The following is a 56,637-nucleotide window of genomic DNA, read 5'->3' as shown; positions in this document are numbered from 1 at the left end:
CAGATGTGGGAACTGGGAGAGGAACGGCTCGGCAGTGGCGGCGATGCCCCGGCCGAAGGGTGCGTCGAAGTCCCAGATGAGGAACAGCAGGAACGCGATCAGCGCGCTGAACAGCCCTGCCAGCAGCAGTTCCCGGAACGAGCGCCTGATCTGCAGGGTGAAGATCAGCCCCACTGTCACCAGGGCACCGGCGATCAGGCCGAACCAGACCACCCCGGGCATGGTGGCCCCGGCGCTGAGGCCGCGCGCGTTGCGCGCGTCGTCGACCACGGCGACCTGGTCCACGAGCGGCTGGTACGCCTGGCCCTCGTGGTCGGTCCGCGGTTCGTAGTCCGTCACATCGCGGCGGATGCGGTCCAGCAGCTCCCCGCTGCGCTCCGTCAGCTCGCCGTTCTCGGCCATCTCCTTCCATTCGGTGTCGACGACGTAGGTCACGTAGGCGTCCACGTCGGACTTGATCTTCTTGCGGACCTCGGCCGGGTAGACCTCGGAGCGGACGCTGATCTCGTGCAGGGCCTGCGATTCCTGGCGTACGTACTCCTGGGCGGCCCCGCGGCCCTCCCAGACGCCGGCGATCGCCAGACCCAGCACGATCGCGTAGATCACGCCGATCATCATCGTCATGTACTCGATGACGTCGGGGGTTTCGCTGGGATCGTCGTCCTCGCCGATCCGGCGCTGGTTGAAGAAGGCGATGGACAGCACCACGGCACACGCCGCGGCCATCGCGAGGGACAGGACGAGCCATTCCGACAAGATGACTCCCAATCGATTACGGGGTGGAATGCGGCGGCGCTAGCGGGGGCGCAGCGCGATGACCGCGAGCACCGCGGGGGTCGCGGTCATCAAGGTGAAGGTCACCGGTGAGATGTGGTGTTCGAGCGGCTTGCGGGCCGCCGCGTGGTACGAGGGGCGCGCGATCGGCTTCGCGGGCGCGACCGCCGGGATCACCCGGGGCGGCGCGGGCGCGGGCGCCGGCGGCGCGGGTGGCTCCGGGACGGGTTTCGGGACCGGCTTCGGGGCCGGTTTCGGGGCCGGGGGAGCGGGGGCCGGGCGCTCGGGGGGCGGGGCCGGTGCGGGGGGTTTCGGCACCGGCTTCGGAGCGGGCGGTGGCGGGGGCGGTGGCGGGGGCGGCGGTTTCGGGGTGGGGAGCGGCTTCGGGGGCGGCGGCGGAGGGGGCGGGGTGGGCTTGGGCGGGCACGGCGGGGGCGGCGGCGGCGGGCAGGGCGGATGCCCGTGGTGTCCGCCGGGGCCGTGACCATGGCCGTGTCCGCCGTGGCCGTGGCCGTGCCCATGGCCGCGCCCGGGGTTGCCGTGGCTGCCCGGTCCGCCCTGGTTGCCGCGATCGCCCCGGCCGCCCTGGTTGCCGTGATCGCCTTGGTCGCGTTGGCGGCCCTGGCCGCCGTGACGTCCGCCACCTCGGGTGCCCCCGGTCGCGCTGCCGAAGGCGGACACGGCGGGCCTGACGGCGCTCGCCCCGTCGTCGGCGTCGATCGTCGCGTATGCGCTGCTATCGGCCATGGCCGGTGTCGCGGACAGGGCCGCCCACAGGAGGACCGGGACTGCCAGCAGGCGCCTGGAAGAGGCTCTTTTCACCCGGGGATCATGGGGTCGCGCGCGCCCGCGCGCGGGAAGGTTGACCTGGGTTCGCCTGAACGGGTGAGGCTTTGGCTACGGAGGTTTGAGCCAGACTCGCTTCGTGTCCGATCGTTCACCGGCCTTTTCCCAAAAGGTATTTGTCGGTTTCGATCATTCCCCGGGCGTCGTCCGTCCGGCCTTTGACGTGTGACGAAGAACGGATCGCCAATTTCCGCTTTCGCTCGCTCCGTTGGGCAATGATCAGTACATTCGGCTCGGACAGGAGTCCGATCCGTCCGGACCGATGCAGGACCAACGCTTGGAGACCCCGATGGAGCGCCCCGCCTGGGCCCCGCCAGGCATCGACATATCGGTGCCGAGCGTGTCCCGTATCTACGATTACTACCTGGGCGGCTCCCACAATTTCGAGGTCGACAGGCAGGCGGCCCGTCGGGCCATGGAATTCATGCCGGGCCTGCCCAAGATCATGCAGGCCAACCGGGCATTCATGCGCCGTGCCGTCCGGTACGCCGTAGCCGAGGGCGTGACGCAGTTCCTCGACATCGGCTCCGGCATCCCCACCTTCGGCAACGTCCACGAGATCGCCCAGGCCGCCAGCCCCGAGGCGCGCGTGGTCTACGTCGACCACGACCCGGTGGCCGTCGCCCACAGCCAGGCCGTCCTGGCCGGCACCGAGCGGACCGGGGTCGTCGCCGCCGACCTGCGCAAGCCCCAGGACATCCTGGCCGCCCCCGAGGTCACGCAGGTGCTCGACCTGAGCCGCCCGGTCGCCCTGATGCTCGTCGCCGTCCTGCACTTCCTGGAGGACGCGGACGAGCCCTACGACGCCGTCGCCCGACTCTGCGAAGCGCTGGCACCCGGCAGCCTGCTGGTCCTCACGCACGCCTCGTACGAGGGGATCCCGCTCTCGGAGGAGGTCGCGAGCGGAACCGTGGGCGTCTACCGCGAGATCCGCAACCCCCTCGTCATGCGGGACGGGGAGCAGATCCGGCGCTTCTTCGACGGCTTCGGCCTGATCGAGCCCGGACTGGTGTCGATGCCCGACTGGCGGCCCGACACGACCGGCGGGCCGCAGGACGAGCCCGCGGACGAAGACCCCTACGCCTTCTCGGGCTTCGCAGGCGTGGGACGCAAGGCGTGAGACTGCCGACGCAGACGGCGGACGACCCTGCCGCGCCGCAGGGCGGCCTGGAGGACCGGATCGGGCGGTTCGCCACCATCTGGGGGCGGGCGATCTTCCCTGTCACCGCGACCTCGCTCACCCGCGGCGAGTTCGAACGCCACCTCGTACCCCTCACCCGTACCCTCGTCGAGGCCCTGCGCGCCCGGCCCTTCGACTCCTCCGTCGGCCAGCGGGTCGGGGAGGAACTCGTCGCGGTCCACTGCACCGACCCGGAGGCGCTGGCCGGCACGCTCGGCGTCGTCGAGTCCTACCTGGTGCTGTACTGCGGTCCGCAGGGCCCCGAAGCCGAGAGCATCGAGGGAACCGAGGAGTACCGGTCCCGTTGCGCCCGGCTCCAGCACGGCATCGCGGCCGGGTTCGCCCGCGCCCTGCGCGAGCGCACGCTCAAGGAGCAGGAGGCCATCGCCCGCTCCGCCCTGACCGCCCGCACCGACGCCCAGCAGGCGCTGCACGCGAGCGAGGAGCGCTTCCGGGCGGTCTTCGAGGGCGCGGCCGTCGGGATCGGCATTGCCGATCTGGAGGGCAACGTCCTGGAGATCAACGACGCGCTGCTGCAGATGTTCGGCGGCATGGACGGGCACGTCCGCGGCCGCAACGTCAGCGAATGGAGCCACCCCGACGACACCCCGCACGTCTGGCGGATGTACGGGGAGCTCGTGCGCGGCGAACGCGAGAGCTACCGCGTCGAGAAGCCGTACTACCGGCATGACGGCACCGTGCTGTGGACCAACCTCACGGTCTCGCTGCTGCGCGACGCCGAGGGCGTGCCGCAGTACCAGCTGGCCCTGATGGAGGACACCACCGAGCGCCGGCTGCTGAACCTGCGCCTGCGCTACGAGGCCACCCACGACGCCCTGACCGGCCTGCCGAACCGGACCCTCTTCTTCGAACGCCTGGAGAAGGCCCTGAGCGGCTCCGGCGGCTCCCGCTTCGGCTTGTGCTACCTCGATCTCGACGGCTTCAAAGCGGTCAACGACAGCCTCGGCCACTCGGCCGGCGACCGGCTGCTGGTGGAGGTCGCCGACCGGCTCCAGAGCTGCGCGACCGGACCGGGCGAGGTGGTCGCCCGGCTCGGTGGCGACGAGTTCGTGGCGCTGACCACCGGCCCCGACACCGAGGAGAAGGCCACCGAACTGGCCGTCCGGATCCTCTCCGCCCTCTCCGTCCCGATCCGGCTGGAGGGCCGTGAGCTGACGGTCCGGGGCAGCATCGGCATCGTCGAGGGCCCGGCCCGCGAGCGCACCCCCGCGGAGGTGCTGCGCAGCGCCGACATCACCATGTACCGGGCCAAGGCGGCCGGCGGCAACCGGTTCGAGTTCGCCGACGCCGCTGCCGACGCGCGCGCCATCACCCGGCACGGCCTGACCAACGCCCTTCCGGCGGCGCTGGAACGCGGCGAGTTCTTCATCGAGTACCAGCCGCTGGTGCACATGCACGACGGCAGCGTGCACGGGGCCGAAGCGCTGGTGCGCTGGTCGCACCCGCAGCACGGGGTACTGGGCCCGGACCGGTTCATTCCCCTCGCCGAACGCACCGGCCTGATCGTGCCGCTCGGCCGCTGGGTCCTGGAGGAGTCGGTCCGCCAGGCCCGCGCCTGGCAGCACCAGAAGGGCGGCGCCACCCTGCGGATCAACGTCAACCTGTCGCCGACCCAGCTGCACCACCCCGGCCTGGTCGCCGACACGATCCGGGTCCTGGAGTCCTCGGGCCTGTCTCCGGGCACGCTGTGCCTGGAGGTCACCGAGTCGGCCCTGATCGGCGCCGACGACGCACTCCTCGAGCCCCTGCGCCGGCTCGCCGCCCTCGGTGTGGACATCGCCCTCGACGACTTCGGCACCGGTTACTCGAACCTGGCCAACCTGCGCCGCCTGCCCGTCAGCGTCCTGAAGCTGGACCGCTCCTTCACCAAGGGCATGCAGCAGCACCCGGCCAACCCGGTCGACGTCAAGATAGTGGAGGGGATCGTCGCCCTGGCCCACAGCCTCGAACTCGCCGTCACCGTCGAGGGCGTGGAAACGGGTGCTCAGGCCGCCCAGCTCCGAGCCCTCGGCTGCGATACGGCCCAGGGCTGGTACTACGCCCGCCCGGGCGCCGCCGACCGCATCCACACCCTGTCCCTGTCGGACGCGGTCCCCATGTCCTGAACGCCGCCCACGGCCCGCCTCCGGATCGCAAGGTCCGGGGCGGCCGGGCTCACTCCAGGCCCGCCTCCGTGCCCCGGCCCGGCTCGCGGACGGCCGCGAGCACCCGCTCGTAGCGCCGTGCCGTGTCGGCCAGGAGTTCCGCAGCCACCGGCAGCCGCTCCGCCTGGTACCCGTCGAGCGCTTCCTCCCCGTCCGTCCCGGAGAGGACGGCGGCCAGCGTCCGGCCGAGGGCGGCGGCGTCCTGGATGCCGGTGTTCATGCCCAGTCCGCCGGCTATGGGGTGGACGTGCGCCGCGTCTCCTGCGAGGAAGGCCCGACCCTCGCGCATCCGGGTGGCCATGCGGACGTTGACCCGCCAGGAGGAGAGCCAGGTGGGGTCGGCCAGCCGGATCCCCGGCATCCGGGCGTGCCGGTCGAAGAGCCGCTGGAAACTCTCCAGCGAGGGTGGCAGTGCCTCGCCCCCTTCGCCCGTCTCGGGCGGGGCCTGCAGTTGGAAGGTGTCCGTCCCCGGCATCGGGCAGAGCAGGATCCCGCCGCCGTCCGAGGTGAACCACTGATGCCAGAACTCACGGCTGAGGCCCGGAGCTCGGACATCCCCGAGCACCATCGCCGGTTCCCTCTCCCCGTTCCCCTCGAAGGGGATGGCGAGAAGCTCGCGGGTGGTGCTGTGCCCGCCGTCGCACCCAGCCAGATAGCCGGCCCGGATCACGGCGCCGTCCTCCAGCTCGGCGCGGACGCCGTCCGCGTCCTGGGTGATTCCGGCGAGCCGGGACCCGTACTCGACACGCACGCCCAGCTCGCCCAGCCGGTCCCGCAGCGTCTCCTCCACCTGCCACTGCCCCACGAGCAGGCCGCCGCTGACGAGGGTGTCCTTGACGGGCTCCCCGTCGAAGTACTTGCGCAGCACCACGTCCTCGCGCCCCTTGGCCCTCACCTCCCCGGCCACGCCGAGCTCCTCGAAGAAGTCGAGGCTGCCCACCTGGAGGCCCTTGCCCCGGGACTCGTGGTGCGGCCCCGGGCGGCCTTCGATGATCCGCACCGCGATGCCGCCACGGGCCAGGTCGCAGGCGAGCGTGAGGCCGGTCGGGCCGGCGCCCACGATCAGCACGTCCGCTCCGTTCATCGCATCCGCCACGCCAGTCATGAGATGTCCCCTCGTCGTCGGTACCTCAAGGAAAGCGGCCCGCCACAGAAAAAGCAACCCGGTCACAAAACTAACTCGGTCACTCATTTGTGTTAGGGTGGACGCATGGAGAACACGAAGGGTCTGCGTGAGAGTAAGAAGCTCCGCACGCGCCACCAGCTGGCGGCCACGGCGCTGGAGCTCTTCCTGGAGCGGGGCTTCGACGCCGTATCGGTGGCGGACGTCGCGGCGGCCGCCGAGGTCTCCAAGCCCACGCTGTTCCGCTACTTCCCCAGCAAGGAGGACCTGGTCCTCGACCGGTTCGCCGACCATCAGGACGAGGCGGCGCGCGTCGTGCGCGACCGGGCCGCCGGGCAGACCCCGGTGGCGGCGGTCCGTGCCCACTTCCTGGCGGCGCTCGCGGAACGGGACCCGATCACCGGGCTCTGTGACCACCCGAACGTGCTCGCCTTCCAGCGCCTGCTCTACGGCACCGCCAGCCTGGAGTCCCGGTTGGCCCACTACGCCGCCCGCGAGGTGGAGCTGCTCGCCGCCGTCCTGGAGGCCGAAGCGGTCGACCCGCTCAGCGCCCGGCTCGCGGCCGGATATCTGGTGGCGGCCCGGCAGGAGCTCGGCCGGGAGAACTTCCGCCGCATCGAGGCCGGGCGGAGCGCCGACGAGGCCCACCCGGCGGCCGTTGCCGACGCGGAGCGCGCCTTCGCCCTCCTGTCCGACGGCCTCGACCGGGCGCTGTCCGGGTCCCGGCCCGGCCCGGTTGCCGGGGGCTGATGGGCCGGGGGCTGACGGGCCGCAGCCCGGTTGGATCAGCTCAACAGGATGCGCTTCAGCTCCCGGGCCGCGCGCGGGGGTGCCACGTCCGTGCGGTGGGCCAGGGCGATCGTGCGGCGCAGGGGGGAGCCCGCCAGGGGCGTGGCGCGCAGGCCGGCGCCCGCGCGGTCGGCCACCATCGCCGGGACCACCGCGATGCCGAGCCCCGCACGGACGAAGCCCAGTACCGCGTCCATCTCGCCGCCCTCCACCGTGAACACCGGCTCGAAGCCCTCCGCCCGGCAGGCCGCCACCGTGAGGTCCCGCAGGTCGTAGCCGTGCCGGAACATCACCATCGGCTCGTCGCGCAGCGCGGACACCGTGAGGGAACCCCCGCCCGCCGGGGGCGGCAGGGCCGCCGAGGAGACCACCACCAGGTCCTCCGTCAGCAGCTCCACCGTGGTCAGCGCCGGCGCCGAAGGAGGCAGTGGCAGGGCGATCAGCGCGAGGTCCAGGGAGCCGCGCGCGAGCTCCCGTACGAGGTCCAGCGAACCGCTCTCCTCGATCAGCAGCTCGATCCCCGGATGGGCGGTGTGGAAGGCGCGGAGCACGCCCGGCAGCAGGCCGGTGCACAGGCTCGGGGTGGCCCCCAGCCGGATCCGGCCGCGCCGGAGCTGCGCCAGCTCCTGCACCTCCAGCCGCGCCGTGTCGGCGTCCGCGAGGATCCGCCGGGCCAGCGGCAGCAGGGTCTCGCCGGCGTCGGTGAGCGTGATGTTCCCGCGCGCCCGGCTGAAGAGTTCCGCGCCCAGCTCCCGTTCGAGCGCCTTGATCTGCTGCGAGAGGGAAGGCTGGGCCACGTGTTCGCGTTCTGCCGCGCGTGTGAAGTGACGGGTCTCGGCGACGGCGACGAAGTAGACCAGCTGCTGGAACTGCATGACCCCAGGCTAGCGCCTACATAGGCTTAGCCTATCGACTTGAGCTCTGTCATGTCTTGGACCTTTCGGGACCTTCGTCCTTACCGTCAATGTCATGGCTCTGGCAACGCGGACGGATCGACGGCCGTCCACCACGCGAACGCTCTGGGACTCCTCCGTCGGCAAGAAGTCCGTGATGGCCGTATCCGGCTTGATCATGCTCGGCTACCTCGTCGTGCACATGCTCGGAAATCTCAAGATCTTCTTCGGGGCGGACGAGTTCAACGGCTACGCCCACTGGCTCCGCACCCTCGGCTCGCCCTTCCTGCACCACGAGTGGGCCCTGTGGATCGTCCGCGTGGCCCTGCTCGCGGCGGTCGTCGCCCACGGGGTCTGCGCGTACCAGCTCAGCCGCCGCGACATCAAGGCCCGCCCGGTGAAGTACGCGCACAAGCGCCGCCGCGCGAGCTATGCCACCCGCACCATGCGCTGGGGCGGCGTCATCCTCGCCCTCTTCATCGTCTGGCACCTGCTCGACCTCACCACGCTCACCGTGAACGAGCGGGCCTGGGCCGGACATCCGTACGAGAACGTCCTCGCCACCTTCTCCACCTGGTACGGCAACACCATCTACCTCGTGGCGATGGCGGCCCTCGGACTGCACGTCCGCCACGGCTTCTGGAGCGCCGCCCAGACCCTCGGCGCGGGCAACGCACGACGGGACAGGACGCTGAAGTTCCTGGCCAACGGCCTCGCCCTCGTCCTCTTCGCGGGCTTCGTGTCCGTGCCCGTCGCCGTCATGACCGGAGTGGTGAGCTGACCATGAGCGAGAACACGAGCAGCAGCGAGACGGTGACCGAGACCATGCGCCACGTCGACTACGCCGACTACACCACCGGTGAACCGATCGCCGACGCCAAGGCGCCCGAAGGCCCCATCGCCGAGCGCTGGGACCGCCGCCGCTTCGAGGCCAAGCTGGTCAACCCGGCCAACCGGCGCGGGCACACCGTCATCGTCGTCGGCACCGGCCTGGCCGGCGGCGCCGCCGGCGCCACCCTCGCCGAACAGGGCTACCACGTGGTCCAGTTCTGCTTCTCCGACTCCCCGCGCCGCGCCCACTCCATCGCCGCCCAGGGCGGCATCAACGCGGCCAAGAACTACCGCAACGACGGCGACTCCGTACACCGGCTCTTCTACGACACCGTCAAGGGCGGCGACTTCCGCGCCCGCGAGTCCAATGTCCACCGCCTCGCCCAGATCTCCGTCGAGATCATCGACCAGTGCGTGGCCCAGGGCGTCCCCTTCGCCCGCGAGTACGGCGGCCTCCTCGACACCCGCTCCTTCGGCGGCGTCCAGGTCTCCCGGACCTTCTACGCCCGCGGCCAGACGGGACAGCAGCTCCTGCTCGGTGCCTACCAGGCGCTCTCGCGGCAGATCGCCGCCGGCAACGTCGAGATGCACGCCCGCACCGAGATGCTGGACCTGATCACCGTCGACGGCGTGGCCCGCGGCATCGTCGCCCGGGACCTGGTCACCGGCAAGATCGACACCTACTACGCGGACGCCGTCGTCCTCGCGAGCGGTGGCTACGGCAACGTCTTCTACCTCTCCACCAACGCCATGAACTCCAACGCGACCGCCGTCTGGCGGGCCCACCGGCGCGGCGCCTACTTCGCGAACCCCTGCTTCACCCAGATCCACCCCACCTGCATCCCGCGCACCGGCGACCACCAGTCCAAGCTCACCCTGATGAGCGAGTCCCTGCGCAACGACGGCCGCATCTGGGTCCCCAAGGCCAAGGGCGACACACGCCCCGCAGCCGACATCCCGGAAGCGGAGCGCGACTACTACCTGGAGCGGATCTACCCCTCCTTCGGCAACCTCGTGCCCCGCGACATCGCCTCCCGCGCGGCCAAGAACGTCTGCGACGAGGGCCGCGGCGTCGGCCCCGGCGGCCAGGGCGTCTACCTCGACTTCGCCGACGCCATCCGCCGGATGGGCAAGGAGAAGGTCGCCGAGAAGTACGGCAACCTCTTCGACATGTACGAGCGGATCACCGCGGAGAACCCGTACGAGGTCCCCATGCGGATCTATCCCGCCGTGCACTACACGATGGGCGGACTGTGGGTCGACTACGACCTCCAGACCACCGTCCCCGGCCTGTTCGCGATCGGCGAGGCGAACTTCTCCGACCACGGAGCCAACCGCCTGGGCGCCTCCGCCCTCATGCAGGGCCTCGGCGACGGCTACTTCGTGCTCCCCTCCACCATCAACGACTACCTGGCGCGCCATCCGCACCGGGACACCGTCGACGACACCCACCCCGAGGCCGCGGCCGCCGTCCGCGAGACCCGCGACTGCCTCGCCAAGCTGCTCGCCGTCGACGGGGACCGCACCCCCGACTCCTTCCACCGGGAGATCGGCGAACTGATGTGGGAGTACTGCGGGATGGCCCGGACCGATGAGGGCCTGCGCAAGGCCCTCGCCCGGATCCCCGAGATCCGCGAGGAGTTCTGGCGGCGGATCAAGGTGCCGGGCAGCGGCGAGGAGTTCAACCAGTCGCTGGAGAAGGCCAACCGCATCATCGACTACCTGGAGCTCGCCGAGCTGATGTGCCTCGACGCCCTCCACCGCGCCGAATCCTGCGGCGGCCACTTCCGCGAGGAGTCCCAGACCCCGGACGGCGAAGCCGCCCGCCGCGACGAGGAGTTCGGGTACGCGGCCGCCTGGCAGTACACCGGGACGGGCGCCGCGCCCGTCCTGCACAAGGAAGACCTCGTCTTCGAGTACGTCCACCCCACCCAGCGGAGCTACGCATGAAGCTCACCCTGCGCGTCTGGCGCCAGAAGAACGCCGACGCCCCCGGCGCGATGGCCTCGTACGAGGTCGACGGCATCTCGGAGGGCATGTCCTTCCTCGAAATGCTCGACACCCTCAACGAGGAGCTCATCCTGAGCGGAGAGGACCCGGTCGCCTTCGACCACGACTGCCGCGAGGGCATCTGCGGCGCGTGCAGCCTCGTCATCAACGGCGACGCCCACGGGCCGGAGCGCACCACGACCTGCCAGCTCCACATGCGCTCCTTCGACGACGGCGACACCATCGACGTCGAACCCTGGCGGGCCTCGGCCTTCCCCGTCGTCAAGGACCTCGTCGTCGACCGAGGGGCCCTCGACCGGGTGATCCAGGCCGGCGGCTACATCACCGCCCCCACCGGAGCCGCCCCCGAGGCGCACGCCACGGCCGTCCCCAAGCCCGACGCCGACTACGCCTTCGAGCACGCCGAGTGCATCGGCTGCGGGGCGTGCGTGGCTGCCTGCCCCAACGGCTCCGCGATGCTCTTCACCTCGGCCAAGGTGAACCACCTGAACGTGCTCCCGCAGGGCTCGCCGGAGCGTGAGACCCGGGTCCTGGACATGGTGGCCACCATGGACGCCGAGGGCTTCGGAGGGTGCACCCTGACCGGCGAGTGCGCCACGGCCTGCCCGAAGGGCATCCCGCTGCCCTCGATCGCCGCCATGAACAAGGAGTGGCTGCGGGCCGTCCGCCGAGGCCCCCGCTGACCCGCGGGTTCCCTGGAAATGAGGGAGCGCCCGCCGGGGCACCGTCAGGCTCCGGCGACGCGCGACAGCCGGCGGCTCGTGAGCGCGACGAGTCCGCCGATCGGATGATCGGTGCGGCCCCCGCCGTGCCGTGAGCGGTCGGCTTCCCCGGGATGGGTGACAGTGGGCGCATGCCTCAAGCCCCCGCCGGATCCGGCCCGCGCCGCCGCACCGTGCTGGCCGCCGCCCTCGCCCCGCTGGCGGCGGCCGGCTGCGCAGGGGAGGAGCGGCACCCGAAGCCGCGCCCCGGCCCCGAGGCCGCCGGGGACGCGCTCGTCATGGTCATCCGGCACGCCGAGAAGCCGTACGCCGGGGACACCGGCGAGGACGAGGAGGGCAACGAGGACCCCGGGTTCCTCGCGGTCCGGGGCCGGCGCCGCGCCCAGGAACTGCCCACGCTCTTCCCGCCGACCCGGGGCGCCGCCCTGCCCCGGCCCGGGGCCGTCTTCGCGGCCGGCGGCAAGGCGGGGGCGCCCGCGCGGTGCCGACAGACGGTCGAGCCGCTCGCCACCGCGCTGGGTACTCCCGTCCGCGCGGATTTCGCCGTCGGAGCCGAGCCCGCCCTGGTCCGGGCGGTGCTGGCGGCCCGGATGCCCGTCCTGGTCTGCTGGGAGCACCAGGGGATGCCCCGCCTGATCCGGGGCCTCGGAGCGCAGGACGTGCTGGGGTTGCCGGCCGCCTGGCCCGACCGCTACGACCTGGTGTGGATGTTCACCCGCAAGCAGGGTGTCTGGACCTTCCGCGAGCTTCCGCAGCACCTGCTCCACGGGGACGCGTAGCGCCGGCGCGCGGTCGCGCCGGGACCCCGCGAGCACCTCGGAAGCAGGCCGCGAGCAGGCCCTGGGCACACCTCGATGACCGCGCGGTACGGGCGTACTCTGGGAAGTGGACTCGGGGCAGTCGTGCGCCGGGAGGTCGACGATCATGACGGGAATCGTCCGAAGGGGCTTCGATTCCGCCGACGAGACACGCCGGTTCGAGGACGGCAAGGGCAGGCTCGATCTGCTCGACACCGACGGCGGACCGGTCGGCCGGGCCGTGTTCGAGCCCGGTTGGCAGTGGTCGCAGCACATCAAGCCCATTGCGGGAACCGACAGTTGCCAGGCCGCCCATGTGGGCTACATCGTCAGCGGCCGGATGAAGGTCGTCATGGACGACGGTGACAGCATCGAGGCGCAGCCCGGGGACTTCATCCAGATCGACCCCGGCCACGACGCCTGGGTGCTCGGCGAGGAGCCGTGCGTCGTCCTCGACTGGCAGGGCTACGGAGACTTCGCCAAGCCCCCGGACGCGTGACGACCCGCGCTGCCGGTCACCCGCCCGCCGCGAGGACCCGCGCCAGATAGGCCGCCGTACGGCTGCCCGTGGCGCGGGCCACCTCGGCAGGGGTGCCCGCGGCCACCACCCGGCCGCCGTCCGCGCCGCCGCCGGGCCCCAGGTCGATGACCCAGTCTGCGCCCGCCACCACCGCCATGTCGTGCTCCACGACCACCACCGAATGTCCTGCGTCCACCAGGCCGTGCAACTGCCGCAGCAGCACCGTGACATCGGCCGGATGGAGTCCCGTCGTCGGCTCGTCCAGCAGGTACAGCGTGTGGTCGCGGCGCACGCGCTGGAGCTCCGTCGCCAGCTTGATGCGCTGCGCTTCGCCGCCCGACAGCTCGGTGGCGGGCTGCCCGAGCCGCAGATACCCCAGGCCGATGTCCGACAGCGCACCGAGGCTACGGGCCGCCGCGGGCACCCCGGCGAAGAAGGAGGCCGCCGACTCCACGGTCAGGGCGAGTACCTCCGCGATGTTCAGCCCGGAGTAACGGACCTCCAGGGTCTCGGAGTTGTACCGGGCCCCCGCGCACTCCGGGCAAGGTGCGTACGTACTGGGCAGGAACAGCAGCTCCACCGAGACGAAGCCCTCACCCTGGCAGGACTCGCACCGGCCACCCGGCACGTTGAAGGAGAAGCGGCCCGCCTTCCAGCCCCGCGCCTTCGATTCCGGCGCCGCCGTGAAGAGCCGGCGGACCACGTCGAACAGCCCCGTGTAGGTGGCCAGGTTGGAGCGCGGGGTCCGGCCGATCGGCTTCTGGTCCACCTCCACCAGCCGCCGCACCGGGAACTCCGGCTCCGCCAGCCGCCCGTGGACCTCCCGCGCGAGCGCCTGGCCCACCAGGGTGGACTTCCCGGACCCCGACACACCGGTCACCGCCGTGAACACCCCGAGCGGGAACTCCGCCGCCAGGTCCCGCAGGTTGTGCCGGTCGACACCGCTGAGCCGGACGGATCCGGTCGGCTTCCGCACGGCACCCGAGCGTGCTTCCCGAGCTGGCGGGGTCCCGAACAGGTACCGGGCCGTCGCGGAGTCCGCCACCGCGGCCAGGGCCTCCGGGGGCCCGCTGTGCAGCACCCGTCCGCCGTGCTCCCCGGCCAGCGGGCCGACATCCACCAGCCAGTCCGCGTGCCGCACCACGTCCAGGTGGTGCTCCACCACGAACACCGTGTTCCCGGCCTCCTTGAGCCGGTCCAGCACGCCGAGCAGCGCCTCCGTGTCGGCCGGGTGCAGTCCCGCCGACGGCTCGTCCAGCACGTACACCACCCCGAACAGTCCCGAACGCAACTGCGTGGCCAGGCGCAGCCGTTGCAGCTCGCCCGCCGACAGGGTCGGAGCTCCGCGGTCCAGGCTCAGGTAGCCCAGCCCCAGCTCGGTGACCGGGCCGATCCGGGAGCGCAGGTCCTCCGTGAGCACGCGGGCGGCCTCGCCACCGCCGCGCTCGGCGGCCAGCACCCCGTCCAGTTCCGTCAGCGCCAGCGCCGCCAGCTCCGCGATGGTGCGGCCCGCGAAGGTCACGGCCAGCGCCTCCGGGCGAAGCCGCCTGCCCCCGCACACCGGGCACGGCGAATCGGTCAGGAACTTCTCGGCGCGGGCCCGCAGGGTGAGGCTCTTGCTGTCGGCGAAGGTCCGCATCACGTACCGGTGGGCGCTCATGTACGTGCCCTGGTAGGGGCGTTGGATCCGGTCGGCCTCCCGTACCGGATGCACCGTCACCACCGGCTGCTCTTCGGTGAACAGGATCCACTCGCGATCCGCCGCCGGAAGCTCTCGCCAGGGCGCGTCCACGTCGTGGCCGAGGGCCTCCAGGATGTCGCGCAGGTTCTTGCCCTGCCACGCACCCGGCCAGGCCGCGATCGCACCTTGACGGATCGACAGGCCCCGGTCCGGGACGAGCAGTTCCTCGCTGGTGCGGTGCACGCGGCCGAGACCGTGACAGGAAGGGCAGGCTCCGGCCGGGGTGTTGGGGGAGAAGGCGTCGGAGTCCAGGCGCTCGGCGCCCGGCGGGTAGGATCCCGCCCGCGAGTACAGCATCCGCAGCGAGTTGGACAGCATGGTGACCGTCCCGACCGAGGACCTGGAGCCGGGGGAGGAGCGCCGCTGCTCCAGCGAGACGGCCGGTGGGAGCCCGGTGACGGAGTCGACTTTCGGCGCACCGATCTGGTGGATCAGGCGGCGGGCGTACGGGGCCACGGACTCGAAGTACCGGCGCTGGGCCTCGGCGAAGAGCGTGCCGAAGGCCAGCGAGCTCTTCCCGGAGCCGGACACCCCGGTGAACACGGTCAGCGCGTCCCGTGGGATGTCCACGTCGACCCCGCGCAGATTGTGCTCCCGGGCGCCGCGGACGCGGACGTAGGGATCATGGGCGTGCGGGGTGGCGGGCTGGTGCATTCGTCCTAGTTTAGTGTCCGGGGCCGCCGGACTGCCCAGCGCCCTCCGTGAGGCCGGTGAGCCGGGCGAGCCGGCCGAAGGATTCCCTTAGGGCCGTCCGGTCGTACGTGGACGTCGTGACCAGGAGTTCGTCCGCCCCGGTCAGCTCCGCGACCTCGGACAGCTCCGCCGCGACCTGCTCCTCGGTGCCGTGGATGTGACCGGCGAGGGCGCCTTCGTACAGCTCCCGCTCCTTGGGGCTCATGGTGAGCGCCTCGACCTCCTCGGCCGGGCGGAGCGGCGGGAAGCTGCCCCTGGTGCGGGAATGCGCGACCGCCCAGGCCTCCGGCACCAGGATCCGTCGGGCGGCCTCGGCCGTGGCCGCCACCGCGACAGTTCCGGACGCCACGACGTACGGCCGCGCGCCCCAGGCGGAGGGCCGGAACTCCGAGCGGTACGCCGTGACGATCTCCGCGACCCGCGCCCGGGCCCGCAGGTCCCCGACGACCAGGGGCAGCCCGGCGCGGGCGGCGATCCCCGCCCCCTCGCCGGTGGCCAGCACGTAGGCCGGGATCCGCATCCCCTCCGCCGGGCGGGCGTGCACCTCGGGGTGCGCCCGCTGCGAGCCGTCGATCCAGCCCAGCAGCTCCGCCAGCTGCTCCTCGAACCGGTCGGCGTCGGCGGTGTCCCGCCCGAGGGCGCGGCGGATCCCGCCGGTGAAGCCGACCGAGCGGCCGAGCCCCATGTCGATCCGGCCGGGGAACAGCGACTCCAGGACCCCGAACTGCTCCGCGACGACCAGGGGCTGGTGGTTGGGCAGCATCACTCCGCCGGTGCCGACGCGGATCCGGGCGGTCGCCCCGGCCACGGCGGCGGCGAGCACGGTGGGCGCGGATCCGGCGACCCCGGGCACGCTGTGGTGCTCGGAGACCCAGAACCTGCGGTACCCGAGCTGCTCCGCGGTGCGCGCGAGCTCCACGGTGTCGCGCAGGGCCTGGGCGGCGGGGTGCCCCTCGCGGGTGCGGGACCGGTCGAGTATCGAGAGTGTGCGGATCACACTGGGGTCAACGCACGGAGGACGTCAGGATTCCCCGGGCGCCGTCGGGCGCCGTCGGGCGGCGTCCGGCTGCGTCACATCGGTCGTGCCGGCCGTTCCTGCATCGCCGCCACCAGCCGGTGGATCACCTCGGCATCCAATGCGGGGTTCGCCGCGGCCACGTGGGCCAGTTCCTCGTCGTCGAGGAGTTCTGCCAGTCGGTGCTGCGGAAGGTTCGGGTGGCGCGCCATCGCTGCGCGCACGACCGGGTCCGGGTCCCGGGTGAGGCGCTCCACGGTGTCCGGCGCGGTCTGTGGGTCGAGGGCGGCCAGGGCTCGGACCTCGGGGTCCTCGTGGTCGGCGAAGGCGGCCAGGCCGGTCGTGGGAAAGTTCGGCCGGGTGGTGAGGTGCGCGCGCTCGCCGGTGTACTCGAGGTAGCTGCGGAGCAGGAGGGCGGCCGGGGCGTCCGGATGGCTCTGGGCCAGCAGGACGCGTACGCCGAGATCCTCGTCGGCGGCCAGGCGTTCCACGAGATCGGGCGGCAGCGTGGGGACCACGGCGGCCCTCTGGCGAAGCAGCGGGTGGCCCGAGGTCGCGTCCCGGCGGACCTCCTGGGGGTCCCGGGGTGCTCTGGGCCCGGGCCACGGATGGAATCGGTCGTCCGCGGGGACCTCGTAGTCGATCCCGGCCCGTTCCTCCTCGCTCAGCGCGGGGTGCACGGACAGGGCGAGCCGTACCGTCGGGTCGGGGTCCACGGCGAGCGCGCGCATCTCGGCGGGTCCGAGGTCGGTGCGGTGCGCGATCCGCTCGCGCACCTCCGGGTCCGGATCGCCGGCCAGGAGGACCACCACGTCGGCGGGCAGGCTGGGGTTGTCGGCGATCGCCGCCCGTTCGCCCTCGGCGACCGGAGAGGTCAGGACGCCGTCCACGACGGTTCTGCTGAGGGGCATGTGCATCAGCATGTCCCAGCGTGCGTGGCACGTCCGGTCGGGCAGTTCGCGCTCCACCCACGCCGGATCCTCGCGTTGCACGTGCCGCCGCGCCCCCTCCCGGACGTCCTCGTCGGGATCCGCCAGCAGCGCAGCCCGGATCTCGGCGGGCAGCACACCCCACCTGCCGACCCCCCAGCTGCGGACCTTCGCGTCCGGATGGGTGGGCATGGACCGCTGCAGCTCCATGGAGATCTGTCGGTAGTCGGGCAGGATGTCGTTCTCGTACGTGTTGATCATGTGGACGACGGTCTCGTCGGGCAGTGGCCTGTACACGCCGCCGACAGGCAGTCTGGGCGCCTGGGCGAGGTGGGCGCGGACGAACCACTCCGGATCGTCGACCAGTCGTGCCCGCTGGGCCGGATCGACGTGGGGATTGCGGGCGAAGAAGCTGCGGGTACGGGTGTCGGGGTGCCTGAGCACGGCCTCGACGACGGCGTCGGGGAGGATCCGGTCGCGGCAGAGCACCATCCGTACGGCCGGCGGACCGTCGGCGAGCAGACGCAGCAGCACGTCCTCGGGAGAGGACGGATTGAGGGCCACCCCGGCGAGCCGGCGCGCGGGCAGGTCGGCGGCCTCCCAGATTTCCCCAGGCGTAGGCATCTGTCGTAACCCCCGTGTGTCAGCCGGCCCCCCCCCGGGACCACCGGGCCACGACCCTACCGGCCTCGCCCGGCCGTGGACCGAGCGCGATCGCTGGTCGGTGCATCGCTGGTGCATCGCTGGTCGGTGCACCGAAAACCCCGCGCCGTCCGGAAGCCGCTCCTGCTTAGGCTGGCGGGGTGACCGAGACTCAGAACCGCAGGCCCCTGGCCGTCTTCGACATCGACAACACCCTGGCCGACACCGCCCACCGCCAGCACTTCCTGGAGCGCCGGCCGCGCGACTGGAGCGGGTTCTTCGGTGCGGCTCCGGCCGATCCGCCCCTCGCCCGCGGGATCGCGCTCGCGACGGAGAGCGCGGCCGACTGCGAGGTCGTGTACCTCACCGGCCGCCCGGAGCGGTGCCGCGCGGACACCGACGACTGGCTCGCCCGGAACGGGCTGCCCGAGGGGCGGCTGTGGATGCGCGGGAACCAGGACCGGCGGCCCGCCCGCACGACGAAGCTGGAGGTCCTACGCCGGATCTCGAGGGGCCGCGAGGTGCGGATGCTGGTGGACGACGACGAGCTGGTGTGCCAGGCGGCGCGCGCGGCGGGCTTCCGGGTGGTCGTGGCGGACTGGGCGGCGGACGCGCCGGAGCTCAAGGACGCGCAGGAGGGGGAGGGGCGCACCTGAACGCGTTCGCGTGCTCCTCCAGGCCCCCGAGCTCCTCGGGCGGGCCGGGCGGGCCGGTGCCCCCCGGGTGGGCCGGTGCCCCGGGGTGGGCCCGGTACTCCGGACGGGCCCGCCTGCCGACGTGCCCGCTCCTCCCGCGGGCCGCGGGAGGAGCCCCCGGGAGCGCGAGGGGCCGCCCGGGCATCCGAGGGGCCCCCGGGCGTTCCCGCGGGCCCCAGGGAGTCCCGTAGGCGCCGGGATGGCGTGCCTCAGGCCTCGCCGTCGAGACGGAAGCCGACCTTGATCCCCACCTGGTAGTGCGCGATCTCGCCGTTCTCGATGTGGCCCCTGATTTGCACGACTTCAAGCCAATCCAGATTGTGCAGCGTCTCGCCCGCACGGGCGATGCCGTTGCGGATGGCCTGATCGATGCCCTCGTGGGACGTGCCTACGATCTCGGTCACCCGGTACGTGTGATTGGACATGGGGGTCTCCCGACACTGGGTGGCTGTTGCCTTGTTCTACGGTGCCCCAGTAAGTCCGGGTTCGCGAACTATGCGTGAACAATCCATAGCGATACCCCCTTGACCCACCCATTGGTCTATGCCAATTTCAAGCCATCTGCGATCCATCCCCCAGAAGGTGACCTTCGTGAAGATGCGCTTCCTTGCCGTGTCCACCGCTCTCGCGGCCGTGACCGCCCTCACCGGCTGCAGTCTCGCCGGGTCGGGCGGAGGTACGGAGAAGGTGACGCTCTGGCTGATGAAGGGCAGCGCCTCCGACGATTTCATAGGTCGGTTCACCAGCACCTTCGAGAAGGAACATCCGGGCGTGGACCTGGAGGTGAAGATCCAGGAGTGGAAGGGGATCGGCGACAAGGTCAACGCCGTCCTGTCCGGAAAGAGCGAGGAAGGCGCCGACGTCATCGAGGTCGGCAACACCCAGGTCGCCCAGTACGTCGAGGGGGGCGGAGTCTCCGAACTCACCCTGGAAGCCCTGCGCGAGTGGGACGGCAAGAACTGGCTGAAAGGTCTCTCCGAACCGGGCAAGGTCAACGGCGCCCAGTTCGGCGTCCCCTGGTACGCCGCCAACCGCGTCGTGATCTACAACAAGGACCTCTTCGCGAGCGCCGGGGTCAAGGCACCGATCAAGACCCGCCAGGAATGGATCCAGGCCACGCAGAAGCTCGACAAGGGCGCCCAGCAGGGCATCTACCTCGCCGGGCAGAACTGGTACGTCCTCGCCGGGTTCGTCTGGGACGAGGGCGGCGAGCTCGCCGTCGAGAGCGGCGGCCAGTGGCACGGCACCCTCGACGAGGAGAAGGCCCTGGCGGGAATGGAGTTCTACCAGCAGCTCCAGGCCCTCGGTGAGGGCCCCAAGGATGCCGACGAGGAGACGCCCCCGCAGTCCGACGTCTTCGCCCGCGGCGGGATCGCCCAGATCATCGCCCCGCCCGGCCAGGCCGCCGCCATCGAGGCCGCGAACCCGGACCTCAAGGGCAAGCTCGGCTTCTTCCCGATCCCCGGCAAGACCGCCGACAAGGTGGGCTCGGTCCTCACCGGCGGCTCGGACCTGATCATCCCCGAGAAGACGAAGCAACGTAGACACGCCGTCGACGTGATCACGGCCCTGGTCAGCGAGAAGTGGCAGACCGAGCTCGCCCGCACGATGAGCTACGTACCCAACAAGACCACCCTCGCGCACGTGCTCCAGGGCAACGACGGCGCCACGGCGATGGCCCCCGGCGCCGCCCAGGGCCGTGCCACCCCGCAGTCCCCCCGCTGGGCCGAGGTGGAGGCCGAGAACCCGATCAAGCCGTACATGACGGCCGTCCTCACCGGCCAGGACCCGCGGAAGGCGGCGAAGGCGGCCTCCGATGCCATGAGCAAGGTCCTCAGCTCCGACCGCTGATCCGGGGCGGGAGGGCTCCGGAGGGGGAGGGAGGGCTCCGGAGGGGGCCGCCCGCCAAGTTCAGCGTCCGCACATCCAAGGGCCGCGAAGCGGCCATGTCGAATCCAGCCGGTCACGGAAGAAGTAAAGAAGCCAGGCCACACACCTGCCGGCCTGGCTTCCCGTGCCGGACCAGGAGCCGTCATGACCATCGCCCCCCTGTCCCCGTCCGTCGTTCCCCCCGCGGTCGCCCCCGTCTCCGCCTTCACCTCTTCCCCGGCGCCCACCCCGCACGCCGAGGAAACCCCCGCACCCCGCTACGCCGTCCGCCTCGCCCGCAACGAGGACGAGGTGCGCGCCGCCCAGCGGCTGCGCCACCAGGTCTTCGCCGGTGAGCTCGGAGCCCGTCTCGACGGACCGGAGCCGGGCCTGGACTCCGATGCCTTCGACGCCTACTGCGACCATCTCCTCGTCGTGGACGAGGAGACCGAGCAGGTCGTCGGCACCTACCGGCTGCTGCCCCCCGAACGCGCCGCCGTCGCCGGACGCCTCTACTCCGAGGGCGAGTTCGACCTCTCCGCCCTCGCTCCCATCCGCCCCGACCTGGTCGAGGTGGGTCGCTCCTGCGTCCACCCCGCCCACCGCAACGGCGCCGTCATCGCCCTCATCTGGGCGGGCCTCGCCCGTTACATGCACCGCTCCGGGCACAACTGGCTCGCCGGCTGCTGCTCCATACCGCTCTCCGACGGCGGGGTACTGGCCGCCGCCACCCGGGAGAACGTCCTCACCCGCAGCCTCGCCCCCGTCGAGTACCGGGTCGCCCCGCACCTCCCCTGGAACCCCGAAGGCATCGACTTCCCCGGCCGGATGGAACTGCCCCCGCTGCTGCGCGGCTACCTGCGCCTGGGCGCCTGGGTCTGCGGCGAGCCCGCCCTCGACGCCGAGTTCGGCTGCGCCGACCTGTACGTCCTGCTCTCCCTGCGCCGTACCAACCCCCGCTACCTCAAGCACTTCCTCGCGCTCGCCCCGGCCGCATGAGCGCCTGGCTCCCGACCTCGCCCTGCACTCCCACGGGCTGCGCCGGCCACGAGGGGCGCAGCGCGAGCGTGCCGCGCGCGGTACTGCGTCTCGCCGGCGCCATCGCCCTGGTGCTGCTCGGGATCCTGGGCGCCCCGCCGCTGAGGCTGCTGCCGGAGCGGCCCCGGCACGTGGTGGTACGGGCCTGGGCCGCCGCCCTGCTGGGCGCCTTCGGCCTGCGGATCACCGTGCACGGGACCCCCGGCCCCGACGGAGGCAGGCTGATCGTCGCCAACCACATCTCCTGGCTTGACATCCCGCTCGTCGCCGCCGTCATGCCCTCCAGGATGCTGGCCAAGAGCGACATCCGGAGCTGGCCCGTGCTCGGGCCGCTCTCCCGGCAGGCCGGCACCCTCTACATCGAACGCGACCGGCTGCGCACCCTGCCCTCCACCGTCGACGCCCTCGCCCGGGCCCTGCTCACCGGAGACCGCGTCACCGTCTACCCCGAGGGCTCCACCTGGTGCGGACGCGCCCAAGGCCCCTTCCGGCGGGCCGCGTTCCAGGCCGCGCTGGACGCGCGGGTGCCCGTACAGCCCGTACGGATCAGCTACCTGCTCGACGACGGGGGGCCGGCCGGGGCTCCCGCCTTCATCGGGGACGATCCGCTGACCGCCTCCCTGTGGCGGATCGCGCGGGCCCGCGGGGTACGGGCCGAGGTGTGGCTGCTGCCGCGGATCCCGCCGGGCCGGTACGGGCACCGGCGGGACCTCGCGGCGGCGGCTCAGGCCGCCGTGCTCGCCGAACCCGCCGAACCGGTACCCGTGTCACGACCGGCGCCGCCGCTGCTGCCCGGCGTCCCCTCCCAGCCATCGGCGCCGATACCGTCCGCCACCGACAGCGACAGGGCGAAGCGGCCCGCCGCATCCGTCCACCAATGGGTCAACTCCAGTCCCGCGGAGGCGAGTTCCTTGCGGACCCCTTCCTGACGGAACTTCGCCGAGATCTCCGTCAGGATCTCCTCACCCGCCTCGAAGGGCACCTCCAGATCCAGCGCCCTGACCTTCACCACCACCGGCCCGCGGGCCCGCAGCCGCATCTCGATCCACTCGTGCTCCCGGTTCCACACCGCCACGTGCTCGAAGTCGGCGGTGTGGAAATCCGCGCCCAACTCCCGGTTCACCACGGACAGCACGTTCCTGTTGAACTCGGCAGTCACCCCCTGGGCATCGTCGTACGCCGACACCAGGACGGCCGGGTCCTTCACCAGGTCCGTCCCCATCAGCAGGGCGTCCCCGGGTGACAGCATCGCCCGTACGTCGGCCAGGAACACGGCCCGCTCCGCCGGCAGCAGGTTCCCGATCGTGCCGCCCAGGAACACCACCAGCCGCGGCCCGGGGGACTCCGGCAGCCGCAGCGCCCGGGTGAAATCGGCCAGCAACGCGTGCACGCGCAGTCCCGGATGCTCCTCCAGCAGGATCTTCGCCGCCCCGGTCAGCGCGCTCTCGCTCACGTCCACCGGTACGTACGTGTCCAGCGCGGGCAGCGCCTCGATCAGGTGCCGGGTCTTCTCCGAGGAGCCGGAGCCCAGCTCGACCAAGGTGCGGGCCCCGCTCACCGAGGCGATCTCCCGGGCCCGTTCGAGCAGGATCTCCCGCTCGGCGCGCGTCGGGTAGTACTCGGGCAACCTGGTTATCTCCTCGAAGAGTTCACTGCCCCGGGCATCGTAGAACCACTTGGGCGGCAGCGACTTGGGGGACCGGGTCAGCCCGTCGCGCACATCCGTGCGCAGCGCTTCCTCGGCGGCGTGCTCGTCGAGCGTGCGGGTCAGCTGGAGCTGGAAGTCGTTCACGTGCCTTCGTCTCCTTGGTGCGGTGCGTGCGGTGCGTGGGGCGAGTGCGGTGCGTGGGGCGTGTGCGGTGTGTGCGGTGCGCCGACGGGGGTCTCCTTCAGGGAGACGAGATCGACCCGGGTGCGGGTGGCGGTCAGCAGGGTCCGGTCGGGTACCTCGCACCAGCGCGCGTCGTCGTCGTAGGGCTCGGAGGCCACGACCGTGCGCTGCGCCCGGGCGTCGGCCAGATACCACAGGGAATCCCCCCAGGCCGTCGCCGCGATGGCCCGGCCGTCGGTCAGCAGCAGGTTCAGCCGGGATCCGGGCGCTGCCTCGGCCAGCTCGCGCACCGTCCCGGCCAGTGCCGCACCGAGGTCCGGGTCCGTCCGCAGCCGGTGCAGGACCAGCGCCCAGATCAGCGCCGAATCCGTACGGGCGGCCATGGACAGCAGCTCCTGGGGCGGCAGGCCGGCCGCGACCGGGGCCGCGGAGTCCGGCCAGTCCCGCAGCGAGCCGTTGTGGCTGAACAGCCACAGCCCCTCCGAGAACGGGGCGGCCGCCGCCTCCCCGTCCGCCCCGGGGCGCGTGGCGTCCCGTACGGCGGCCAGCACGGCTCCGCTGCGGACCACCCGGGCGAGGTCGCCGAAGGTCAGGTCGCCCCAGATCGGACCGGCCCGGCGGTAGCGGGCGGGCACCGGGTCCCCCTCCGCGTACCAGCCGACGCCGAAGCCGTCGGCGTTGACCGTGCCGGAACGCTGGCGGCGCGGCTCCCACGACTGCCGGACCAGCGAGTGCCCGGGCTCGCTCAGCACCCGTCCGAGGCTCACGGGCGCCCCGAGGTAAGCGAGGTGACGGCACATCAGGCCTGCCCGGCGGAGCCTGCGGGGACGGCGCCGCGCGCGGTCCGGAACCCGGAGAAGATCTGCCGGCGCACCGGCAGGTCCCAGTTGCGGAAGGTGCCCCGGCAGGCCACGGGGTCCACGGCGAAGGAACCGCCGCGCAGCACCTTGTGCTCGGGGCCGAAGAACACCTCCGAGTACTCGCGGTAGGGGAACGCCCGGAAACCGGGGTAGGGGAGGAAGTCGGAAGCGGTCCACTCCCACACGTCGCCGATGAGCTGGCGCACCCCGAGCGGGGAGGCCCCGTCCGGATAGGCGCCCGCCCGGGCCGGCCGCAGGTGGCGCTGGCCGAGATTGGCGTGCGCGGGCGTGGGGTCCGCGTCGCCCCACGGGTAGCGGGTGGAGCGGCCGGCCGCCGGATCGTGGCGTGCGGCCTTCTCCCACTCCGCCTCGGTGGGCAGCCGGCGCCCCGCCCAGCGGGCGTACGCGTCGGCCTCGTACCAGCTCACGTGCAGCACCGGCTCGTCCCCGGGCACCGGCTCCGTGACCCCGAAGCGGCGGCGCAGCCAGGTACCGCCTTCACGGTGCCAGAACAGGGGGGCCTCGATTCCGTGCCGGCGGATCTCCGCCCAGCCGGCCGCCTCCCACCACCGCTCCTCGCGGTAACCGCCGTCCGCCATGAACTGTTGGTACGCGGCATTGGTCACCGGAACGGTGTCGATCCAGAACGCCTCGACCTCGCGGACGTGCGCGGGCCGCTCGTTGTCCAGCGACCAGGGCTCCGCGGAAGTTCCCATCGTGAACGGCCCCGCCGGTACGAGCACTTCGGCCGCCCGCGGCGGCCCCTGCGGGGGATCCGGGTCGGGCGCCGCCAGAACCGGCGCGCCCTGCCGGAGCTGATGGGTGATCAGCATCGTCTCGTCGTGCTGCTGTTCGTGCTGGGCGATCATCCCGAAGACGTAGCCGCCGTCCAGCAGGGCGGTACCCTCCAGGGGTGTGCGCTCCAGCAGGTCGAAGACCCGGCCGCGCACCTCGGCGGCGTACCGGCGGGCTTCCTCCGGGCTCAGCAGGGGCAACTTCGGGCGCTCCGCCCGGGGGTGCTCGAACGCATCGTAGAGCGGGTCTATCTCGGGGTGCATCGACTCGCGTCCTGCCACGTTGCGCAGCAGCCAGAGTTCCTCCATGTTCCCGATGTGTGCGAGGTCCCAGACCAGCGGGGACATCAAGGGGGAGTGCTGCGCGGTCAGTTCCGTCTCGGTGACGGCATCGGTGAGTCCGGCCGTCCGGACGCGCGCCGCGGTCAGGGCGGCGGCGGCCCGCTCGCGCAGGAGCTCGGGTTCGGCGGTCATGAGCGTGCCTCCTCGCCGGCCGGCCGGCGGTGCCGGGGCTGCTGAGTGTGGGCTTCGGCCCGCGTTTGCGTCCCGGTCCGGGCCTGCTGCGGTTCGGTGCGGTCGTCCGCCGGGCAGCGGCCTCGGGAGACGTAGCGCTCGGTGAACTCGCCGACGGTGTCGATGATGTGGCCGCCGGCTCCCAGCCGGGGCAGTGCCGAGGCCGCGGCCCGGAAGCAGGCGCGGGCGGCGGACCGCAGCTCCGGATCGGCCAGCGCGTTGCGGGCGGCGGAGCGCCACAGCGGATTGCGCGGCGCGGGCCGGGTGCCGTAGGAGTCGGCCAGCCCCTTCGCCACCCGGTACGCGGTCTCCGCGGCTTCCGGGTCGTCGAACAGCGCGTGCACCACGGCCACCGGGACCAGCCAGCCGTCCTCGCCGGGCTGGGCGTCGATCATCCGCAGCTCCAGATGGCCCCGGGGGCGTACCGGCGGGAAGAGGGTGGTCAGGTGGTAGTCCAGATCCGCGGCGGTCGGCGGGCGCAGGCCCGCTCCGGAGCGCATCCAGTCGCGGAAGGTCAGCCCGCGCGGTACCGCCCAGGGCGCACCCTCCTCGTCCACCCCGCCGTCCGCACCCGTCCGCACGCACATCACCTCGGTGTCCAGCGCCTGCCGGGTCCACGCACCGCGCGGCTCCGCCTCCAGGGGCGGAGCGAGGGAGCGCCGGGTGTCGAGGTCGCTCCAGACCCCTTGGCGGGCGCACCGCCAGCCGGCGTACGGGCCCTCGTGCGCGGGAGAGTTGGCGAAGGCGGCGACCAGCACCGCACCGAGGAGGTGGGCGAGGCGCCAGCGCCTGCCGTGCCCCAGCGGGCCGGGCTCCTCGTGACCGGCGTCCACGCACACCTGGACGGAGGCCGAGGCGCACATCATGGCGCGCCCGGCCGGGCCGGTGCGGTCGAAGTAGGTCTCCATGGCCTCGTACCGCGGGCTGGCCAGCATCCGCCGCAGCGGTCGGCGCGGGTCCTGGCCGAGTCCGTGCAGGACGAGGCCCTGGTCGCGCAAGGCGCCTCGGACGGCGGTCAGATCGGCCTGGAGGCCGTCGACGCATCCGGTCAGGGAGGAGGCGGGGGCCGAGCTGAGCTCCAGCTGGCCGCCGGGCTCGACGGTGACGCGGGATCCGAGGGGGAGGGCGCGGGCCGCGTCGTGCGCGGCGGTCAGGCGCTCGTGGGAAACGGGCCGGTCGGGTCGTTCGGCGTCGAACACCAGCCATTCGAGCTCCGCACCGAGCAGGCGGGGCGGGCCGGTCTTGAAACAGATGCCGTGGAGCAGCTCCTCGGCGCCTGCTTCGGTCAGTCGGGTGAGCGAGTCCTGGGGCATGACGGGGCCCTCGTCTCCTGTCGTCGTTTGTGACATCACCCGTGCCTACCCGTCCCTTGGGGCACAAATCCATTGCGGCGCCCTGCCGGAGCGCCGAAGATCGCCGCATGAGCGGCAGATTGCGCGAGATCGCGCGGGAGAATGCGGAGATCGTGGCGGCCGGGGGGTACCGGACGCGGTCGGGACGGCAGGTGTCGCTCGCCGCCGCCGTGGCGGAGGCCAAGGCAGGAACCAGAATATATGGCCCAAACCGGGTCATTCCAGGCGAGCTGATCGCGAAGGGCGCCCACCGGACCGTCGTCGAGGTCACCGGCGAGAGCAGCACGGTCGCCGCCCGTCGGCTCGCCGAGGAGCGCCCGGGGACGGTTCGCACGGTTCCGGTGGCCGTCCTGAACTTCGCTTCGGCCCGGAATCCCGGGGGCGGCTACGTCCGCGGGGCCAAGGCCCAGGAGGAGGCCCTCTGCCGCGCCTCGGCGCTGTACGAGACCCTCCTGGAGGCCCCGGAGTACTACGAGATCCACCGCGCCGAGGTCAGCACCTTCTACACCGACCGGGTGATTCACTCGCCCGGGGTCCCCGTCTTCCGCGACGACCGGGGCGACCTGCTGGACACGCCCTTCCGGGCCGGATTCCTCACCTCGCCGGCCCCGAACGCGGGCACGATCCGCCGCCAGGAACCGGACCGCGAGCCCGAGCTCCCCGCCGCGCTCGCCCGCCGCGCGGAGCTGGTGCTGGAGGTGGCCGCGCTGCACGGCTACCGGGGGCTGGTGCTGGGGGCCTGGGGGTGCGGGGTCTTCCGGAACGACCCCGCCCAGGTGGCGGAGGCCTTCCGGGGACTGCTGGCCGGGCGGTTCGCCGGGGTGTTCGAACGGGTGGTCTTCGGCGTCCTCGACCGGAATCCGGAGACGCGGGAGACCTTCGAGCGGGTGCTCGCGGGGGAGTGGCGGACCGGAGGCGACGACGCGCCCGGGACGGCTTAGGACTGGGACGGCTCAGGCCCGGGACGGCTCAGGACTGGGACGGCTCAGGCCCGGAACGGCTCAGGACTGGGACGGCTCAGGCCCGGAACGGCTCAGGCCCGGGAGGGCTGGGCCGGGTCCGGGAGCAGGCGGGTCCGCAAGAGGTCGAGCACCTGGTCCAGGGCAGCGCGGGTGGCCTGCCCGGGCCGGTCGACGAGGTGCTCGGTGAGGACGGAGTGCGGCGGCAGCACGGCTTCGGGGTTGGCGTCCTCGTCCTCCAGCTCGGCGGCGACGAAGGCGTCGCCGAGCTCGCGGCGCAGGAACGCGAAACGGGCGCCGGGGCTGAGCCGGTCGCTCCCGAAGCGCAGCCCCAGCACCTGCAGGCCCTCGCGCTCGCAGCGTCCACGGACGGCGGCGAGGTCCCCGGGCGAGATGTCGATGCCGTCCCGTCGGCGGGCGGTGATGCCCAGGGGGAGGGACGGCTGCGACAGGACCGGCACGAGGAGGTGCTCGTCGACGGCCATGGCGAGGGCGAAGCCGCCGGTCAGGCACATGCCGACGGCGCCGACGCCCGGGCCGCCGCAGCGCTGGTGCTCGTAGGCGGACAGCGCGCGCAGCCAGCTCACGACGGGCGAACTCCGGCCGGTGGCCAGGACGGTGAACTCCCGGCTCACGCACACGTTCCAGACGGTGGAAGCGGTGTAGAGGGCGCCCCGCAGCAGGCCGTGGGCCGTGGGGTGGGGGTCGCGTCCGGGCGTGCCGAACAGCACCGGGAGCACGGCGGTGCAGCCGAGCGCGGCCACCCGCTCGGCGAACTCCAGCACCTTGGGGGTGATCCCGGGAATCTCCGCGATCACGATCACCGCCGGCCCGCTGCCGCGGCGCAGGACGGGACGCGTGCTGCCTCCGTGGGTGAAGGTGCCGCGTTCGAAGCCCGACAGGTCATGGTCCGCCATGGACGACCGCCTCACTCATCGACCGTGGCGCACGCGATGGACGACGCACGGCACCACCCTCCGCTGACGTCCTCTGACGTCCTCTGACGTCCTCTGACGTCCTCTGACGTCCTCTGACGTCCTCTGACGTCCTCTGACGTCCTCTGACGTCCTCTGACGTTCCGCTGACGGGAGGGACCGTACAACACCCGGACGGAGTAGGCCTACTCCGGAGTAACCACCCGGGTGCCGGACCGCGACGGACGCCTACGAACCTTCGGGTGCTCCGGGTTTCCAGCCCCAGGCCGTGAGCATGCCGGGTGACAGTCCGGCGTACCCGGGGGAGTCCAGCAGCCGCAAGGCCTCGGCGAGCCGGTCCTCGTCGACGAGCCCCGTCGCCAGCATGTCCGCCCGGGCCCGGTCCCAGGTGTCCGCCCAGAACCGGCTGATCGCGCTGCCCGGCAGCAGCGGTGGCACGTGGATCTCGGCGGCCACCGATTCCAGCCCCGCCGCCTCCAGCAGCTCGGGGTGGTGAACCACCTGCGACACGTCGGTCCCGATGCTTTCGCTCAGCCCCCGCCACATGGCCCGCATCGCGCCGGTGTACGGGGTGAGGGGCGCGGAGTCCGTCGTCAGGTCCACGGCGTCGCTGATCACCAGGACCCCGCCGGGGGCGAGCAGCTCGACGAGCCGGGCGACCAGCCGCGGCCGCTCCGGCAGGTGCATGAGGACGAAGCGGGCGTGGACCAGCCGGAAGAGGCCCGGGGAGAAACCGTCCGCGGTGATGTCCGCCCGCAGCGGGGTCAGCCCGGGCACGGGGTGCTCGGTGAGGAAACGTACGTCCCGGTCCACCGCGAGGACCTCCGCGACCCCGGCTTCCTCCAGCAGCCGGCGCGCCACCGTCCCGGTTCCCGCTCCGACGTCCAGACAGGTCCAGCCGGGGCCCACGCCCAGCTGCCGCAGCCGGGACATGGTCGTCCCGTCGTAGGTGAGGGAGCCGAGGCCGATCCGGTCCCCTTCGCCGACGGAATCGGGACGGAAGACCCGCTCGCCGTAGCGCCCCGGGTCCTGGGGCCCTGTGCCGGTCATGGATCCATTGTCGCAAGGAGGCGGGAAGGCGACATGCCGGAGCCGGAGCCGGAGCCGGAGCCGGAGCCGGAGCCGGAGCGGGGACCTCTGGCCCCGGCCCCGGCCCCGCCTGGATCAGGTGCCGAGCGCGCCGCCCCGCCACTGCTGGTTGGTGTGCGCCGGGGTGCAGTCCCACAGCCCGACCCGGGCGCCGTTGCCGGTGGCCCAGCCCAGGGCGTCGAGGCACTTGCCCGAGTGGACGCTGCGCAGCAGACCGCCCGGGATCGCCTCCCATTTCTGGTTCAGGCCCTGGTGACAGGAGTTGAGCCCGATCAGCGAGCCGTTCTCGGTCTTGCCGAACTGGACGTCCATGCACCGTCCGAGCGAGCGGACCGTGCCGTCGCTCTCCAGTTTCCAGGCCTGCGCGTCCGTGCCGTTGCACTGGTAGATCTGGATCGGCGTGCCGTCCTTGGTGCCCGCGGCCTTGACGTCCAGGCACTTGCCGGAGTGCACGCCGACGATCTGGCCGGATCCGGCCGGCGGCGCCGGGTTGCAGTAGATCTCCACGAGGACCTGGTAGTACCCGCCGTCACCGATCGGCATCGCCCGCGGACCGTTGCTCTTGGAGCAGCGGAACGTCTCGTAGCCCTCGCCCACGGCCTGGCCGTAGGCACTGCTCCAGGCGCCATCGACCGCGATGTTGTACGGGCCGTAGCCCATGCCGGTGAAGTACTTGGGGGCGGTCGGGGCCAGGGCCGCCGAGGCGGGGGCGGCGGCCGGAGTGGCGCCCGCCGGGGAGGCGAACAGCGCCGTGACGGCGAACAGGGCGGCGGCCGCGGCCGACAGACATCGAGCCAGCTTCACGCGTGGCTCCCTTCGGAAGAGGGGTTCGGTGGTCGAACGGAGAGGAAGGTGCCGCCGGGCCCGCGGTCGGCTCGACAGTAGCCGCGCGGCGCCGCCGGACAGTCTCACCGTGGTCTCAACTCCGTTCGGAAAACGGCTGATTGCCTGCTGACCAGGGGGGACGCCGGGTCGGTATCGTCCCGGGAGCGTGGAGAGAACCGAGGAGCTCGCGGCGCTGCGGGCCGCCCTGGAAGCCGGAACGCCCGTCCATCTCGGCGGGGGGCTCGGCAGCGGCAAGTCCTGGCTGGCCCGGCGGCTGCCCGTCGCGGACGCCGTCGAGCTGTCCGGGCTACGGACCGCGGAGGCGGCCTCCCGGGTTCGCGCCGCGCTTGCGGCCGGGCCCGGGGGAGGGCTGCTGCTCGTCGACAGCGTGGACGGGCCCGGGCACGCCGAAGCCGTCGCCGCCGCCCTCGAAGAACCCCGTGCCGGGACGGGCGGACCCCGCAGACCGGTGCTGCTGGTCGGCCGGCGCCCCCTGCGGGCCGTCTCCGGCTGGACGGGCCGGCCCCTGACCACGCTGACCCTCGGACCCGTGCCGGCGCGGGCCGTCGAGACCCGGATCCGCGCGAGCGGCCTCGAAGACCCGGAGGCGGTGGCGCTGGCGGTCCGGCTGGCCGGCGGGAACCCGCTGCTGGCGCAGCTGGCCGCCCGGACGCTGCTCGCGGGCACGCCGGCCGACGCCCCCGGGGCCGTCGCCGACGCCATGACCGAGGAGGTGTTGCTCCGGCTCGACCGCGAGCGCCCGGCGGCCGCCACCGGGAGCGGGCGCTGGCGGCACGCGCTGCGCCTGCTGGCGACCGTACGGGCGGGGGACGAGCGGCTGCTGAGCGGCGGCCCGGAACTGTTCTCGGCGCTGGCCGCGCTGAGCCTCGTCCGCAGGGAGCGGCTCGGGCTGGCGATCCGTGAACCCTTCCGCACCCTGTTCGAACTCGCCTTCCAGTGGCGGCGCCCGGAGCACCACGAAGGGCTCCGCGCCCGCGCCGCCGACTACAGGCGGGCCCTGCTGACGGAACGCCGCGACCCGCAGGAGCGGGCACGGCTGGTGGAACAGGGCCTGTTCCTGTCCGGCGACCCGACCCTGCGCGGCTCGCTGTTCCCGCCCGCGGAGGAATCCGCGGTCATCGGACCCGCCGGCGCCGGGGAGACCGAGGACATCGGCCGGCTGATGCGCGAGTGGGCGGTGCGCGGAGGGTTCGACGTACGGCGCTGCGAGCGGATCACCGGCCAGTGGCTGGACGCGGCCGGCCCCGCCGCCTTCCGGCTGGCCCGGGACCGGGACGGCCGGCCCGTGGGACTGGCGGCGCTGCTGCCCGTCGCGCAGGGCACGCAGGCCGGCATCGAACCCCTGCTCCAGCAGCATGCCGACGGCCTCCTGGACGGCTCCCGCGGCCACCCCGGCGGGGGGCTGTTCCTCGGAGCCGCGTACGCGGCGGACCCGGTCGCCCACGCACAGGTCCTGCGGCACATCCTGGGCCAGGCGGTGCTCGCCGGGCACCTGGTGGTGTCCACGGCCAGCCCCGACTACCAGACGCTGCTGCGCACGCTGAGCTTCCGCCCGCACGGCGGCATCCGCGACGACGTCTACCGCTGCGGGAGGCGGCCCGAGGTCTACAGCCACGACTTCACTCCCGCCGGGCTCCCCGCCTGGATGCGGACCCTCGCCCCCGGCGGGCGCCCCGCGGGCCGGCCGGAAGAGGACGCCCCGGACGCCGTGGCCTGGGCGCTGGCCCGCATCCGCGACCCGCGCGCGCTGGCCCGCAGCCCGCTGCTGGCCCGCCCGGGCCTGTCCACCGCGCATGCGCTGCGCGACTGGCTGGACAACGCCGTACTGGAACTGGCACTGGCCGACGCCCCCGCCGACGCCGAGGCGGGGGCCATCCTGCGCGCCTACTACCTGAGCGGACGGCCCCGTACCCACCACCAGGCCGCCCGCGAGGTGCACCTCAGCCGTGCCACGTACTTCCGCCGCCTGAGGAGGGGGCTGGACCGGCTGGCGGAACGGCTGCCGCCGCCGTCACAGCACGATGGCGTGTCTTTGGCCGCCTCGACCTAGGTCGTCTCTTTCGGATCTTGCCGGGCGGCGCGGGCCAGGCAAGATCCGAAAGAGACGGCCTAGCGCCAGCCGTACCGCTCGCGCAGCCGGTCCACGACGAGCTGGAACCGGCCCCGGTCCAGTGCGCAGGCCTCGCGTCGCATGCCGTCCTCGTGGACGCGCAGCACCCGGTCCACGTCCACCCAGGACTCCCGCCCCGCGCTGTCCCACGGCCCGGTCCCGATGGGGACCCACTCCCGGTCGTGGTCGTGCCGCTTGCTGGACAGCTGCACGGCCAGGAGCGTGCCCTTCTCCTCACGGGCCACGACGAGCACCGGCCGGTCCTTGCCGCGCCCGTCGTTCTCCTCGAAGGGAACCCAGGTCCAGACGATCTCGCCGGGATCGGGATCCCCGTCGCGATCGGGGGCGTACGAGGTCTGCACCGGCCCGATGGCGTTCGGATCGGCCTCGGCCGTCGCGGTGTGCCCATCGCGGCCGGGCTGCTCGACGTGACCGTTGCTGTGGTGTGAAAGTGCCGTCATTTAGGGGAGATTACTGGGTTTTGAGGTCTCTGTCGTGGGAGCATCCATCGGGTACGGCGGCGCGGGTGCGACCACCTCGTGGTAGGCCTTCCAGATCAGGGGCGGGAAGGCGCTGCCCCGATCGGAGTCGGGGCCCCCCACGCCCTGCATGGGCAGCAGCTGCGTGACGTCGGGCTTCGTACGGAACATCGTGACGGAGGTGCTCAGTTCCGGCGTGGTGCCGATGTACCAGGCGGAGTTCATGCGGTCGTTCGGGCCGGTCTTGCCTCCCCAGGACGGAAGGTAGGTCCGCTGGTCCTTCGGGGGTCCGACGGCGTTCCACCCCACGTGGCGGAGCGCCGCGCCCACGATCGCGGCCGTGTCGGAGCTCATGGCCCGACGCGGCTTGGGCCGGCCGAAGCCGTCCACCGCGGTGCCGCTCCGCTCGACCTTGGTCACGGAGTAGGGCTCGGTGGCCTGGCCCTTGTTGATGAAGGTCGTATAGGCACTGGCCAGCCGGACGGCACTGGGCGTGGAGGTCCCGATGGAGAAGGTCGGCTCCAGCTTGGCCATGCTCTCCTCGCGCAGCCCCGACGCGACCGCGAGCTCCTTCACCTTCTTCAGCCCGATCTTCTTGCCGGCTTCCACGAACGGGATGTGCTCGGAGTCCACCAGGGCCGAGCGGAGGTGCGCGGACACCGTCGGCGTCCCCGCTGCCGTCGGCTTCGGGGGGAGCGGTGCGGGGCTCTCGCCCGGCGGTTCCGTGCCTTCGACCTCCTCCTCCAGAGCGGCGGCGTACACGAAGGGTTTGAACGCCGAGGCCGCAGGCACGCCCGAGGTGTCCGCGTTGTTGGTGAAGTGCTCGATCGCGTCGGCGCCGCCGTAGACCGCGACGATCGCTCCGTCCTTGGGGCGTATCGAGGCGGCGCCTACCTGTACGTACTGGTCCTCCGGGCGCTTCTTCGGGTCCAGCCGGTTCGCGCGCACCTGCTCGACGGCCTTCGCCAGCGCGGACACCTTGTCCTTCTCGAAGGTGGTGTAAATGCTGTAGCCGCCGGCGGCCAGATCCTTGTCCGTGATCCCGCCGCGGCTCTTGAGGGACTTGTTGGCGATGTCGACGAGGTAGCCGATCTGGCCGGCCTGGCTGGTCGGCTTGGCGGGCGGCTTCGGCTCCGGGAACTGCGTGTACTTCGCGCGTTCCCCGGCGCTCATCGCACCCGTGCCGACCTGACGGTCCAGGATCCAGCTCCAGCGGTCCTCGGCGCGTTGGTGGTTGGAGGCGCTGAGGGACGGGTCGAAACTCTCCGCGCCCTTGAGGACAGCGGCCAGCAGGGCACTCTGACTGGGGTTCAGGTCCTTGGCGGGGATGCCGTAGTACGCGTACGAGGCAGCCTGGACGCCGTACGCGTCGCGGCCGAACCAAGAGGTGTTGAGGTACCCCTCGAGAATCTCCGTCTTGGGCCGCTGGTTGCTGATCTTCACGGAGAGGAAGAGTTCCTTGATCTTGCGCTGGACGGTCTGGTCCTGGCTCAGATAGGTGTTCTTCACGTACTGCTGGGTGAGCGTCGAGCCGCCCTGGGTCTCCTTGCCCTTCACGATGTTGACGGCGGCGCGGCCGATGCCCGTCACCGAGACGCCCGAGTCGCTGTAGAAGTCCTCGTTCTCCGCGGCGATGACGGCGTGCTGCACGGAACCGGGGACCTCGGAGAGCTTCACGTCCTGCCGGTTCACATCGCCGACACTCACCATCCGGCTGCCGTCCGCCCAGTAGTACACGGTCGCCTGCCGACGCGCGGAGTCGTGCGCATCCGGGATCTCGACCCGCGTGTAGACGACGGTGGCGAGGCCGGCGAGGGCGCCGACGAAGAGCAGGAACAGTCCGGTGACGAGCTTCCAGGAGGGCATCCAGCGCCGCCAGCCCCGGCGGCCGCGACGAGGCAGGTCGATGCGCAGGCGCCGGGCCTTCCGCCCGGCTCCCTCGCGGCTCTTCGCACGGCCCCCGGGGCGCCGCGCGCGCTCCGGACCTTCCGTCTGGACCGGGCTTCCGGTCGCGTCCGTCCTGCCGGTGCGGTCCACGCGGCGTTTGCGGGGCAGCCTCATAGGGGGTGCGGACCTCCTCGATCGCGAGCCGTCACCTCGGGGGTGGTGACGGAACTCGGCAAGGAGGATGATCATTTCGCGTTCGTGGTTGGGTCGTTCGTGAAACTCTTACGCGAGGCGCGAGGCGCGAGGCGCGAGGCGCGAGGCGCGAGGCGCGGGTGCGCGGGGTGCAGGGAACGTAGGGAGTTCCGGTCTGACCTGCACGCGTGCCTGACATCGCGGGCGGATGCGAGTGTCCGTGTGGAGGCCTCCGCGGTGAGGGCGGTAACCGGACTTCGCCGCAGTGGACGAGGGCGGGCTTCCTGTGAATCACCGTACTTTCGTCAGCGGTTGTGCTCTACAGCCACCGATGCTTCGCATCTGGATGTCCCGCTACGATGACGGCATGCGGAGCGCGGCGGTGAGCGAAGACAGCTCGGAATACTGCGCGTTCGATTCCTGGTATCAGCATCAGCACGACCTCTTCCTCGCCCACGCGGGCTCCCTGTTGGATCTCTCCGCCGCCAGGTCGATCGTCGACGAGGTCTTCGCGAAGATTCACGCGAAATGGGTGGCGTTGCCGTGGTGGGGGTTTTGCGCTCTCACCTTGATCATCTGGCTTGCCGATCTGCGGGTTCTGCCCCGGCTGCTCTTCGAGCTGCATTCGTACGAGTACGCGCGGCATCCACCACCTCACGCCTCATCGCCCTGCGGCCTCCTGCGCATGGCCTCGCCCGCAATCCCTCGCGGGCCGCAAACGGAACTCCACCTCGATGCCCTGGCACGTTCTGGGGCGCTGACTGCCTGATCTCCGGAGCAGGCATGGCTGCGCCTGCTCATCGACATGGAGTTCTAGTGGAGATCATCAACATCACCTTTTCCGTGATCGCGGAGAATGGGATGAAAGCAGCCTTCGTAGGCATCGGTGCGGTGATCGTCGGACCGCCCGTGACGAAGCGACTCGTCGGCCTCACCCGGGAGTTCTGGGACCCGAAGATCACGCGTCTCCGTCGGACGATCGCCGACCGCGTAGCCCCTGCGGATCCGACGGATGGCGCGAACGGGTAGAACGAAGAGGCGATCCAAAGGCGCGAGCGCGCTTGATGTCTCGGAACCCGGTCCGGGAGTCCTCGAAGTCTTGGACTCCCGGACTCTCCGCCCACAGCCGGCCACTTGGCCTGGTTGGTGCGGGTGGCGACGATCCGGCGTGGCCGCAGTGCTGCGCAGTCCTGAAAGGACGGCGCCGGGGCCGGCGCGGACGTTGTCCGTGCCGGCCCGCGGCCCTGGTCATCGGCTGCTTCGGCGCTCGATCTCGCGCTGGACAACCTCGATTGCCGTCCGCAGCGCAGTGATCGATGCACCCTGCTCGCGGGAGAGCCGGAGAAGATCGTTCAGTGTGTCCTTCTCGATAAGGACCCTTGCGAAATCTTCCGGCAGTGCGGTCTTCTCGTAGACCTTGATGTGCGCGATGACCTCCCCAAAGGAGATCTTGGGCCAGCGCCGCTCAGCCTGCTTGATACGGCTGCGCGTTGCGCCCAGATCACTGACGTCTGCCGGTGTCACGGCGGTGGCCTCCAGTTTGTCCAGGAGTACCAGTGTGTCCGCAAGCAGATCGTGGAACGGTTTCAGCTCGTTGGCCTCCTTGTCGCGCCTGCGCTTGCGCAACGCGATGACGGAGAAGACGGTGGCGCAGATACAGGCTACGAGGGCCACGGAACTGGCCCAGTTCCACGTATCGTTGAATGCTCCTGCGGCCCAGTGCGGAGCCTGAACCGGGCCGGCATGGGCTTGAAGCGAATTCTGCAGCGGAACGGAAAACGAGAAGGGCATGATGGGTTGTCCTTACTGAGAACAAAGGGTGCTCGTCCGGACTCCGCTCAGGAGATGACGGGCTGTCGGATGGTGTTCTCTGCCGGATCTCCGCAGGGTCGGAGCGCCGAGCGGGGCCATCAGGCCACAGCTGGGGACGTGTGTTGCATTCCGACGCAGGTACGGATGGGTCTCGTGGCTGCTCGGAGCCACGGGTTGGGTCTTCCGGTCCGGTCTGGTCCGGATCCGGATTCTGCGGACGGGAGCTTCCAGTGAGCGGTGGCCGGCGTGGTGGAGACTTCGCGGTGCGGCTGGCGGCATTGGTGAAGGCCTCAGGGCTGACGCTGGAGCGGGCCGCGGAAAGGACGATGGAGCGCCGTCCGCGCGACGCGTCGTGGAAGGTGACGTATCGCCAGATCAGTACCTGGCAGAACGGTTCCCACCTGCCTGCCACGGAAGAGGGGTTCTTGAAGCTGGTCAGGGTGTTGACCGAGCACGCTCGCGGCCGAGCGGCGCGTGGGCACCAGGTCGGCGATCTACTCGACGAGCATGCTTGGGCTCGGCTGCTCCGGCAGGCCGTAGCCCCAGGGTCCGACGAGCCGACGTCGGGCACCGGCGATGACGATGGGGGGACGGCTGATGCCCGGTTCACCCGATGTCTGGTCGGAGTGGTCCCCTCGGCTGCGGACTGCTTCCAAGACCGCGGGAGTGCAACTCAACTGAGGGGAGCCATCGCCACTGTCGGGACGGCGGTGCTGTCTCAGGTGCTCGCCGGAACCGGCGGAGTCGGCAAGACCCAGCTCGCGGCCAACCACGCCAGGGCGATGTGGACCGCCGGCGATCTCGAGGTGTTGGTGTGGGTGAGTGCGGCGTCCCGAGCATCGATCGTCAGCTCCTATGCCGAGGCGGCGTTCCAGCTGGGACTGGCGGCAGAACAGGGTGATGTGGGCCGTGCGGCGGAGCGTTTCCTGGCCTGGGCGCACACGGGCACACGCTCTTGGGTGGTGGTGCTGGATGACATCCAGCAGCCTGATGACGTACGCGGGTTATGGCCGTCGACGGGCTCGGTAGGCAGCGTGGTGGCCACGACCCGACTACGTGGCGACGCACTGGCGGGCGGCGGCCGACAGGTGATCGAGGTCGACCTGTTCACTCCGAGCGAGGCCAGAACGTACTTGATCGCCAAGCTCGCTCCGCAGGGTCTTGCCGGGGAGGCCGAGCAGCTCGATGCGCTGGCCGAGAGCCTCGGGCGGCTGCCTCTCGCACTGGCACAGGCCGCGGCGTACATGATCGACCAGGACCTCGACTGTGGCGTCTACCGGGAGCGACTCTCCGCCAAGCTGCTTGAGCACGTGGTACCCGAACCGCGCGATCTTCCTGATGACCATCAGACGATCGTCACCGCGGCCTGGGACCTCTCGGTCGAGCAGGCGAACCGAGCCCGCCCTCAGGGGTTGGCACGGCCCCTGCTTCATCTGGTGTCCGTGATGGATCCCAGCGGCGTCCCAGCAGCCGTGCTGACCAGCGAATCAGCCCGCGAGTACGTCTCCTCCTGCCAACTCGATGACGTTCCGCGATCGGATGGGCCGGGAGTCGAGGCCGACGATGTCATGGGGGCCCTGCGAGTCCTGCACCGGTTCAACTTGATCGATCACAATCGCCGTGCGCCGTATCAAGAGGTCAGGGTCCACAACCTGATTCAGCGCGCCACTCGCGAATCCCTCCCGCCCGACCAGCGTGCCCGGGCCACGTACGCCGTTGCCGATGCCCTTCAGGAGGTATGGCCCGAGGTTGAACGTGATCAACTCGGAACTGTTCTGCGCGCCAACACCACTGCCTTGAACCGCGTCGGCGGCGACATCTTGTGGCAGTGGCACGGTGGAGCGCACCCGGTGCTGTTCCACTCCGCGGGCAGTCTCGGCGCGTCCGGACAGGCCGCCGCTGCGGTCACGGAATTCATCCACCTTCATTCTGTGGCGTGCCGGTCCCTCGGAGCCAACCATCCGGACGCCCTGGTCAGCAGAAGCCGCCTGGGACGCTGGCGGGGTGAAACGGGTGACGCAGGTGGTGCGGTGGCCGCATTCGAGGAACTCCTGCCGGACCAGATTCGGGTTCTGGGTCCCGACCACTGGGAAACGCTGGAAAGCAGGAGCAACTTGGCGTCATGGCGGGGTGAGACGGGTGACGTAAGCGGTGCGGTGGCTGCGTTCGAGGAACTCCTGCCGGACCAGATTCGAGTTCTGGGCCCGAACCACCCGGAGACGCTGAACAGTCGGAACAACATGGCCTACTGGCGGGGCCTGACGGGGGATGCTGCGGGTGCGGTGGCCGCGTTCGAGGAGCTGCTGCTCGACCAGACCAGGGTGTTGGGGTCAGACCATCCCAAGACGCTCGGCCTCCGGAGCAATGTGGCCCAGTGGCGTGGGGAGTCGGGTGATGCGGCTGGTGCGGTAGCCGCTTACCAGGCTCTCCTGGCTGACCAGGTACGCGTGCTGGGACCGGACGAACCCATGACGCTGATCATGCGGAGCAACATGGCGAAGTGGCGCGGTCGGGCCGGTGATGTAACAGGTGCACTGGCTGCGTTCGAGGAGCTGATGCCAGATCAGGTGCGAGTCCTTGGGCCCGATCACCCCCTGACGTTCATGTCTCGGAACCTCATGGCGAACCTGCGTGGTGAGTCAGGTGACGCCGAGCGTGCCGTGGCCGAGTACGAGGCCCTACTGGCTGACCGGTTGCGGGTGTTGGGAACGGATCACCCCGACACCCAGAATGCGCGCGCGAACCTTGCCTTCTGGCAGGGACGAGCCGGTGACGCTCCCGGCGCGGCCGCTGCGTTCAAGGAGGTCCTTGCCGACCGTGCGCGCCTGTTGGGGCCTGATCACCCCGATACCCTGACAGCCAGGGGAAACCTCGCGTACTGGCAAGGGAAGGCTGGGGATCCTGCGGGCGCGTTGGCTGCGTTCGGGGAGCTGGAGCTTGACCTGCTCCGTGTGATCGGTCCTGGCGACCCCCGAACGCTGACTTTCCAGAGCCATCTGGCGCATTACCAAGGCGAGGCCGGTGACGCTGTGGGCGCGGTAGCTCTTCTCGAGGAGCTCGAGCCGAACTTCCTTCGCGTTTTCGGCCCCGAGCATCCCAGGAGCTTGTCCTTCCTGGAGCAACTGGCGATGTGGCGGAAGAAGGCTGATGGGGTGTGAAGCGTCCGCCGTGTGACGTACCGAGCCTATTCCAACCTCTTGGGGAGGTCGGTGAGGGGCGGCGTGTTCGCAGGTGTTCCAGCGTGCGGGCCGTATCCGGTCCGTAGGGCCGAGGCGGGGTCCGACGGCAGGCCGTCCGTGGGCGGGGCGGGTGGTGTCTGCCAGCCGAGTTCGACGGAGCGGCGGCATTTTTCGGCGGCGTCGCCGGAGCTCGTGAACAGTGCGGTCAGCATGTGCACGCCCTGGGCGAGGACTTGGTGCGGCAGCGGGCCCGCCGCGACCAGGGAGGCGAGTCCGTGGCCGATCACCCAGCTCTGCGTCGCCAGGGTCAGGGGGTCGACGTCGGCGTTGAAGCGGCCGGCCGTCTTGGCGCGTTCGACGGCGCTGACCAGGCAGTGCAGGGTCTCATCGGCGGCCTTGGCGTCCTCGAGCTCGAAACCGGCGTCGAACATGATCCGGTAGAGGTCGGGGGCGGCCAGGGCGTTGCTCACGTAGGCGGCTCCGAGCGCGGCCAGGTCCCGTACCGGATCCGTGGACGGCGGCACGGCGTCGAGCCTGGCTGCCAGGCGTTTGAAGCCTTCCTGGCGCATGGCCGTCCACAGGCCGTCCATGCCTCCGAAGTAGGTGTAGACGGCCATCGTCGATACGCCGGTTCCGGTCACGAGTGACCGGAGGGTGACGGGCTCACGGGTGCGCAGCATCATCGCGGCTCGCTCGATCAGGAGGGAGCGGATCGCCGGGTCTTTGGTTCGAGCCATGCCCTCAGAATACATAGCAGCGCTATGGTTTGGGGAGGTGTGCCGGAGCGTGCGCCCTGACGAGAAGGAGTTTCCATGGCCGTGACGCTGGTCAATCCCAAGGGGTTGCCGAAGCCCGACGTCTACCGTCAGCTGTCGATCGCCACCGGGTCGAAGCTGGTGTTCCTCGCAGGTCAGGTCGCGCGCGATGCCGAGGGGCGGCGTGTCGGCGAGGGGGACTTCGCCGCTCAGGTCGAGCAGTGTTATCTCAACATCGCCACCGCCCTGGCCGAGATCGGCGGATCCTTCGACGACGTGGCGAAGTTGACCGTCTACGTCGTCGACTGGAGCCCCGAGAAGATGCCGCTGCTGGGGGAGGGCGTGAGCCGGGCGGCGGCCAGGCTGGGCATCGACCCCGTCAAGCCGGTCACGCTGCTGGGCGTCGCGGCGCTGGGGGAACCCGACCTTCTCGTCGAGGTCGAAGCCACGGCCGTTCTCGACTGACGCGGGTGGCGGTCGATTCGTGGGTGACGGTCGATTCCCGGGGCAGTGGCCGCTCCGCCGCGATGGACCGTCCCGCCCTCCCCCACGAGCTCCCGGCTGAACGGGGAGTTCGGCCCGGGAGGGCCGGGCGGTCCAGGTCCTCAGAGCCAGCCCTCCAGTGATGCCATGAAACCGTCGAAGTCGTCGCGGTGGATGGTGTGGCCGGCGCCGGTGACCGAGCGGACCTCGAAGCCGCGCTCCTTGAGGACCGCCGCGCGCTCGGGTGAGATCAGGAAGCTCGGGTCCGCCAGCTGTACGAGGGACGGGACCACCGGTGCGGCCGGCAGCAGGTCCGTGCCCATCAGCGGGGTCAGGCTCAGGGCGGTGGCCTCGTCCCAGACGGCCAGGGTGGCCAGTTCGACGTCCACGTCGGCCTCCTCCCAGCGGGGGTTCATCGCCTGGATCTGCTCCTTGGGAGCGGACTTGAACTGGGCGAACATCTCGGGGCCGAAGCCCTCGCCGAGCTCCGCGAGGTGCCAGGCCGGGTCCGAGAACACGGCGCGCTTCGGCTTCAGGCGGTCGACGGCCTTGGAGAGGGTCAGGCCGCCGAGGGAGTGGCCGATGGCGAGCTCGGCGCCGGCCGGGAGCGTTTCGACCACGTCGTCGGCGAAGGCCTCCGGGCTGTACTCGCCCCGGCCGCTGGCGCCGTGGCCGCGCAGGTCCACGGCGATGACGCGGTAGCCGCGCTCGGCGAGGGCGGGTCCGACCCGGCGCCAGGTCCGGTGGTCGGCCATGATCCCGTGGATCAGGAGGGCGATGCGGTCGCCTTCGCCCCAGGTGTGGGTGTGGAGCTGCACGGTGATGCCTTTCAGCGTCAGGGGGATGGGGGAGGGGGAGGAGGGAGGGGAGATGGGGAGGGAGGGGCTGGGTGGTGGGTGCGGGAGTGCGGTCGGGTTTGGGTCGGGTCGAGGCGGGGCGGGGCCGCCTGCCCGTCTAGCGGACGCTGCGGATCGGCTTGACCGCCAGGGCGCCGGCCACCGCCAGGGCGGCGGCCGCGATGAACAGGGCCGTGTAGCCGCCGCTCAGGGACACGATCACCGAGGCGATGAAGGGGGCGACGATCTGCGGGCCGGCGTTGGCGATGTTGAGCACGCCCATGTCGCGGGCGGCGTCCTCCGCCTTGGGGAGCACCATCGTGACCAGTGCGGTGTCCACGGCCATGTAGCAGCCGAACGCGAGGCCGTTGATCACGGCGAAGGCCAGCATGGCCGTCCAGCTGGTCGACAGGGCCGGGATCACCAGCGCGACTGCGGACAGCAGGGCCGAGGCGCCGACGAAGAGCTTGCGGCGGTCGTACTTGTCCGAGAGCCAGCCGCCCAGAACGGTGGAGACGACCATGGCCACGCTCGTCAGCGGCATCATGATGGCGACCGCCGCCTCCGGCTCCATGCCCTCGGGCAGCACGGTGTGGTCCTGGAGGATGTACAGCTGGTAGCCGCTCACCGCGAAGTAGCCGAGGACCAGCAGGGCCCGCCCGATGAACGCCCAGCGGAAGTCGTGGTCCTTGAGGGCGCTCGCGAAGGCGGCCAGCTGCGCCTTGACCGGCATGGAGGGCTTGGCGGGGCGCCGTTCCTCGCGGGTGCAGGTGGTGAACAAGACGGCGGCGCCGGCGACGATCGCGCCGAAGATCAGGTATCCGGTGCGGTAGTCGTTTGAGAAGGCCGCGCCGATCAGCGCGCCGATGGTGGAGCCCAGCGGCAGGCCGAGGCCGACGGCGGCGGAGGCCTTGCCGCGGGCGCTCATGGGCACCCGGTCGGGGACGACGGAGGTGATCGCGGCCTGGTAGATGTTCATCACGGCCTGGCCGAGGCACCAGGCGATGGTGATGAGCAGGATCGTGTCCGCGGCGCCGAGCAGGAACATCGCCGGTATCGCGGCGAGTCCACCGCCCAGGATCCAGGGGTTGCGCCGTCCGCTGCGGTCGGACAGGGCGCCCGCGACCGGGTTGAAGACCGTTGCGAAGATCGCCGAGACCCCTGCGATCAGGCCGAAGTTGGCGACCTTGTCCGCCGCGTCGATGTCCTCGACCTGGAGGGCAAGGAGTACGCCGGCGACGCCGATGTAGAGGGCGTACATGGCCCCGTTGCCGACGAGCAGCAAGGGGAGCAGGCCGCGCGGGGAGGCGGGGGCGTCGGTGGTGGCGGCGGCGGTGCCGGTGCCGGGGGAGGAAAGGGCCACGGTGCCCTCCTGGGCAGTTGGGTAAGGGGCGAGGGATGCAGAGGGATGCGGGGGGATACGGAGGGGTGCACTGAGGGGTGTGGTGAGGAGTGCGCGCCGCCCTGTCACGACGGCGGGGGTGCGACGGAACGCGGCAGGGCGGCGGCACGGCTGGACACGGCACCGGCACGTGCGGAGACACCCTTGGTGAAGCTGGGGTGACGACCTGGTTACACGTGTCAGTGAATCGTGTAACCACTGTGTAGCATTGGTTTCCGGCCATCCGCTAGCCCCCGGGCCCAAACGGTCTGGAAAGATGCCACGGCAATGTCTCAGTCATCGAAGCCGCCGAAGCCCCCCACGCCGCCGTCCCCGTCGCCGGCGCCCGTCCCGACCAGCGCGGACGTCGCCCGTCTCGCCGGAGTGTCGCGCGCGACGGTCTCGTACGTCCTGAACAACGCGGAGGCCGTACGCATCAGCGAGCCGACCCGCCGCAAGGTGCGCGAGGCCGCCGAGGAGCTTGGCTACGTCCCGCACGCGGCCGCCCGCAGTCTGCGCGCCGGGCACACGCGCATCGTCCTGCTGCCCACCTCGCACGTGCCGATCGGCCCGCTCTACAGCACCTTCCTCAACGAGTTGCAGTGGGCCCTGCGCGGCCTCGACTACACGGTGGTCCAGTACGGCAGCCTCGGCCTCACCGGTGACGAGGCCGCGCGGGCCTGGGCCGAACTGCGGCCGGTCGCGGTGCTCTCCCTCGGGGAGATCGCCCTGTCCTCGCAGAACGTGGCCACGCTCAAGCGGGCCGGGGCGCGCGCGGTGCTGACGATGGGGCCGGAGGCCGTCGCCGGGGCGCACGCGCTGGTCATGGACCAGGCGGAGGTCGGCGCGCGGGCGGCGGAGCACCTGGTGGGGCGGGGCCGGCGCCGGATCGGCGTGGTCGTGCCGGAGGAGGAGGGGCTGGGGCTGTTCTCGACGCCCCGGCTGGCGGGCGCGCGGTCCGTGGCGGAGGCGGAGATCGTGGCGCTGCGGATGGCCTACTCGGAGGAGTCCGCGGCGAAGCTGGCGGAGCGGTGGGCGTCGCTGGGGCTGGATGCGGCGTTCGCGTACAACGACGAGTACGCGATGCTGCTGATGCGGGCCTTCCAGGACGTGGGTCTGCGGGTGCCGGAGGACGTCGCGGTGATGGGCGCCGACGACCTGCTGATCGGGCGGCTGCTGCGGCCGAGGCTCAGCACGGTGCAGATCGAGATGCCGACGGGGGAGCGGCTGGCGGCGCTGGTCGACGAGGCGGTACGGGAGCCTTCGGCGGTGGTGCGCAGACACGACCTGATGGCTGCGGTGGCGGTGCCGCGGGACTCGACGTGAGCTGCCGCTCCGCTCCGGGCGGGCTGCGGATCGGATGCCGGCGGCCGGCCCGGCGCGGATGACGGCCCAGGGCCGCGCCCGGCGCCCAGGCTCCCGGGGGCTCCGCCCCGGACCCCGCACCTCAAACGCCGGCTGGCTGAAATCGCCGTACGGGCAGCTTCAACAGCCGGCTCGGACATACGGCAGGCGCAGGTCGGGGGCACCGGTGAGGGCAGGGGGCCGTTGACAGCGGGGTCGGGGGGACGGAGACTTCGGGCGCGCCCCACCGGGCGCGGGCGGAGCGTGCGCCGGACCGGACAGTGGTGTCGGTGTGCCGCGCCGTCTCCCGTTCGCCTCGGAGGGACTCCATGAGCATCCGTACCGTCCGCGACGTCTACGTCGTCGACGCCGTCCGCACCCCGATCGGGAAGTTCGGCGGTGCCTTCGCCGGTGTCCGACCCGACGACCTGGCCGCCCGCGTGGTGCGCGCGCTCGTGGACCGTACGCCTGCACTGGACCCGGCCCGCATCGACGACGTCGTCTTCGGAGACGCCAACGGCGCCGGCGAGGACAACCGGGATGTGGCCCGCATGGCGGTGCTGCTCGCCGGGCTCCCCGTGACCGTTCCCGGGGTCACGGTCAACCGCCTCTGCGGTTCCGGGCTCGAAGCCGTCGTCCAGGCGGCCCGCGCCATCGCGCTCGGCGACGCCTCCGTCGCCATCGCCGGGGGCGTCGAGTCCATGAGCCGGGCCCCCTGGGTGGTGCAGAAGCCGGAGCGCGCCTTCCCCGCCGGGCACCAGCAGATGTGGTCCACCACCCTCGGCTGGCGGATGACCAACCCCCGCATGCCCGCGGAGTGGGCCGGTTCGCTCGGCGAGGGTGCCGAGCTCGTCGCCGACAAGCACGGCATCACCCGCGAGGCGCAGGACGCCTTCGCGCTGGAGAGCCACCGCAAGGCCGCGGCCGCCTGGGCCGCCGGGCAGTACGACGCGGAGGTGGTCCCGTACGCGGGCGTGGATCTGCCGCGCGACGAGTGCATCCGCGAGGGTTCCGGCCCTGAGGCGCTCGCGCGCCTGAAGCCCGCCTTCCGGAGCGACGGCACCGGAACGGTCACGGCGGGCAACGCCTCGCCGCTCAACGACGGAGCCGCCGCGCTGCTGTTGACGGACGAGGAGGGCCTCGCCGCCACCGGGCGGGAGCCGCTCGCCCGGATCAGCGCGTCGGCCGTCACCGGGATCGAGCCCCAGCTCTTCGGCCTGGGGCCGGTGGAGGCGGTCGAGCGAGCGCTCGCCAAGGCGGGTCGCGGCTTCGCCGACTTGGCCGCCTTCGAACTCAACGAGGCTTTCGCCGCGCAGGCGTTGGGATGCCTCGCAGCATGGCCCGAGCTGGATCCGGCGGTGGTCAACCCGCGAGGCGGGGCCATCGCGATCGGGCACCCGCTCGGCGCTTCGGGAGCCCGCCTGGCGGGTTCCGTGGCGCACCAGCTCGCGGCGGCCGGATCCGGTACCGGGATCGCGGCCCTCTGCATCGGTGTGGGGCAGGGCATCGCCCTCGTGCTGGAGCGCTGACGGGACGCCGGCCGGTCGATCGTTTCCGGTCATAGTCGGACGCCAACTGCTCTGCAACTGAAGAGAATTGATGCCTCAGGTGCGGTGGGGTGGCACGATGGCGCGTGCTGCCGCCACCCCCCCGCCACGCTCCCCGCACCCGGAGGCCCTGCGCCATGCCGCTCCTCGATCCGACGCTCTGGCAGGACGGACCCACCCTCACCGGAGGTACCGCCGCGGTCGTCGAACCCGCCACCGGCCAGACCCTCGCGACCATCGACCTGGCCGCCCCGGCCGACGTCGCGGAGGTCGCCGTACGGGCCCACGCGGCTCAGCGGGACTGGGCGCGGGCCACCCACCTGGAGCGGGCCGCCGTGCTGCGCCGGGCCGGTGACCTGTTCACCGCCCACGCGGAGGAACTGCGGGACTGGCTGGTCCGGGAGTCCGGATCCATCCCCGGCAAGGCCGACTTCGAGCTACACGTCGCCGCGCAGGAGTGCTACGAGGCCGCGGCCCTGGCCTCGCGTCCGGCCGGGCAGGTACTGCCGAGCGAGGCCCCGCGGCTGTCCTTCACCCGCCGCGAACCGGTCGGTGTGGTGGGGGTGGTGGCGCCCTTCAACGCTCCGCTGATCCTCTCGATCCGCTCGGTCGCGCCCGCGCTCGCCCTGGGCAACGCGGTGCTCCTCAAGCCGGACCGCCGTACCGCGGTCAGCGGCGGGCTCGCCCTCGCCGCCGTCTTCGCGGCGGCCGGCCTGCCGGGCGGGCTGCTGCACGTCCTGCCCGGCGGCGCCGAGACGGGCACGGCGGTGGTCACCGATCCCCTGGTCCGAGTGGTCTCGTTCACCGGATCCACCGCCAGCGGCCGGGCCGTCGGCGAACTGGCGGGCCGTCACCTCAAGCGCGCCCACCTGGAGTTGGGCGGGAACTCGGCGCTCGTCGTGCTCCGCGACGCCGATGTGGAGGGGGCCGTCGCGCAGGCCTCCTGGGGATCCTTCTTCCACCAGGGGCAGATCTGCATGACGGCCGGCCGGCACCTCGTGCACGCTTCGCTCTACGACGAGTACGTGGAGCGGCTCGCCGCGCGCGCGGAGGAGCTCGCCGTCGGGGACCCGTACCGCGAGCGGGTGCACCTGGGGCCGCTCATCGACCGGTCCCAGCTGGACCGGGTCCACGGCCTGGTGGAAGCCAGCGCCGCACAGGGCGCCAAACTCGTCACGGGCGGCACCCACCAGGACCTCTTCTACCGGCCCACGGTGCTGGCGGGCGCGGGCGACGACAGCCCCGCCTACGCGGAGGAGGTCTTCGGTCCGGTGGCGCCCGTACGGTCCTTCGCGACGGAGGACGAGGCGGTGGAGCTGGCCTCCGCCGGACCCTACGGGCTCTCCCTCGGGATCGTGACCGGTGACGCGGCGCGCGGGCTGGACCTGGCGGGGCGGATCCCGGTCGGGATCGCGCACGTCAACGACCAGACGGTGAACGACGAGGCGGTGGCCCCCTTCGGCGGCGTCGGCGCGTCCGGCACCGGCGCCCGCTTCGGTGGCGAGGCCAACCTCGACGCCTTCACGGAGCTGCGCTGGACGACGCTCCGCGCCACCCCCGGCGGACATCCGTTCTAGACGGCCGAGGGGGTCTCCCCGGAGGCCCTGGCCCCCCAGCAGGGCCATGGCCCCGGTCTCCGGCTCGCGCCGCTCCGGGTCGGGGTAGCCGAGGAAGTGGCGGCGCGCGTGCGCGTCGTCGGCCATGATCAGGGGAGCGTGCCGGCTCATGAGGTACTCCTCCCGTCCGCCGGGGGCTCCCCGGCGGGTCGGCGGGCCCGGTCAGGAATGCTTCGAGCCGGTCGTTCGTTCAGGGAAAAGAAGCAGCACAGCACTCTGGAGGTCTGGAATACCGTGGCTACTGTCGAACTCACCAAGGAGAACTTCGACCGGACGGTGAGCGAGAACGCGTTCGTCCTGATCGACTTCTGGGCGGGCTGGTGCCGTCCCTGCCTGCAGTTCGCACCGGTCTACGAGAAGGCCTCCGAAGCCAATCCCGACCTGCTCTTCGCCAAGGTGGACACCGAGGCGCAGCAGGAGCTCGCGGCCGCCTTCCAGATCAGCTCGATCCCGACCCTCATGATCGTCCGGGATCAGGTCGCGATCTTCTCGCAGCCCGGCGCGCTGCCCGAGGCGGCGCTGACGGACCTCATCACGCAGGCCCGGGCCCTGGACATGGACGAGGTGCGGACGAAAATCGCCGCGGAGCAGGGCGGCGCCGCCGGCGACGCGGCCGAGGAGACCGGCACGCCGGGCGCCTGATTACGTGACGGGCCCGCGTCGTGCGGTGAGACTGGCCCGATGAGCGAAGCGGTGGAGTACGACGTAGTGGTCCTCGGCGGGGGGCCGGCCGGCGAGAACGTCGTGGACCGGACCCGCGCCGCCGGGCTGAGCACGGCGCTGGTCGAGAGCGAGCTGGTCGGCGGCGAGTGCTCGTACTGGGCCTGCATCCCCAGCAAGGCGCTGCTGCGCCCGGCGCTGGCCCGGGCCGACGCCCGCCGGGTGCCCGGCCTCGCGGGGTCCGTGGCCGGTCCACTCGACGCGGGCGCGGTGTTCGCGCACCGGGACTACTGGACCGGCAGCTGGAAGGACGACGGCCAGATCGACTGGCTGGAGTCGGTCGGCGCGCACGTGTACCGGGGCCACGGGAGGCTGTACGGAGTCCGCAAGGTCGCCGTCACCAGCCCGGAGGGGGAGCACCACGTGCTCTCCGCCCGGCACGCGGTCGTCGTCGCGACCGGCACCCGGGCCGTGATCCCGGACCTGCCGGGCATCGAGGACGCCCGCCCGTGGACCAGCCGCGAGGCCACGTCGGCGCAGGTGGCGCCGGGACGGCTGCTGATCGTCGGCGGGTCGGTGGTGGCCGCGGAGATGGCCACGGCCTGGCAGGCCCTGGGCTCCGAGGTGACCCTGCTCGTACGGGGCTCCGGGCTGCTGCCGCGCATGGAACCCTTCGCGGGGGAACTGGTCGCCGACGCGCTCCGGGAGGCGGGCGCGACGGTCCGTACGGGAGTGGCCGTCGAGTCCGTCGTACGGGACGGCTCGACCGGGCCCGTCACCGTGGTGCTCGAAGGCGGCGAGACGCTGGAGGGCGACGAACTGCTGGTGGCGACGGGACGTTCCCCGCGCACCGAGGACATCGGGCTCGTCACCGTCGGGCTCACTCCGGGCGGGTGGATCGCGGTCGACGACAGCTGCCGGGTCCCGGGGATCGACTGGCTGTACGCGGTCGGCGACGTGAACCACCGGGCACTGCTCACCCATCAGGGGAAGTACCAGGCCCGTATCGCGGGCGCCGTCATCGCCGCCCGGGCGGCGGGCCACCAGGCGCTCGACACGGGCCGTTGGGGCGCACACGCGGCGACCGCCGATACGCAGGCCCTCCCGCAGGCCGTGTTCACCGACCCGGAGGCCGCATCGGTGGGCCTGACCCTCGCGGAGGCGGAGCGCGCCGGCCACCGTGTCCGGGCCGTGGACTACGACCTCGGCACAGTCTCCGGAGCGGGCCTGTACGCCGACGGCTACCGGGGCAGGGCCCGCATGGTGGTGGACCTGGACCGCGAGGTCCTGCTCGGCGTCACCTTCGTCGGACCGGGCGCGGCCGAGCTGTTGCACGCGGCGACCATCGCGGTCGCGGGCGAGGTCCCGATCGAGCGGCTGTGGCACGCGGTACCGGCCTTCCCGACGATCAGCGAGATCTGGCTGCGGCTGCTGGAGGAGTACAGGGGTTAGGTGCCGCCGCTCGGTACAAACGGCGGAGGTGTGCGGGCAGGGTATGTGGGAAAGGGTGACCGGATTCGCTCACCCCTCGGGAGCGGGGGCTGGAGAACCCGCCACCAGCGCCTCCACCTGTGGCCGCAGCGCGGGCTCCGCGCACAATGCGAAGTGATCGGTCCGCCGCAGGTCGAACACCCCCCGCACGCCACGCCGCCGCGCATGCGCGACCAGATCGTTGAAGTGCGTCTCGAAGCGCGTGGAGAAATGGATCCGCACCGGCCCCTCGCACACCGACCGCAGCCGCTCGCACCGGCGCACGAACCGCTCGTAGGACCCCACCTCCTCCGCGTCCTCCCACACCTCGCCCGCGTGCCGGCACACCTGCGCCAGGTCCTTCCCGACGATCCGGTGCAGGTAATCGCAGAAGTTCGCGAAGGTGTCCAGGTCCCGGGTCCCCGCCACGATCCCGCGCAACGCCGCCGCCGGATCGGACAGGTCCAACCCGGCCAGGGCCCGGGTGACGGGGAGAGTGGACCGGTTCATGTTCGGATCCAACAGCAACACCCCCGCGAGCGCGGGCCGCTGCTCCGGATGCTCCGCCCACTGCTCGGCCAGGCGCAGCACCGTGTCGGCCCCGTACGAGAACCCCACGAGCACGAGCCGCTTGCCCGGGTGGCGCCGGGCGAGCGCCCTGATGGCCCCCGCGATCAACTCGGTGTGCGTGGCCAGGCCGATCGGCCGGTAGCGCGCGTCCCGTGCCTCCTCCGGATGGTGACCGAACGCCGTCAACGCGACGGTGTGCGGCAGGGCCGAGGCCATGTACGGGCGGAACTCCGAGGCGTCCGTGCCCAGACCGTGCAGCAGGACCACCAGGTCACGCGAAGCGGTGGCCCGCTCCAGGTAGCGCAGCCGGCGGCCAAAGACCATATGGTCCGCCGGCAGGTCCACGTCGAAGTCGTCGGCACTGATCTCGAAGGAACCCTCGACCACCACCGGCCCCGCGTCCCGGCCGCCCGAACCCGACCTGCCGCCGCCCCACCACCCGAGGCCGAAACCCGTGCCGGCGGCGAGGAGCGCGACACCGGTCGGCGCGATGGCGTGCGCCCCGACCCAGGCGAGCACGGTGCGGGCCTCGTCGGCGTAGATCCCGATCAGGATCCCCAGCGTGCCCCCGACCGCGGCCAGGGCCGCGCGCACCCGGGTCACCATGCGAGTGGCCGGGCCCGGGCCTGGAGCCGTCATTCCGCCCCCCGCGGCCCCGCCGGCGCCCGCACCCCTGTCCGTTCCCGCACCCCGTCACCCCGTCTTCCGCACCGCGGCCCCCGTCGCACCGGCGTTCGGGTCCCCTACCCCCGGGGCGGGCGGGCGAAGCCCTTCCGGTTCCCGGTGCCTCAGGCAGGCAGGTCGGCGGGCCAGTCCGGAAGGAACCGAACACATGGGGCCTCGCATAGGAATCAGGAGCGGCAGACGAGGCCCGGATGCGGGGAGGCAGCCCGGGGCGCGACACCGAAGACGGGGCTGCGCCCGCGACCTGAGCGCTACCTGAGCAGCTCCCACAGTTGCTGGACGCACAGCACCACGAACAGCAGGCCGGCGGCCCCCAGCATCGCGTTGCTCAGCAGGCCGTTGCGCCACTGGGCCGGTGTGCGTGAGGAGTTGAGCAGCCACAGCAGTGTCAAGGCGAGGAAGGGCATGAAGAGTGCGCCGATCACTCCGTACACGACGACGAGACCGAAGGGCTGGTCCAGGAAGAGCAGGCTGATGGGCGGGAAGGTGAGCCAGAGCAGATAGGCCCGGAAGGGCAGGGACTTGGCCGGGTTCGTCCCGGCCGGGGCGAGGGAAGGCCGGAACTTCGTGGCGAAGTCGGCGAACATCAGGCTCACTCCGTGCCACACGCCGATCAGCGAGGTGAAGGACGTGGCGAAGAACCCGACCAGGAACAGCTTGGCGGTCGCCCTTCCGTAGTGCTCCTCCAGGACGGCACTCAGATCGAGCAGCCCCTTGTCCCCCTTGGCCAGGGCCACGCCGGACGAGTGCAGCAGCTCGGCCCCGACGATGAGCATGGCCACCACGAAGATCCCGGTGGTGAAGTAGGCGACGCGGTTGTCGAGCCGCATCACCTTCATCCAGCTCGTGTTCGTCCAGCCCTTCGCGTTCACCCAGTAGCCGTACGCGGCGAGGGTGATCGTGCCGCCCACGCCGCCGATCAGCCCGAGCGTGTAGACCAGGGAACCGTCCGGCAGTACGGGCGCGAGGCCGGCGAAGGCCGCGTCGAGCCGGGGCGTGACGCGGATCGCGAGATACACGGTGACCAGGAACATGACGCCGACCAGGACGGTCATGACCTTCTCGAAGACGGCGTACCGGTTGAACCAGACGAAGACCAGCCCGGCCAGACCGCACAGCGCGGCCCAGAGCTTCAGGTCCATGGCGCCCGGGAAGAGCGCGGCCAGCGGGAGCGCGCTGGAGGACATCGCGGCGGCGCCGTAGACGAAGCCCCAGACGACGACGTACCCCGCGAAGTAGACGGTGGTCCAGGAGCCGAGGCTGTGCCAGCCGTCGAAGAGGGTACGGCCGGTGGCGAGGTGCCAGCGGCCGGCCGCCTCGGCGAGCGAGATCTTGACGAGGCAGCCGATGACCGCGGCCCACAGCAGTGTGTAGCCGAACTTGCTGCCCGCGAGGAGCGTGGCAACGAGGTCGCCGGCCCCGACACCGGTCGCCGCCACGACGATTCCGGGGCCGATGGATCGCCAACTCGCTTTGCGCGGAGCGTGGTTTTCGCTCCCCACGGTGTCCGTCCGCGTGGTGTCCGCCATCTGTGCCTGCCTTCCCGTTCGCCCCCTGGGTGACGGAGTCACCAAAACGGTTGGGTGGAGGTCGCGCAAGAGGCCCTCCCCCGTGCCGTACCGAGCGCGCTGCCGCCGATGGCGTCCACCGTGGCGCTTCTCCTGCGGGAACACCGGGCCGAACGAGCATCGTCGCCCGTGTGGGGCGTGTGGTCCCGGGGCGAGCGAGTGCTGACAGGGCGCCGCCGCACGAATCGGTGGCCCTCTCACCGGTCCACTCGCCATGGCGACTACCAGCCTCGCGGCAGCGGCACCATCGTTGCGCAGCCGTTCGGGCCGTCGACACCCCTTGGATGGAATCGAACGTACGAGTCGAAGGTGATGGCCACTCGTTCGGCCGATCATGGCCCTTTCGCACTGCCAGACTCAGGGGAGGGAATGAGCTGGTGGGGCTTGGGCGAGGCGGAGTGGCGTGAAAGAGCATGGTGTGGCCGGTCACGCCGCTCCGGACAGGGCAGGGCCGGGCGTGACGGACCGCGGAGTCCCGGGCGCACGTGCGGTGACGGAGGATCCGCCGTGCGGGCCACAGACCAGGAGCGGATCCGGCGGACAGCGCCGGGAGGAACGGGCTTTGCGCGCGGGGCCGCGGCATGTGGCCTGCGTGATGGACGGCAACGGGCGTTGGGCGCAAAGGCGTTCGCTTCCCCGCACGGCGGGTCACCGGGCGGCGGAGGCCGCAGTCATCGACGTCATCGAGGCGGCCCGGGCCGCTGGCGTGGAGTGGCTCAGCCTGTACGCGTTCTCCACCGAGAACTGGAACCGCCCCGGCACCGAGGTCGAATTCCTGATGCGTCTCGTGCGGCGAGTCGTGCGCAAGCACGCGCCGCTGTTGCTCGCGCGCGGTATCCGCTGCCGTTTCCTCGGGGTCAGCGACCCGAGGATCCCCCGTGAACTGGCCCAGGACTTCGAGGACGTGGCGGTACTGACCGCCGAGAACGGGGGGATGACGCTGACCGTCGCCTTCGACCACGGCGGACGCCGGGACATCGTCGAGGCCGCGAGGTCGCTGATCCTCAGCGGGACGCCCGCCGAGGAGGTGACCGAGCGGCTCTTCGCGGACCACTTGCCCTTCCCCGACACCCCCGATGTGGATCTGGTCATCCGCACCTCCGGTGAGCAGCGCATCTCCAACTTCATGCTCTGGCAGGTCGCCTACGCCGAGTGGGTCTTCCCCGAGGCGCTCTGGCCGGACTTCCGGGCCCCCGACTTCCTGGCCTGCCTGCACACCTACCGGCACCGCGACCGCCGCTTCGGCGGAGTGCCGGCCCGGACGAACGGAGACCCGTCATGACCACCGGAACCACGGGAACGGCCGACAGGGCAAACCTGTTCGGGCCGGATTCGCATTTCAGTGCCTTCTTCGACGACCCGCGCTGGGCCTTGGCCATCATCCGCGCCACCGTCCTGGAGGCCGCCCACCCGCAGATCGGTGCCGCCCTCGCAGACAACTCCACCTTCGTCACCCATCCCTGGCGCCGACTGCGCAACACCTTCCTCAGCATGCGGCGCATGTTCGCCGCCGACCCGGCGGAACGCGAACGGGAGGCCGCCCGGCTCAACCGGCTGCACGCCCGCATGAGCGGATCCGACTCCCGTGGCCGCGCCTACGACGCGATGGACCGCGCGACCCGCGCCTGGGTGGTCGCCACCCTCTTCGAGAGCGCCGTCACCATGTGCCGGCTGAGCGGCCAGCCGCTCGACCAGGACACGATGGAGCGGATGTACGCCGAGTACCGTGCGTACCTCGCCGCGCTCGACGGCGACGCCGCGGAACTCCCCGAGGAACTGAACGACTTCTGGCGGTACTTCGACCGCGTCGTCGAGAACGACCTGGAGAACACCGAGGCGGTCCGCGTCATCCTCTACCGCCTCTTCGACCACCTTCCCGCTCCCGCGCTGCTCGACGGCGCGCCGACGCTGTGGGCGGCCGGCCGCGCCGTGGTCGGTCCGCTGCTGGGCGCGATCACCGTCGCCTCGCTCCCCGAGTCCTACCGGCGCCGGGCCGGTCTGCCCGAGATGCCGGGGACCGCGACCCTCATGCAGGGCGCCTACCTCGCCGCCGGGCTCACTCGATTCCTGCCCGCGAGCTGGATCAACGCCGAGAGCATCATCGAAGCCCTCTCGCTCTCGCCCGACAGCGACGACCCCCGCGCCCGCACCGTAACCGCCCTGCGCGCCCGCATGAAGCGGGCATCGGCCCTGCTCCGCCTCCTCACACCGCTCACCGGCGACGCCGACTTCGAGCCGGCACCGTCGAGGGGAACGGACGGGAGCCGACGCCCGGCAGAGGAGTTCTTCCGCCGGGTGCTGGACCAGACGGGCGACGGCCACCTCGACTGGCCCGACCTCGCCGCCATGGCACGCGAACTCTCCACCCGCCTCGACCTGGACGAACCCGAGGAGACCCGGCTCTACGATGCCTTCGCCGCCTGGTGGCGCGAACTCCAGGCCGCCCTCGACACGGACGGCGACGGCCGCGTCAGCGCCGAAGAGTACGCCGCCGCCGTCCCCTCCCTCGCCGGTCCCGCGCTCATCCGCGTTGCCGAGGTCCTCTTCGACGCCACCGACAAGGACGGCAACGGGAGTATCGACGCCGATGAGTACCGAACCCTCTTCCGCACCGCCTTCCACCGCGACCTCACCACCGCTGACGGCGCGTACGGCAAAAGCGCCTTCGTCGGCGACTTCCTCTCCTTCATGGCAGGCCGGCGCACGGGCACGCCCTACGACCCCCTCCTCGCCGACGCCTGACGAGCACGGTTGCACACCGCCCCGCCTGCGGTCCGCTGGACGTCATGCCCTCAGGATCGACGTGACCCGAGAGGGCCGCAGCAGGCGCGGGCATCCGGGGGAGGCGTTCGGGCGGAGTGACCTGCCTCATCCTCCGTGCACTGGCACGCCTCGTGCTCGCAGCGCGCCCTGATGCACCTGGACGATGCGACCGGGCGCGCTGCGGGAATCAAGGGTTGACGGGGAGGAAGATGCCGCGCAGCTTGTGCGCGTGGTCCATGGTGACGTTGAACTGAGGGCCGGCGTCGTACTGCACGCCGTCGTAGAGCCAGGCGGCGAGCCGGTATCCGGCCTCGGGGCGTGCGGTGACTCCGACGACGGTGCCGGGCTTGTAGGGCCCGTAGACGGCGGGGCGGATGGTGCCGCCCGCGGTGGAGGACACGATGAGGGTGTGGCGGGTCTTGCTGTCGGTGAGGGTCTGGTAGCCGGCCACGATCGGAGTGGACAGGCGGGCGAGGGCGGCGTTGTTGTTGTTCGCGTCGCCCAGGGGCTGGCCGTTGAAGGTGTTCTCGGTGTTGGAGTACTGATTCACCAGGGTGCACAGCTGGGGGCGGCAGAGGTCGGGGTATGCCATGAGGGTGCGGTGCCGCTTGTTCGGCGTGACCCACCCGGTCCCGTAGGGCGCGTTGAGGTCGTTCAGCGCGGCGGCATCCAGGACGTAGCGGTCGTGGAACAGCCCGAGGTTGTGGCCGAGCTCGTGACCGAGGTTGTAGAAGTCGATCAGAGAGTTGAAGTCGATGGCGGAGAAGGCCAGTTTGGAATTGAAGATCCCCCGCGTGGGCAGGCTGGCGTTGCCGGTGGACTGCATCGCCGCGACCTCGTTGACGACGGT

48 protein-coding genes and 1 pseudogene (2 of these 49 cut by a window edge) are annotated in these 56,637 nt (G+C 71.8%); 25 read left to right on the top strand and 24 right to left on the bottom strand.

Annotation, left to right across the window (positions count from 1 at the left end):
- A protein-coding gene (locus tag ACFYM0_RS33915; protein ID WP_388508373.1) for a hypothetical protein crosses the window boundary here: on the bottom strand, positions 1 to 756 show its 5' portion. Its footprint begins 15 nt before the window's first position; only the first 756 of its 771 coding nucleotides appear in the window; its start codon is at positions 754 to 756; its stop codon lies beyond the left edge, outside the window.
- Between the two features lie 39 nt (positions 757 to 795).
- Positions 796 to 951 (bottom strand): hypothetical protein, encoded by a 156-nt coding sequence (locus ACFYM0_RS33910; RefSeq protein WP_388508371.1) that lies wholly within the window; start codon positions 949 to 951, stop codon positions 796 to 798.
- A 958-nt stretch (positions 952 to 1,909) separates the two neighbouring features.
- Between ACFYM0_RS33910 and ACFYM0_RS33905 the strand changes: the two genes are divergently transcribed.
- Positions 1,910 to 2,740: an SAM-dependent methyltransferase gene (locus ACFYM0_RS33905; RefSeq protein WP_388508368.1), complete on the top strand. Its 831-nt coding sequence runs from the start codon at positions 1,910 to 1,912 to the stop codon at positions 2,738 to 2,740.
- Positions 2,737 to 4,926 (top strand): putative bifunctional diguanylate cyclase/phosphodiesterase, encoded by a 2,190-nt coding sequence (locus tag ACFYM0_RS33900; RefSeq protein ID WP_388508365.1) that lies wholly within the window; start codon positions 2,737 to 2,739, stop codon positions 4,924 to 4,926. The genes ACFYM0_RS33905 and ACFYM0_RS33900 overlap by 4 nt, the downstream gene beginning before the upstream one ends.
- 49 nt (positions 4,927 to 4,975) lie before the next feature.
- Here the strand turns inward: ACFYM0_RS33900 and ACFYM0_RS33895 are convergent, their stop codons facing one another.
- Positions 4,976 to 6,070, bottom strand: coding sequence for an FAD-dependent monooxygenase (locus tag ACFYM0_RS33895; protein ID WP_388508363.1), 1,095 nt, complete (start codon positions 6,068 to 6,070; stop codon positions 4,976 to 4,978).
- Between the two features lie 105 nt (positions 6,071 to 6,175).
- Here ACFYM0_RS33895 and ACFYM0_RS33890 point away from each other — a divergent pair, with 105 nt between their 5' ends.
- Entirely contained in the window at positions 6,176 to 6,838 is a 663-nt protein-coding gene (locus ACFYM0_RS33890; RefSeq protein WP_388508361.1) for a TetR/AcrR family transcriptional regulator, read from the top strand.
- A gap of 35 nt (positions 6,839 to 6,873) precedes the next feature.
- Here the strand turns inward: ACFYM0_RS33890 and ACFYM0_RS33885 are convergent, their stop codons facing one another.
- Entirely contained in the window at positions 6,874 to 7,752 is an 879-nt protein-coding gene (locus tag ACFYM0_RS33885) for a LysR family transcriptional regulator (RefSeq protein WP_388508358.1), read from the bottom strand.
- 94 nt (positions 7,753 to 7,846) lie between these two features.
- On the opposite strand from ACFYM0_RS33885, the gene ACFYM0_RS33880 reads away from it, so the two are divergent.
- From ACFYM0_RS33880 to ACFYM0_RS33860, 5 genes are all read left to right on the top strand, one after another.
- Entirely contained in the window at positions 7,847 to 8,551 is a 705-nt protein-coding gene (locus tag ACFYM0_RS33880; protein ID WP_388508355.1) for a succinate dehydrogenase cytochrome b subunit, read from the top strand.
- 2 nt (positions 8,552 to 8,553) lie between these two features.
- Complete coding sequence (locus ACFYM0_RS33875) at positions 8,554 to 10,551, top strand: fumarate reductase/succinate dehydrogenase flavoprotein subunit (protein ID WP_388508353.1); 1,998 nt, start codon at positions 8,554 to 8,556, stop codon at positions 10,549 to 10,551.
- Positions 10,548 to 11,294, top strand: a complete 747-nt coding sequence (locus tag ACFYM0_RS33870) for a succinate dehydrogenase/fumarate reductase iron-sulfur subunit (RefSeq protein WP_388508350.1) — start codon at positions 10,548 to 10,550, stop codon at positions 11,292 to 11,294. The genes ACFYM0_RS33875 and ACFYM0_RS33870 overlap by 4 nt, the downstream gene beginning before the upstream one ends.
- 170 nt (positions 11,295 to 11,464) lie before the next feature.
- Complete coding sequence (locus tag ACFYM0_RS33865; RefSeq protein ID WP_388508348.1) at positions 11,465 to 12,112, top strand: hypothetical protein; 648 nt, start codon at positions 11,465 to 11,467, stop codon at positions 12,110 to 12,112.
- Positions 12,113 to 12,257: 145 nt separating this feature from the next.
- A complete protein-coding gene (locus ACFYM0_RS33860; RefSeq protein ID WP_388508346.1) occupies positions 12,258 to 12,629 on the top strand; it encodes a cupin domain-containing protein in 372 nt (123 codons plus the stop codon).
- 16 nt (positions 12,630 to 12,645) lie between these two features.
- Here ACFYM0_RS33860 and ACFYM0_RS33855 read toward each other — a convergent pair whose 3' ends face one another.
- From ACFYM0_RS33855 to ACFYM0_RS33845, 3 genes are all read right to left on the bottom strand, one after another.
- The gene (locus ACFYM0_RS33855; protein ID WP_388508343.1) at positions 12,646 to 15,045 is read right to left on the bottom strand and encodes an ABC transporter; all 2,400 of its coding nucleotides are present in this window, start codon (positions 15,043 to 15,045) and stop codon (positions 12,646 to 12,648) included.
- A 10-nt stretch (positions 15,046 to 15,055) separates the two neighbouring features.
- Complete coding sequence (locus ACFYM0_RS33850) at positions 15,056 to 16,081, bottom strand: MsnO8 family LLM class oxidoreductase (RefSeq protein WP_388508340.1); 1,026 nt, start codon at positions 16,079 to 16,081, stop codon at positions 15,056 to 15,058.
- Between the two features lie 74 nt (positions 16,082 to 16,155).
- Entirely contained in the window at positions 16,156 to 17,652 is a 1,497-nt protein-coding gene (locus tag ACFYM0_RS33845) for a hypothetical protein (RefSeq protein WP_388508337.1), read from the bottom strand.
- A gap of 179 nt (positions 17,653 to 17,831) precedes the next feature.
- Here ACFYM0_RS33845 and ACFYM0_RS33840 point away from each other — a divergent pair, with 179 nt between their 5' ends.
- Positions 17,832 to 18,326, top strand: coding sequence for a hypothetical protein (locus tag ACFYM0_RS33840; protein WP_388508334.1), 495 nt, complete (start codon positions 17,832 to 17,834; stop codon positions 18,324 to 18,326).
- A gap of 248 nt (positions 18,327 to 18,574) precedes the next feature.
- Here ACFYM0_RS33840 and ACFYM0_RS33835 read toward each other — a convergent pair whose 3' ends face one another.
- Positions 18,575 to 18,790 (bottom strand): dodecin, encoded by a 216-nt coding sequence (locus ACFYM0_RS33835; protein ID WP_243341332.1) that lies wholly within the window; start codon positions 18,788 to 18,790, stop codon positions 18,575 to 18,577.
- Between the two features lie 166 nt (positions 18,791 to 18,956).
- Between ACFYM0_RS33835 and ACFYM0_RS33830 the strand changes: the two genes are divergently transcribed.
- The 3 genes and pseudogenes from ACFYM0_RS33830 to ACFYM0_RS33820 form a co-directional block, all read left to right on the top strand.
- Positions 18,957 to 20,216 carry an extracellular solute-binding protein gene (locus tag ACFYM0_RS33830; RefSeq protein ID WP_388508331.1) on the top strand — a complete coding sequence of 420 codons (1,260 nt, stop codon included), beginning with the start codon at positions 18,957 to 18,959 and terminating at the stop codon, positions 20,214 to 20,216.
- A 183-nt stretch (positions 20,217 to 20,399) separates the two neighbouring features.
- Positions 20,400 to 21,233: a GNAT family N-acyltransferase gene (locus ACFYM0_RS33825; RefSeq protein WP_388508328.1), complete on the top strand. Its 834-nt coding sequence runs from the start codon at positions 20,400 to 20,402 to the stop codon at positions 21,231 to 21,233.
- Positions 21,230 to 21,763 (top strand): annotated as a pseudogene (locus tag ACFYM0_RS33820) (lysophospholipid acyltransferase family protein); the annotation flags it as partial. The gene ACFYM0_RS33825 and the pseudogene ACFYM0_RS33820, both read left to right, overlap by 4 nt.
- A 233-nt stretch (positions 21,764 to 21,996) precedes the next feature.
- On the opposite strand, the gene egtD reads toward ACFYM0_RS33820, so the two are convergent.
- From egtD to egtA, 4 genes are read right to left on the bottom strand one after another with little or no spacing between them, the layout of a single operon-like run.
- Positions 21,997 to 23,064 carry an L-histidine N(alpha)-methyltransferase gene (gene egtD, locus ACFYM0_RS33815; RefSeq protein WP_388508326.1) on the bottom strand — a complete coding sequence of 356 codons (1,068 nt, stop codon included), beginning with the start codon at positions 23,062 to 23,064 and terminating at the stop codon, positions 21,997 to 21,999.
- Entirely contained in the window at positions 23,061 to 23,903 is an 843-nt protein-coding gene (egtC, locus tag ACFYM0_RS33810) for an ergothioneine biosynthesis protein EgtC (protein WP_388508324.1), read from the bottom strand. Before egtC ends, egtD begins: the two co-directional genes overlap by 4 nt.
- The gene (gene egtB / locus ACFYM0_RS33805; protein ID WP_388508321.1) at positions 23,903 to 25,231 is read right to left on the bottom strand and encodes an ergothioneine biosynthesis protein EgtB; all 1,329 of its coding nucleotides are present in this window, start codon (positions 25,229 to 25,231) and stop codon (positions 23,903 to 23,905) included. Before egtB ends, egtC begins: the two co-directional genes overlap by 1 nt.
- Positions 25,228 to 26,619: an ergothioneine biosynthesis glutamate--cysteine ligase EgtA gene (gene egtA / locus ACFYM0_RS33800; RefSeq protein ID WP_388508318.1), complete on the bottom strand. Its 1,392-nt coding sequence runs from the start codon at positions 26,617 to 26,619 to the stop codon at positions 25,228 to 25,230. Before egtA ends, egtB begins: the two co-directional genes overlap by 4 nt.
- 71 nt (positions 26,620 to 26,690) lie before the next feature.
- Between egtA and ACFYM0_RS33795 the strand changes: the two genes are divergently transcribed.
- Complete coding sequence (locus ACFYM0_RS33795; RefSeq protein ID WP_388508316.1) at positions 26,691 to 27,563, top strand: TIGR02452 family protein; 873 nt, start codon at positions 26,691 to 26,693, stop codon at positions 27,561 to 27,563.
- Between the two features lie 92 nt (positions 27,564 to 27,655).
- Here ACFYM0_RS33795 and ACFYM0_RS33790 read toward each other — a convergent pair whose 3' ends face one another.
- The 3 genes from ACFYM0_RS33790 to ACFYM0_RS33780 form a co-directional block, all read right to left on the bottom strand.
- Complete coding sequence (locus ACFYM0_RS33790; protein ID WP_388508313.1) at positions 27,656 to 28,498, bottom strand: dienelactone hydrolase family protein; 843 nt, start codon at positions 28,496 to 28,498, stop codon at positions 27,656 to 27,658.
- A gap of 246 nt (positions 28,499 to 28,744) precedes the next feature.
- The gene (locus tag ACFYM0_RS33785) at positions 28,745 to 29,566 is read right to left on the bottom strand and encodes a class I SAM-dependent methyltransferase (RefSeq protein WP_388508310.1); all 822 of its coding nucleotides are present in this window, start codon (positions 29,564 to 29,566) and stop codon (positions 28,745 to 28,747) included.
- A gap of 114 nt (positions 29,567 to 29,680) precedes the next feature.
- Entirely contained in the window at positions 29,681 to 30,409 is a 729-nt protein-coding gene (locus tag ACFYM0_RS33780) for a ricin-type beta-trefoil lectin domain protein (protein WP_388508307.1), read from the bottom strand.
- A 187-nt stretch (positions 30,410 to 30,596) separates the two neighbouring features.
- On the opposite strand from ACFYM0_RS33780, the gene ACFYM0_RS33775 reads away from it, so the two are divergent.
- On the top strand, positions 30,597 to 32,501 hold the full coding sequence (locus ACFYM0_RS33775; protein ID WP_388508304.1) for a hypothetical protein: 1,905 nt from the start codon (positions 30,597 to 30,599) through the stop codon (positions 32,499 to 32,501).
- 59 nt (positions 32,502 to 32,560) lie between these two features.
- Here the strand turns inward: ACFYM0_RS33775 and ACFYM0_RS33770 are convergent, their stop codons facing one another.
- Both ACFYM0_RS33770 and ACFYM0_RS33765 read right to left on the bottom strand, forming a co-directional pair.
- On the bottom strand, positions 32,561 to 33,022 hold the full coding sequence (locus tag ACFYM0_RS33770; RefSeq protein WP_388508301.1) for a type II toxin-antitoxin system PemK/MazF family toxin: 462 nt from the start codon (positions 33,020 to 33,022) through the stop codon (positions 32,561 to 32,563).
- The gene (locus tag ACFYM0_RS33765; protein ID WP_388508298.1) at positions 33,023 to 35,101 is read right to left on the bottom strand and encodes a transglycosylase domain-containing protein; all 2,079 of its coding nucleotides are present in this window, start codon (positions 35,099 to 35,101) and stop codon (positions 33,023 to 33,025) included. It abuts the gene before it with no gap.
- Between the two features lie 364 nt (positions 35,102 to 35,465).
- Between ACFYM0_RS33765 and ACFYM0_RS33760 the strand changes: the two genes are divergently transcribed.
- Positions 35,466 to 35,888: a hypothetical protein gene (locus tag ACFYM0_RS33760; protein WP_388508295.1), complete on the top strand. Its 423-nt coding sequence runs from the start codon at positions 35,466 to 35,468 to the stop codon at positions 35,886 to 35,888.
- A 47-nt stretch (positions 35,889 to 35,935) separates the two neighbouring features.
- Entirely contained in the window at positions 35,936 to 36,148 is a 213-nt protein-coding gene (locus ACFYM0_RS33755) for a hypothetical protein (protein WP_388508292.1), read from the top strand.
- 219 nt (positions 36,149 to 36,367) lie between these two features.
- On the opposite strand, the gene ACFYM0_RS33750 is transcribed toward ACFYM0_RS33755, so the two are convergent.
- Complete coding sequence (locus ACFYM0_RS33750; protein ID WP_388508290.1) at positions 36,368 to 36,910, bottom strand: hypothetical protein; 543 nt, start codon at positions 36,908 to 36,910, stop codon at positions 36,368 to 36,370.
- Between the two features lie 347 nt (positions 36,911 to 37,257).
- Here ACFYM0_RS33750 and ACFYM0_RS33745 point away from each other — a divergent pair, with 347 nt between their 5' ends.
- Positions 37,258 to 40,089, top strand: coding sequence for a tetratricopeptide repeat protein (locus tag ACFYM0_RS33745; protein ID WP_388508287.1), 2,832 nt, complete (start codon positions 37,258 to 37,260; stop codon positions 40,087 to 40,089).
- A gap of 26 nt (positions 40,090 to 40,115) precedes the next feature.
- On the opposite strand, the gene ACFYM0_RS33740 is transcribed toward ACFYM0_RS33745, so the two are convergent.
- Positions 40,116 to 40,847: a TetR/AcrR family transcriptional regulator gene (locus ACFYM0_RS33740; protein ID WP_388508284.1), complete on the bottom strand. Its 732-nt coding sequence runs from the start codon at positions 40,845 to 40,847 to the stop codon at positions 40,116 to 40,118.
- 75 nt (positions 40,848 to 40,922) lie between these two features.
- Between ACFYM0_RS33740 and ACFYM0_RS33735 the strand changes: the two genes are divergently transcribed.
- Positions 40,923 to 41,330, top strand: coding sequence for a RidA family protein (locus ACFYM0_RS33735; protein ID WP_388508281.1), 408 nt, complete (start codon positions 40,923 to 40,925; stop codon positions 41,328 to 41,330).
- Positions 41,331 to 41,470: 140 nt separating this feature from the next.
- Here ACFYM0_RS33735 and ACFYM0_RS33730 read toward each other — a convergent pair whose 3' ends face one another.
- Positions 41,471 to 42,166, bottom strand: coding sequence for an alpha/beta fold hydrolase (locus ACFYM0_RS33730; RefSeq protein WP_388508278.1), 696 nt, complete (start codon positions 42,164 to 42,166; stop codon positions 41,471 to 41,473).
- Positions 42,167 to 42,302: 136 nt separating this feature from the next.
- Positions 42,303 to 43,547: an MFS transporter gene (locus ACFYM0_RS33725; RefSeq protein ID WP_388508275.1), complete on the bottom strand. Its 1,245-nt coding sequence runs from the start codon at positions 43,545 to 43,547 to the stop codon at positions 42,303 to 42,305.
- A 306-nt stretch (positions 43,548 to 43,853) separates the two neighbouring features.
- Here ACFYM0_RS33725 and ACFYM0_RS33720 point away from each other — a divergent pair, with 306 nt between their 5' ends.
- The 5 genes from ACFYM0_RS33720 to ACFYM0_RS33700 all read left to right on the top strand — a co-directional run bounded on the left by ACFYM0_RS33720 (position 43,854) and on the right by ACFYM0_RS33700 (position 50,184).
- Positions 43,854 to 44,891 carry a LacI family DNA-binding transcriptional regulator gene (locus tag ACFYM0_RS33720; protein ID WP_388508272.1) on the top strand — a complete coding sequence of 346 codons (1,038 nt, stop codon included), beginning with the start codon at positions 43,854 to 43,856 and terminating at the stop codon, positions 44,889 to 44,891.
- Between the two features lie 347 nt (positions 44,892 to 45,238).
- Entirely contained in the window at positions 45,239 to 46,438 is a 1,200-nt protein-coding gene (locus ACFYM0_RS33715; protein WP_388508269.1) for a thiolase family protein, read from the top strand.
- A 155-nt stretch (positions 46,439 to 46,593) separates the two neighbouring features.
- On the top strand, positions 46,594 to 48,033 hold the full coding sequence (locus tag ACFYM0_RS33710; protein ID WP_388508266.1) for an aldehyde dehydrogenase family protein: 1,440 nt from the start codon (positions 46,594 to 46,596) through the stop codon (positions 48,031 to 48,033).
- A gap of 273 nt (positions 48,034 to 48,306) precedes the next feature.
- Positions 48,307 to 48,714 (top strand): thioredoxin family protein, encoded by a 408-nt coding sequence (locus ACFYM0_RS33705; protein WP_388508263.1) that lies wholly within the window; start codon positions 48,307 to 48,309, stop codon positions 48,712 to 48,714.
- 39 nt (positions 48,715 to 48,753) lie between these two features.
- Positions 48,754 to 50,184 carry a dihydrolipoyl dehydrogenase family protein gene (locus tag ACFYM0_RS33700; protein WP_388508261.1) on the top strand — a complete coding sequence of 477 codons (1,431 nt, stop codon included), beginning with the start codon at positions 48,754 to 48,756 and terminating at the stop codon, positions 50,182 to 50,184.
- Positions 50,185 to 50,253: 69 nt separating this feature from the next.
- Here ACFYM0_RS33700 and ACFYM0_RS33695 read toward each other — a convergent pair whose 3' ends face one another.
- Together ACFYM0_RS33695 and ACFYM0_RS33690 are read right to left on the bottom strand one after the other, a co-directional pair.
- A complete protein-coding gene (locus tag ACFYM0_RS33695) occupies positions 50,254 to 51,366 on the bottom strand; it encodes a hypothetical protein (protein ID WP_388508258.1) in 1,113 nt (370 codons plus the stop codon).
- A gap of 341 nt (positions 51,367 to 51,707) precedes the next feature.
- A complete protein-coding gene (locus ACFYM0_RS33690) occupies positions 51,708 to 52,985 on the bottom strand; it encodes an Nramp family divalent metal transporter (RefSeq protein WP_388508255.1) in 1,278 nt (425 codons plus the stop codon).
- A gap of 601 nt (positions 52,986 to 53,586) precedes the next feature.
- Between ACFYM0_RS33690 and uppS the strand changes: the two genes are divergently transcribed.
- Both uppS and ACFYM0_RS33680 read left to right on the top strand, forming a co-directional pair.
- A complete protein-coding gene (gene uppS, locus ACFYM0_RS33685) occupies positions 53,587 to 54,306 on the top strand; it encodes a polyprenyl diphosphate synthase (protein WP_388508252.1) in 720 nt (239 codons plus the stop codon).
- Positions 54,303 to 55,766 (top strand): oxygenase MpaB family protein, encoded by a 1,464-nt coding sequence (locus tag ACFYM0_RS33680; RefSeq protein WP_388508249.1) that lies wholly within the window; start codon positions 54,303 to 54,305, stop codon positions 55,764 to 55,766. The genes uppS and ACFYM0_RS33680 overlap by 4 nt, the downstream gene beginning before the upstream one ends.
- Before the next feature lie 208 nt (positions 55,767 to 55,974).
- Here ACFYM0_RS33680 and ACFYM0_RS33675 read toward each other — a convergent pair whose 3' ends face one another.
- Positions 55,975 to 56,637 carry the end of a zinc-dependent metalloprotease family protein gene (locus ACFYM0_RS33675; RefSeq protein WP_388508247.1) on the bottom strand. It continues 894 nt past the right edge of the window, so 663 of the gene's 1,557 nt are visible here — the last part of the coding sequence; the start codon falls outside the window, past its right edge — the gene reads right to left on this strand; its stop codon occupies positions 55,975 to 55,977.

The sequence above is a fragment of the Streptomyces sp. NPDC006487 genome (assembly GCF_042870555.1).
Lineage (GTDB): Bacteria > Actinomycetota > Actinomycetes > Streptomycetales > Streptomycetaceae > Streptomyces.
The sequence above is the reverse complement of the archived record's forward strand: the minus strand, read 5'-3'. Positions and strand labels throughout refer to the sequence as shown.

Excerpts from the sequence above, each read along its gene's own strand:
- ACFYM0_RS33905 (WP_388508368.1), top strand. The coding sequence starts at position 1,910 with ATGGAGCGCCCCGCCTGGGCCCCGCCAGGCATCGACATATCGGTGCCG.
- ACFYM0_RS33895 (WP_388508363.1), bottom strand. The coding sequence starts at position 6,070 with ATGACTGGCGTGGCGGATGCGATGAACGGAGCGGACGTGCTGATCGTG.
- ACFYM0_RS33890 (WP_388508361.1), top strand. The coding sequence starts at position 6,176 with ATGGAGAACACGAAGGGTCTGCGTGAGAGTAAGAAGCTCCGCACGCGC.
- ACFYM0_RS33885 (WP_388508358.1), bottom strand. The coding sequence starts at position 7,752 with ATGCAGTTCCAGCAGCTGGTCTACTTCGTCGCCGTCGCCGAGACCCGT.
- ACFYM0_RS33880 (WP_388508355.1), top strand. The coding sequence starts at position 7,847 with ATGGCTCTGGCAACGCGGACGGATCGACGGCCGTCCACCACGCGAACG.
- ACFYM0_RS33875 (WP_388508353.1), top strand. The coding sequence starts at position 8,554 with ATGAGCGAGAACACGAGCAGCAGCGAGACGGTGACCGAGACCATGCGC.
- ACFYM0_RS33870 (WP_388508350.1), top strand. The coding sequence starts at position 10,548 with ATGAAGCTCACCCTGCGCGTCTGGCGCCAGAAGAACGCCGACGCCCCC.
- ACFYM0_RS33865 (WP_388508348.1), top strand. The coding sequence starts at position 11,465 with ATGCCTCAAGCCCCCGCCGGATCCGGCCCGCGCCGCCGCACCGTGCTG.
- ACFYM0_RS33860 (WP_388508346.1), top strand. The coding sequence starts at position 12,258 with ATGACGGGAATCGTCCGAAGGGGCTTCGATTCCGCCGACGAGACACGC.
- ACFYM0_RS33855 (WP_388508343.1), bottom strand. The coding sequence starts at position 15,045 with ATGCACCAGCCCGCCACCCCGCACGCCCATGATCCCTACGTCCGCGTC.
- ACFYM0_RS33845 (WP_388508337.1), bottom strand. The coding sequence starts at position 17,652 with ATGCCTACGCCTGGGGAAATCTGGGAGGCCGCCGACCTGCCCGCGCGC.
- ACFYM0_RS33835 (WP_243341332.1), bottom strand. The coding sequence starts at position 18,790 with ATGTCCAATCACACGTACCGGGTGACCGAGATCGTAGGCACGTCCCAC.
- ACFYM0_RS33825 (WP_388508328.1), top strand. The coding sequence starts at position 20,400 with ATGACCATCGCCCCCCTGTCCCCGTCCGTCGTTCCCCCCGCGGTCGCC.
- egtC (WP_388508324.1), bottom strand. The coding sequence starts at position 23,903 with ATGTGCCGTCACCTCGCTTACCTCGGGGCGCCCGTGAGCCTCGGACGG.
- egtB (WP_388508321.1), bottom strand. The coding sequence starts at position 25,231 with ATGACCGCCGAACCCGAGCTCCTGCGCGAGCGGGCCGCCGCCGCCCTG.
- egtA (WP_388508318.1), bottom strand. The coding sequence starts at position 26,619 with ATGTCACAAACGACGACAGGAGACGAGGGCCCCGTCATGCCCCAGGAC.
- ACFYM0_RS33795 (WP_388508316.1), top strand. The coding sequence starts at position 26,691 with ATGAGCGGCAGATTGCGCGAGATCGCGCGGGAGAATGCGGAGATCGTG.
- ACFYM0_RS33790 (WP_388508313.1), bottom strand. The coding sequence starts at position 28,498 with ATGGCGGACCATGACCTGTCGGGCTTCGAACGCGGCACCTTCACCCAC.
- ACFYM0_RS33785 (WP_388508310.1), bottom strand. The coding sequence starts at position 29,566 with ATGACCGGCACAGGGCCCCAGGACCCGGGGCGCTACGGCGAGCGGGTC.
- ACFYM0_RS33770 (WP_388508301.1), bottom strand. The coding sequence starts at position 33,022 with ATGACGGCACTTTCACACCACAGCAACGGTCACGTCGAGCAGCCCGGC.
- ACFYM0_RS33765 (WP_388508298.1), bottom strand. The coding sequence starts at position 35,101 with ATGAGGCTGCCCCGCAAACGCCGCGTGGACCGCACCGGCAGGACGGAC.
- ACFYM0_RS33760 (WP_388508295.1), top strand. The coding sequence starts at position 35,466 with ATGTCCCGCTACGATGACGGCATGCGGAGCGCGGCGGTGAGCGAAGAC.
- ACFYM0_RS33750 (WP_388508290.1), bottom strand. The coding sequence starts at position 36,910 with ATGCCCTTCTCGTTTTCCGTTCCGCTGCAGAATTCGCTTCAAGCCCAT.
- ACFYM0_RS33745 (WP_388508287.1), top strand. The coding sequence starts at position 37,258 with ATGGAGCGCCGTCCGCGCGACGCGTCGTGGAAGGTGACGTATCGCCAG.
- ACFYM0_RS33740 (WP_388508284.1), bottom strand. The coding sequence starts at position 40,847 with ATGGCTCGAACCAAAGACCCGGCGATCCGCTCCCTCCTGATCGAGCGA.
- ACFYM0_RS33735 (WP_388508281.1), top strand. The coding sequence starts at position 40,923 with ATGGCCGTGACGCTGGTCAATCCCAAGGGGTTGCCGAAGCCCGACGTC.
- ACFYM0_RS33720 (WP_388508272.1), top strand. The coding sequence starts at position 43,854 with ATGTCTCAGTCATCGAAGCCGCCGAAGCCCCCCACGCCGCCGTCCCCG.
- ACFYM0_RS33715 (WP_388508269.1), top strand. The coding sequence starts at position 45,239 with ATGAGCATCCGTACCGTCCGCGACGTCTACGTCGTCGACGCCGTCCGC.
- ACFYM0_RS33710 (WP_388508266.1), top strand. The coding sequence starts at position 46,594 with ATGCCGCTCCTCGATCCGACGCTCTGGCAGGACGGACCCACCCTCACC.
- ACFYM0_RS33700 (WP_388508261.1), top strand. The coding sequence starts at position 48,754 with ATGAGCGAAGCGGTGGAGTACGACGTAGTGGTCCTCGGCGGGGGGCCG.
- ACFYM0_RS33690 (WP_388508255.1), bottom strand. The coding sequence starts at position 52,985 with ATGGCGGACACCACGCGGACGGACACCGTGGGGAGCGAAAACCACGCT.
- ACFYM0_RS33680 (WP_388508249.1), top strand. The coding sequence starts at position 54,303 with ATGACCACCGGAACCACGGGAACGGCCGACAGGGCAAACCTGTTCGGG.